Origin of the sequence: Marinobacter vulgaris (genome assembly GCF_003344045.1) — a bacterium.
Lineage (GTDB): Bacteria > Pseudomonadota > Gammaproteobacteria > Pseudomonadales > Oleiphilaceae > Marinobacter > Marinobacter vulgaris.
In genome coordinates this window covers 1-56209 of record NZ_QFWX01000002.1, presented here as the reverse complement: position 1 = coordinate 56209, position 56209 = coordinate 1, and the positions used below count along the sequence as shown (strand labels likewise).

Below are 56209 nucleotides of genomic sequence, written 5' to 3'. Positions count from 1 at the left end.
CGCTGGAGCGGATGGAGAAAATCGCCCCCGCCCATGTGGATTCGCCGTTCAGTTTCGAATTTCCGGTGGCCGACAAGGTCTCCAACCCACTGCTGACCATCCGCAACGGTGCCGCCGGTTACGATGAAACGGTCATTCTCGAGGGGATTAATCTCTCCCTCCTGCCTGGAAGTCGTATTGGCCTGCTGGGCCCCAACGGGGCCGGTAAATCCACTCTCATGGATGCCCTGCGGGGTGAGGGCACGCTGCTTCGTGGTGAGCGGACCACCGGCGAGCACCTGGCCATCGGCTATTTTGCCCAGCACCAGCTGGAATCCCTGGACCTGAATGCCAGCCCCTTTCTGCACCTGCAGCGGCTGTCTCCCCGGGCATCGGAGCAGAGCATCCGCAATTTCCTGGGAGGTTTCGACTTTCACGGAGACGGAGCCCTGAGCGCCATCCGCTCGTTTTCAGGCGGTGAAAAAGCCCGCGTGGCCCTGGCCGTTATTGCCTGGCAAAAGCCCAACCTGCTGTTGCTTGACGAGCCCACCAACCATCTGGATCTGGAAATGCGCCAGGCCCTGACCATGGCCTTGCAGAATTTCGACGGAGCCATTGTTGTGGTCTCCCACGATCGCCACCTGTTGCGTAACACGGTGGATGATTTCTGGCTGGTGAACGACGGCCGGGTGACGGAATACGATGGCGACCTGGAAGATTACGAGCGCTGGCTGGCAGATCGGCGCAAGGATGAAACAGAGGCCCCGCGACGTGAGAGCACCAGCGTTTCTGCTGGTTCAGTAGCGGAGAAAGAGGCTCCGGGCGCCGGCGAGAATGCGGAGGATCGCAAGGCCCGCAAACGGGCGGAAGCAGCTATTCGCCAGAGACTCAGCCCCTACCGCAAGCAGCAGGCAGCGCTGGAGAAGGAAATGGACAAGCTACAGTCCACCTTGATGGCACTGGAGCAGGACCTGTCCGAGCCTGATCTCTATGCCGATCAGGGCAAACAGAAGCTGAAAGAACTGTTGGGGCAGCAGGCCGCCGCCAAGAGCCGTCTTGCAGAGGTCGAAGCGGAGTGGCTTGATATCAGCGAGGCAGTCGAAAGCCTGGAGGCGGATCTGGCGTCCTAGATGTTCACTGCCAGGTTAAAATCCTGTTTGGCGAGATAGTCCCGCTCATTCTCAAGATCAGCAAGAGTAAGGGGGCGGTCATCCAGCCAGCCGGTCGGGAATTCCACGGTAAGGCCATTGGTTGAAGGGCGCAGATGCAGTTCCGGTGGTTGCTCGTGATTGCGCGGGTGCTGCAGCAGCACAGCGAGGCGAACCAGCACACACAGATAGCGCAAGCGGGGAATATCCTCGGGGTCGAGCCCCTCGAAAATGGCGGAAGAAAACTTACGCCGATGCCCGCGAACCAGGGTCGCCAGGTCGCGCTGGAATTGCTGGCTGAAGCCGGGGAGATCGGAGTAGCGCAGCAGGTAGGCACCGTGCTTGTGGTACTGGCTGTGTGAAATGGTGAGGCCGATTTCATGCAGCCGGCAGGCCCAACGCAACACTTCCTCATCAGCCGGTGTGTTTAGCGCCCAGGCATCGGCCACCTGTTGCCAGGCCGCGATAGCGGTCTCCTCCACGGCGCCGCCGTGCTCCTGATCCACATGGTAGCGCTCCTGCAGAGCCTGGATGGTCCTCTCCCGCACGTCCTCGTGCTGAATGCGGCCGGCTATATCGTAAAGCAGCCCCTCCCGCAGGGCACCGTCGGCAAACGTCAGTTCCTCTATCTGCAGTGACTGGAACGCTCCCATCAGTATCGCAAACCCGGCCGGGAAAATGCTCTGCCGGTCGGCGCGCACCCCGAGGTCGGCAAGCTTCTCGACCTTGCCCATGTCCACCAGGCGTTTTCTGAGCTCGTTCATGGCCTTGAGGGTGATGGTGCCATCGGTAATCTTGAGACTCGCCAACACGCTGGCAATGGCCTTGATCGAACCGGAGGATCCTACGGCACTCTGCCAGCCCTTGGTGCGGAAGTTCTGCCGGATATTAAGCAGCTCCTGCTCGGCATGGGTAACGGCTTTGTCCATCTGCTTGCGGGTGATCTTGCCGTCGGGGAAGTAACGGTTGCGGAATGACACGCAGCCCATGTGCAGGCTTTCCAGTTCCTGGGGCTCGAAACGCTCACCAATGATGAATTCTGTGCTACCGCCCCCAATATCAATCACCAGTCGGCGGCCGCTGTCGTCGGACAGCGTGTGGGACACGCCCAGATAGATCAGGCGAGCCTCCTCCCGGCCGGCGATGATCTCCACCGGATAGCCCAGCACTTCCTCCGCACGGGCCATGAACTCATGGGTGTTGCGGGCCACCCGCAGGGCATTGGTCCCCACTACCTGAACCGCCTCCGGCGGCATCCCCTGAAGCCTTTGAGCAAACCGGCTGAGGCAGGCCATAGCCCGTTCCTGGGCTTCTTCGGTAAGGCGGTTGTACCTGTCCAGGCCAGCCCCGAGCTGAACCTTCTCGCCCATCTTTTCCAGGGTGCGGATCTCACCATGAACAAGGCGGGCCACCACCATGTGGAAACTGTTGGAGCCCATATCGATTGCGGCGAGCAGTTCTGGCGGAGTGGCGGGGGAGTTGGCCGTCACGTGTATTGAATTCCTTCTTCCGGGCCCTATAAACAGGGGGGAGGAGATTGATAAGCCGTGTGAGGGAAACCTCGCCCACGGTTGGTTGATAACCTGTGACACTGCGATAGCGGGTGGACTATCCGCCGCGCTTGGTGATCACTATAAGCGATATGCCGTGTAACGCAATGGCGCGCTATTGGTCAGTGTAATCCGAAGGGTCCGGGCTGAAGGAAGCGCTTCACATACCCGTGAACAATCGCGTAAAGTATTGCGTACTACGATCACGGTGAACGGTTGCAGATAGCCAAAGGCAGTGACCGTCAGCAACAGTCAATAGCATCACCAGGCGGCTAGTGCCGTTGGCAGATGCACGAATCGGGAAACTGAAATGAGTGGAAATATCGTAAACGTTACAGATGCCTCTTTTGAGCAGGATGTGCTGCAGTCAGACTTACCGGTACTGGTGGACTACTGGGCTGAGTGGTGTGGCCCCTGCAAGATGATCGCACCGGTCCTGGAAGAAATGGCCGAAGAGTACGAAGGCAAACTGAAAGTCTGCAAACTGAACATCGATGAAAACGAACAGACACCGCCGAAGTTCAACATCCGCGGTATCCCCACGCTTATGCTGTTCAAGAACGGCAACGTGGACGCTACCAAAGTGGGCGCCCTGTCCAAATCCCAGCTGGCCGCATTCCTGGACAGCAATCTCTGATTGCTGTTTCCGGTCAAAGCCGCCCCTGAGCGAAGGTTCACGGGCGGTTTTTTATTGCCTTCCGGTCAAAATTTCAGTCGTTAATCCCAGCTCTGAGACCGATCCCGATCAGCAGCCTTCTGCTCCACCCAGTGCTCGCTATCGCCGGTAATCTCCTTCTTCCAGAATGGCGCCGACGTCTTCAGCGCATCCATAATGAACTCGCAGGCCGCAAACGCATCCCCACGGTGGGCGCTGCAGACTCCCACAAACACAATCTGCTCGCTCAGCGCCAGGCGTCCTATCCGATGGATCACCCGGGCTTCACGAACGTCCCAGCGCTGGGAAGCCTCACGAACCAGACCCTCGATCACCTGCTCCGTCATCCCCGGATAATGTTCCAGAAACAGTCCGGTCACACCTTTCAGGTCGCCACTGTCCCGGACCAGACCGGTAAAGGTGGCAATGGCTCCGGTCCCGGAACCGCTGTCCCGGAGTGCGTGGTACTCCTCCGCAGGATCAAAATCCTGTTGCTGAACCCGAATCACATCAACCTCCCGTCACCGGTGGGAAAAAGGCCACTTCATCACCTGCCTGCAATTCCTTCTCCGGTTTTGTCATCACCTGATTGACCGCAATCATGACCGGTTGCGCGCCGTCCAACTGAGCCCAGTTGCCCCCTTTTGCGGCGAGATCCTGCAGCAGTCGACCTGCTGTCAGTCCGGGTTCGGCTTCTATCTCCAGCGTAGCCGTATCCAGTTCCTCCCGCAGGCGGGCGAAAAACTTAACAACGATGGTATTGTCTGTCGTCATGATTTATTCCAAGAGTTCTGCAAACGAGTAGTAGATTACAGGGTCGCCCTGGCTGATTGTCTCGTTTTCCGGAACCACAGCCAGCCCGTCGGCCCAGCATGCAGAGCTCAGTACGCCAGAGCTCTGGTTGGGATGGGCAGTGACCACCGGGCCATTATCGCCGATGCTCTTGCGGGCACGGACATACTCCCGGCGAACTGAGGTCTGCTCCGTGAAAAACCCGGCCGGCATCTGCTCCCCTCGCACTGAAACCCCTATCCGGCCCTGGCTGGCGCGGATAAACGGCATGCCCACAATTACAAAGGTGACCAGCACCGTCGCCGGGTTGCCAGGCAGGCCCAGTACGGGGATGCCGTCAATTGTGCCGAAAGCCAGGGGTTTGCCCGGCTTGATGGCCAGCCGCCAAAGGGAGAGGTCGCCTGACTCTTCGAGCACCGCTCGTATATGATCCTCCTCGCCCACCGACACGCCACCGCTGGTGATGATCAGGTCGGCCTCGGCCGCTGCCCTTCTGAGTGTGCTGCGGGTGGCATCACGGGAATCTTCCAGCGTCTCACACAGGGTCACCTCACAGCCGGCCTTTGAAAGCAGTCCCAGCATGGTAAAACGATTGGTATTGTAGATCTGGCCCGGTCCCAGTGGCTTGCCCGGGTCAATCAATTCGTCACCGGTGGTGAGTATGGCAACTTTGAGTTTTGTGTACACGGCAACGTCGGCCACGCCCATGGAGCCCAGCAGGCCCATTTCCTGGGGGCGGATTTTTGTGCCCGCCCGCAAAGCTAGTTCACCCCTTACCAGGTCCTGCCCCTGGCGACGGATATTCTGGCCTTCGCTTACCGGCGCATTAACAGTTACACCCTCATCAGATACCGTCACTCGCTCCTGCATGATGACCGAATCGGCACCTGATGGAATTTCCGAACCCGTGAAAATACGCACCGCAGTGCCGGGTTCAAGGGCGCCGGGTGCTTCGCCTGCGGCTACCCGGCCGGATACTGGCAAGGGGCCCTCACCGGAGAGGTCGCCGGCACGAACGGCATAGCCATCCACCGCGCTGTTATCGGCGGGTGGCACGTCCGCCGGAACCAGGTAGTCCTCTGCCAGGACCCGGTCCAGGCTGTCCTTGAGCGCCACCGTTTCATGGCCTGTGACAGGGCGGGCCTGCGAAAGCAGGTGGTTAATGGCGTCGCCAACGGGAGTAAGGTCTGGGCTTGTCATGGATTATCGCTCCGAACGCTCGCCAATGACCTGGTTGATCCGGTGGACAGGGCGGTCCTGTTTACCGAGTACCAGTGCCGAGAAATTGCAGGGGCCATGGCGACTGTCCAGCTGCGAGCTGAGAATACCGTTCCAGCCTGTACGGCAGGCGCCGGTGGAGCCGGGCAGGCAGAAAATGATGGTCTTGTTCGCCATCCCGCCGAACGTGCGCGACTGAACCGTGGATGTCCCGATCTCGCTGGCGGACAAGCGGCGGAATTCCTCGCCAAACCCGTCGATGGTCTTGTCCAGTAACGGAGCGACGGCTTCCGGCGTGCTGTCGCGATCGTGGAAGCCGGTGCCGCCGGTAATGATGACCACATTGACCTCCGGGTCGGCAATCCAGCCTGACATCAGTGCCCGAACCAGGTAGACATCGTCCGGCAGGATGCGACGGGCAATCAGTCTGTGGCCTGCCTCGATCACACTGTCCTCCAGAAATTGCCCGGAAGAATCCTCAGGCGCGCCACGGGTGTCAGACACGGTTAACAGGGCAATATTCAGGGGCTTCAGTTCACTGGTGGTGTCACTGCTCATGGACGCTCTCCAAAGTCGGTAAAGTCATTGCGCCAGTATCCGCATCTGCGCTGATAAATGGAAGGGGAGTAACCCCTCAGAGGGATGCGATCCAGTCCCGGGACTGGCGTGTAAAGCTGCAAAAAGGGGAATCAATTCAAAATCGGGCAACATTACTTGACATTGATACGCAAGGTAGTCGATTATCGCTGTTGCCCGGTGAACGGTTGTTCTTCCTGTCTCTGGCTTCAGTTCTTTTCCGGACTTCATCTACACCGGTTGCTCCATCTGGCCAGCACCTAGTTCAACGTATACCCGATCAATCCGTTCAGGGGCACCCCTGTCATTCCAATGTTCGTTTACTTCCATTCCTGACAATCTAATAACCTATGAATCTTACTGAACTCAAGCAGAAATCCGTGCCCGAATTGCTCGATATTGCGCAAGAGATGGGCCTCGATAACCTGGCTCGTTCGCGCAAGCAGGATGTCATCTTCGCAATTCTGAAGAAGCACGCAAAAAGCGGCGAAGACATCTATGGTGATGGCGTACTGGAAATTTTGCAGGATGGTTTCGGCTTTCTGCGTTCCGCTGACGCTTCCTACCTCGCCGGCCCGGACGATATCTACGTTTCACCCAGCCAGATCCGCCGCTTCAACCTGCGGACCGGCGATACCGTTGCCGGCAAGATCCGCCCGCCGAAAGACGGCGAGCGCTACTTTGCGCTGTTGAAAGTGAGCGAGATCAACTTCGACAAGCCGGACAACGCCCGCAACAAGATTCTGTTTGAGAACCTGACGCCGCTGTTCCCGGATGAGCGCCTGATGCTTGAGGCCGGCAATGGCAGCACCGAGGATCTGTCCTCCCGTGTGCTTGATCTGGTCTCTCCCATTGGCAAGGGCCAGCGCGGTCTGATTGTCTCTCCGCCCAAGGCCGGTAAGACGCTGCTGATGCAGGGCATTGCCCAGGCCATCACTCGCAACAATCCGGAGTGCCATGTAATGGTACTGCTGATTGACGAGCGTCCGGAAGAAGTGACGGAGATGCAGCGTACCGTGCGCGGTGAAGTCATTGCCTCCACCTTCGACGAGCCACCGGCCCGCCACGTGCAGGTGGCCGAAATGGTCATTGAAAAGGCCAAGCGCCTGGTTGAGCACAAGAAGGACGTGGTGATCCTGCTGGACTCCATTACCCGCTTGGCCCGTGCCTACAACACGGTGATTCCGTCATCCGGCAAGGTCCTGACCGGTGGTGTAGACGCTCACGCCCTGGAAAAGCCGAAGCGTTTCTTCGGTGCGGCCCGTAACGTGGAAGAGGGCGGAAGCCTGACCATCCTGGCAACGGCGCTTGTGGATACCGGATCCAAGATGGACGAGGTTATCTATGAGGAGTTCAAGGGTACCGGCAACATGGAAGTGCACCTGGACCGCAAGATTGCCGAGCGTCGTGTTTACCCGGCGATGAACATCCGCCGCTCCGGTACCCGCCGCGAGGATCTGTTGATGAGTGAGGCGGATATCCAGCGCATCTGGATTCTGCGCAAACTGCTGCACTCTATGGACGACGACACCGCTGCGATTGAGTTCCTGCTGGACAAGCTCAAGGAAACCAAGACCAACGACGAGTTCTTCCAGTCCATGAAGCGCCGTTGATTCTTACAACGCTTTGGGTTCCGGGGCATACAGCGCGGGGGCATTCCTCCCCGGACACGCCGTAAATACGTCCCTGTAGGCTTGGTCTTGCCATCCCTGGCAAGACACATTCCGGGGAGGAATGCCCCCGCGCTGTTGATCTGATTCCGCGCGCGCATCGTTAATACCGTCTCAGGCGCGTCATGCGCTTTGTTTGCAGCTGACTCGGGGCTGATGAACAGGGTGCTGGATGTCTTCCCCAGACCGTGCATTGCCAGGGATGGCAATGCCGAGCCCCCAGGGATGGGTTTTACGGCGTGTCTGGGGAAGACATCCAGCATCCTGTTCCTGCACCCAAGGTCAAACCGGAGCAGCCCATGAAATACAGCGATCTGAGAGACTTCATTGACCAGCTTGAAAAGCTCGGTGAGCTGAAGCGGATTTCAGTGGAAGTTGACCCTCGCCTGGAAATGACCGAAATCTGCGACCGCACGTTGAGGGCAGGTGGTCCCGCCTTGTTGTTCGAGAATCCCAAAGGTTACGACATGCCCGTGCTGGCCAACCTGTTTGGTACACCCCGGCGTGTCGCCATGGGCATGGGGCAGGATAACGTTACAGCGCTGAGGGATATCGGCAAGCTGCTTGCCTTTTTAAAGGAGCCCGATCCCCCCAAGGGCTTCCGGGATGCCATCGAAAAACTGCCGCTGTTCCGGCAGGTGATGCGCATGAGCCCCAAGGTGCTTCGCTCTGCTCCCTGCCAGGATGTGGTGATCGGGAAAGACCAGGTGGATCTGTACCAGATACCGGTGCAGCACTGCTGGCCGGGGGATGCCGGGCCACTGGTAACCTGGCCGCTGGTGATTACCCGCGGGCCGAACAAGGAGCGCCAGAACCTTGGCATCTATCGCCAGCAGGTCATAGGTCGTAACCGGCTGATCATGCGCTGGCTCAGTCATCGTGGTGGGGCGCTCGACTTTCTGGAATTCCAGAAGGCCAATCCTGGCAAACCCTATCCGGTGGCTGTCGCCCTCGGGGCGGATCCCGCGACCATTCTGGGGGCGGTAACGCCGGTGCCCGACAGCCTCTCCGAGTATGCCTTCGCCGGACTTCTGCGTGGTGGTCGTACCGAGCTGGTGCAGTGCGGTCTCAGCGATCTGCAGGTGCCGGCCAGTGCCGAGATCGTGCTGGAAGGCTTCATCTATCCCGACGACATGGCGCCCGAAGGCCCATTCGGAGACCATACCGGTTATTACAACGAAGTGGATCAGTTCCCGGTATTTACCGTGGAGCGGATGACGCACCGCAAAGACCCGATTTATCACAGTACCTATACGGGTCGCCCGCCCGATGAGCCGGCAATTCTCGGGGTGGCGCTGAACGAAGTGTTCATTCCCATCCTGCAGAAGCAGTTTCCCGAGATCGTGGATTTCTATCTGCCGCCGGAGGGTTGCTCATACCGCCTGGCCGTGGTGACCATGAAGAAACAGTATCCCGGCCATGCCAAACGGGTGATGATGGGCGTATGGTCATTCCTGCGGCAGTTCATGTACACCAAATTCGTGATTGTCACCGACGATGATGTGAACGCCCGGGACTGGAAAGACGTGATCTGGGCGATGACCACACGCATGGATCCGGCCCGTGACACGATGCTGGTGGAGAACACGCCTATTGACTACCTGGATTTTGCGTCGCCGGTTTCTGGCTTGGGCTCGAAGATGGGTATGGACGCCACCAGCAAGTGGCCGGGCGAAACCGATCGCGAATGGGGTACTCCCATTACCATGTCTGATGACGTGAAAAAACGTGTCGATGACATATGGGACAGCCTGGGGATTGAAGTTTCATCTGATCGCCCCGAATGATATGGCCAGCGATGTGTTTCGTATTAGCCTGTCGCCGGCCACATTATCGTTTGACGCAGTGGCCGGCGATACGCTTCTGACGGCCGCCGCTCAGGCTGGCATTGCAGTTCCGGCCGCCTGTCGAAACGGTGTCTGTGAACTCTGTGAGGCCCGCCTGATCAGCGGCAAAGCCATGAACACCCGTAATCAACATACAATTCCGATCGCCGGGCGCCTGATGATGTGTCGCACCCTTGCGCTCAGCGACCTAGAACTGGAGATAGACGCCGTTATGGCAGCCGGAGACAACCAGCCCCGCAAGTTCCAGGCAAAGGTGGTGGACGTCCGTTCCATCAGCCACGATGTATACCGTGTGGAACTGCAACTGCCCCGTCGCCGGGAACTGTCGTTCCATGCCGGCCAGTACCTGTCAGTGGACTTGCCCGATACGGATCCCTGTTATTTCTCCATTGCCAGCAGCCCCTCGGCAGAGCTGATCGAATTACACATACAGGCCACCCCTGAGTGGGTCTCGGCTCAGAAAGTGATCGACGCGCTCACCTCCGGGGAGGACGTCACCATAGAGTTGCCGCACGGGCGAGCCTGTCTGGCGTCAATTCCGGAGAAACCCTTGCTGCTGGTGGCAGCGGGAACCGGGTTTGCGCAGGTCAAAAGCCTGGTGGATTATCTGCGGGAAACGTCTTACGACAAGCCGGTAAAGTTTTACTGGGGTGTTCGCCGTCACGAGGACATGTATCTGCGATCCCTGGCCCAGCGATGGCAGGAAGAGTGGCCGCCGTTTACGTTCCTCCCGGTGGTCGGGGATGACGAAGACAATGAGTGGAGTGGACACCATGATCAGCTGGTGCGCACGGTGCTGGCCGCGGGTATGGACTGGAACAACGTGGAAGTTCACGCCAGCGGCTCGCCAGCCATGGTCTATACACTGATGGATGCGCTGCTGGAAGCCGGGCTTCCGCAGACGGCGTTTTTCTCTGACGTGCTGGAGTACGCACCTCGGGACTGACGCCTGGGCTGTCTGACCCGGCCAGCAACCCGGTCCTGGCGGGTCAGGCCCTGGGCATCGGCAGGTCCGGCAACCCGCTGTCCTTGACCAGCCCCTGCATCAGCAACCTGATACTGTTTTCTCCCTCGCCCATGTGGGCATTCAGGCGGCTTAGCTCGGCCATGGTCTCCCGGCTGCGGCGCAGTTTCAGGCTGGTCTCGAAATACTCCCTTGCCTTGCCCCAGAGTTCATTGCGCAGGCTCAGACGGCCTAGGGCCAGCAACAGTTCTGCATTGTTCGGGCGGTCTTTCAGCCATTGTTCGGCAATCAGCAACTGCTCGTCCGGTTTCAGGCCTTTCACGCGACCATACAGATTGATCAGGTCGTCGCCCCAGTGATTGCGTAACACTTTCCTCAGCAGGGTTTCAGCCTGGGCCTCGTCGCCCAGTTGCGCCAGCAGGCGGGCATATTCGCGGATGGTGTGTTCGTCACGGCGCAGGAAGCTTGGCAGTTCATCCCATAGCCGGGTCAGTGGCTCCAGCGAGGCGGAGGTCTCACCTGATTGCCGCCGGCACTCCTCGGCGGCATTCTGCAGCAGGTTGTGCCAAACCAGACGCTCCAGATCATGCAGCTCTTCGCTCTCCATCAGGTTGCGCTTGCGGATCTCCGGCAGCAGCCGGGAGAGTTCGCGCCAGTCTTCCAGGCGAACATAGGTGTTCTTGAGCAGTTTCAGAACGAACGGATGATGAGGGGCCTGCTTGCGCAGCCTCAGCAGCGTGGCCAGAGCCTGCTCCAGTCGGTTGCCTGCCAGCTGCAACTGGGCCTGGGTAATGCCCACCGCCATGTCCGATCCGGGTGTGCTTTCAAAGGCCTTTCGCAGCAATTCATCGACAGCTTCGTGGTCGCCGGATTCAAACGATGCTTGGGCGGCAGCCAGGTAATTGATCAGCGGAGTGTCCGCGTGTTCCGCCGATGAAGTGAGAAGTTTACGGGCCCGGGGCCAGTTCCCCTCCGCCAGGGCCAGCAGGCCCTGGGTGGTACGGCGGCGGGCCCGGCGTTCTTTGCTGCGGGCCAGCCAGCCGGCGACCGCGCCGGTACCGTGGCGCAGGCGGCGGAACAGGTTGATTGCCAGCACAGTGACCACAACCAGCAGCACCATGAGTGCAAGGCCGATCCAGAAATTGGTTTCAACCAGGTAGTTGCCCAGACTGATACGGATATAGCCCAGGTCGTATTGCAGTCCCATGGCAAGACCGGTGCCCAGCAGCAGGGCGACCAGGATGATCAGCAGAACGCGGATCATGAGGCGTCTCCCTGTTCACTGTTGGCGCTGTTTTGCTGGCCGTTACCCTCGCTGTCGCCATTGTCCAGCCGTCCGGCCAGACGCGACTTGAGAAGTTCCAGCGAGCGGCTGATATCCGGGAGCTCCGGATCGACGTTCTTTTCTGACAGCTCATCCAGGGTCTTGGAGAGTGCGGTGATGCGGGTGTTGCTGCTGTCATACCAGTTGTCGATGGCATTGCTGGCCTTGGTGAGGGCGCGGGAGTACAGCTCCTGATGGCCCCGCAGCACCGCCAGTTCGGCCTCCTCCAGCATCAGCTGCAGATTGAGCCGGGCGTAGGCGCTCTGTTCGGGGGATAGCAGGGGTTTCACCGGCTCGTCCATTCTGCGGACCACAACAACCTGGGACAGGGTTTGCTTGACCTCGTGCCACGCTTCAGCGACGAGACCCGGTTCAGCATCGCCGTTGTCCTGGCTGCCGCTGTCGGAACCGGTGAAAAACCCGGGGGCGCGGTCATGGACAAGAGCGCTTTCGGTCAACTGGTGAATGCTGTCGATCGCCGCCTCCAGTTTCAGGTAAAGACCGGTGCGATCGACATCGGCCAGCCCCTTGAGAGCAAGAATTTCCTTGGCCAGCTGCTGGCGTACCGGGTAAACCCCGATATCGTCGGACTCGGCCAGCACTTCGTCAGCGGATTCCAGTGCTGCCAGGGCGCCACGAATGTCCTTTTCGATCATCAGGCGCTGGTTGGCGATCCGCAGCAGGTATTCGGCTTCCGCCAACAGCCAGTCGGTGCGGGTGCGGTTGCCGGCTTCCAGGAGTTCGCGGGCATTGTGATCAATCTGGCGTTGCTGGGTGGCAATGAGTTCACGTTGCTCCGACAGTTTGTCCTCCAGGGCCTGCAGCCGCTGGCTCTGTTCACTGCCGGTCTGGCCGTACATGCGGTCCAGTTGCTCGGTATCGCTTTCAAGGCTGGTAATGGATTGCTGCAGGGACTGGTAGTTGTTCCACTGTTGCCAGCTCCAGAATGCCAGGGCTATCGCCAGGGCAAGGGCCAGAAGCGTAACAATCCAGAGGGGCCACAGCCGTTGCCGTGCTTGCTGGTGTTTTTCAATCGGAGCAGGCAGTTGTGCGTTTGATTCGGTCACGGGCATCCTTACTTGTTGTTTCCGGAGCCTCCGTCCAGGCTGGCAAGTTGCTCGGCAACTGCAGCCACAATCGTGCTGTCGGCAAGGCTTCCTGGTATACACGTTCGCCGAAGGCCGGCCAGACGTGCTTGTTCGGCAATCCGCTCAACGGGGACAACCAGCAAAGTATCTTCAAGATTATGGCCGGTATTTTCACTTAGTGCGATGAGATTGTTCAATGTTTCTCCCGACAGTGTGACGATGGCCTCGGGAGCAAAGTCGTTCAACATTGCTCTCAGTGTGGCTTCATCATAGTCGGGGCAGTAGCGGCGATAAAGCGGCAGCGTGGTGACTCGCGCGCCCCGTTTCTCCAGGGTTTGCGGAATCAGTTCGCGGCCTTCCTGTCCCCGCACTACCAGAACCTTCTCATGATCCAGCGCAGCCAGCTCCGGCAACTGTAGCAAATCTTCGCTGGTATGGCCGGTTTCGGGTTGGCGCGCATTCAGCCCATGACTGGCGAGTACCGCAGCGGTGCCGGCCCCGACGCCGTACCAGTGAATACCGGCAGGAGTCTGCGGCCACCAGGTGTCCAGCCAATCCAGCAGCAGGCTGGCGGCATAGGGGCTGACGGCAATGACATGGGCGAACTCATCCAGGCCGAGGATCAGTGTGCGGGTCACGGGGTCTTCCGGAAGAGGTTCCCGATCAATCAGCGACAGTACCCGCGCGTCGGCGCCGGCATCACAAAAAACGGTGGCCAGGCGGTCGGCTTCGGGCTGTGGCCGACAGATCAGGATCCGCCGGCCCTCCAGGGGCAGCGGATCAGGTCGGAGTGTGGCCATAGATTTCAGCCAGCACCTTGTCTGCACCCAGGGCGAGCAGATCTTCCGCCAGCTCGCGGCCAAGGCGTTCACCTTCGCTGCGGGGCGCGCGGCCTTCCACCCGGAACACCTGAGTGCCGTCCACGGCGCCTACCAGGCCGCGGAGCCAGAGGGTGTCGTCGTCTTCCAGCAGGGCGTAGGCGGCGATCGGAACCTGGCAACCGCCCTGAAGGCGGCGATTCAGCGCCCGCTCTGCTTTGACGCGGTCAGAGCTGTCCCGGTGGTCCAGGGGCTCCAGCATGCTGATCAGCTCGGCATCGTCCAGCCGGCACTCGATGCCCAGTGCACCCTGACCCACGGCGGGCAGGGATACGCTGTCCGGCAGGCAGTAGCGGATACGGTCATGAAAGCCCAGGCGCTTGAGCCCGGAGCTGGCCAGCACGATGGCGTGGTAGTCGCCCGCATCCAGCTTTGCCAGACGGGTATTGACATTGCCACGTAGGGTGCGGATTTCCAGGTCCGGCCGATAGGCGCGGAGCTGGGCCTCCCGGCGCAGGCTGGCGGTTCCCACGACGGCACCCTGGGGCAGGGCATCGACGTTTTCAAAGTCGTTACTGACGAAGGCGTCGGTGGGGTCTTCGCGCTCACAGATGGCCACCAGGCCCAGTCCTTCAGGAAACTCCATAGGGACATCTTTCATGGAGTGCACGGCCAGATCCGCCTGGCCCGCCAGCATGGCTTCTTCCAGTTCCTTGACGAACAGGCCCTTGCCGCCAATCTTGGCCAGCGGGACGTCGAGGATCTTGTCGCCCTGGGTTTTAATCTTGACCAGCTCAACCTCCACGTTGTCGTGAAGGCGCTCCAGTTCGGACTTGATAAATTCCGCCTGCCATAGCGCCAGTGCGCTGCTGCGGGTTGCAATGCGAAGGGTTCGTTTTGACATGTTACTCGTTGCCGGATCTGAAAAATGGTACGCCAAGGGTACTCTTTGTGGGGGCAATTGTGGAGCCAAATGTCCCCTTCCCAGAGAGGCTGGCGGCGCTACCCGGGGCGGTGTTCATTCAGCCACTGCCGCACAGAGGCCGTATGCCTCCGGCTTACCGGCAACCGGCCGTGGTTGTCCGTCAGGTCGATGACATTCTGGCCGTCGGTGCCTCTCAGCATAGCCTGGATAAACCGCACTCCTACCAGGGTGTGGCGGTGAATCCTCAGCAGGTGCTGCGGATAGGTATTCTCCAGTTCTTTCAGCGTGTAATCCGTTACCGTCTCGCCACGGACGTGATGGATGGTGACGTATTTCTGGTCGGCCTCGCAGTACAGGATTCCGCGGATATCGATCAGCTCGGTGCCCCGGTGGGTGCGAACGGCGATCTGTTCGTCGGGCCCTGCCCCCTTTTCCGCCAGGGCCTGTAACTGTACCCGGTTTACCCGGCCTGCACGCTTGAGCCCATCTGCCAGCGCCTCCCGGCGGACCGGTTTGAGCAGATAGGCCACCGCATGCACCCCGAAAGCCTGTATGGCGTAATGGTCATAAGCCGTGCAGAAAATAATGGCCGGTGGCGCCTCCAGCGTGGCAATTCTTTCTGCTGCCTCCATGCCATCCATGCCTGGCATGCGGATGTCCAGCAACAGAATATCGGGTGCCTGCTGTGCGATTTTTGCCAGTACCTCCTCGCCATCGGCGGCCTCGCCACAGACCTCATAACCCGGCAGAGCTTCCACCAGCCTGCGAATGCGCTCCCGGGCCAGGGGTTCGTCATCGGCAATCAGTATGCTGCGCCTGTTTGCGTCGGCCATGGGTGTTTACGAACTCCTTGTTGCGAGGCTGACGTTGCCGCTGGCCTTTTGCCAGGGCAGGCGGAGAGTGACGGTATATATATCATTCTGGTGGCTGTGTTTCAGCACCGCGGGCTCGCCGAACAGGGCGTGCAGGCGCGACTGGATGTTGGCCAGAGCCATGCGGTTACCGTCATGACCGCCATGGTCCGGTGCCGGCCGCGGATTCTGTACCATCAGGTAAACGAAGGGCCCCTTGCGATAGGCCTCGATCTTGACGGTCCCGCCACTGGGGCGGGGCTGTATGCCATGGTAGATGGCGTTCTCCACCAGCGGCTGCAGTGTCAGGGGCGGAATGGCCTGCTGGTCGAGGCCGCCTTCGATTTGCCAGTCCAGCGCGAGCCGTTCTTCCAGGCGCAGCTTTTCGATGGCCAGGTAACGCCGGCACAGATCCAGTTCGTCAGCCAGTGGAATCAGCCGGTCACCGGTTCGCAGGCTGGCGCGGAAGAGTTCGGAAAGATCAAGCACGGCGTCCTCCGCACGCTCCGGATTCACCGCGATCAGGCTGGCAATGGTGTTCATGCTGTTGAACAGGAAGTGGGGGTGGATCCGAGCCTGCAGGGCCGTCAGCCTCGCCTGCATTTCCGATTCCCGTTGCTGTTGCCACTGGAACTGCAGGTAGAAGTAACGCAGTACCATCAGTGTAATCAGCAGCGCCAGTAACAGCTTCTTGGCCACCCCCTGCCATGCCTCAACACCGGGCCGGGGATGCAGCACACTGTCAGCGAACAGGCTGAAGGTCAGTACGTCCAGCAGGACGATGACAACAATGGCAGCGGTGGCGCCGGGAATGGTCAGGCCTGAAAGCCAGCGCCGCAACAGGCAGATCAGGGCGGCGCTGGTCAGTACTGTCCATTGCACGAACAGGGACAGCAGGCCGAAATAGTTCCAGTCAATCCAGTGGCTTTGGGCCTGAACGACGGAAAGCACCAGCACTATCAGCTCGCTGGTGACTACCAGCATGAAGACAGCCCGCACCCGGCACAGGTCCGGTACGTAGAAATCGGAGTCACTCATGGCGGATAGCTGCACCGGCCGTTCCCTGTTTTGTCGTGCTGTCATTGAACCTGTTCCCAAACTTCTCTTCCCGAATCCCGTTTTCCTGGCTCAGAGAAAGGCAACTGTGCGCACTGGAATGCTATAATCCCGCGACATTCAACTTACCCATTCCCGCAGAATGATGCCGGGCTGTCAGCAGGAAAGATAGACCATGACGGATCAGAGCAAGAGCGCCGAGAAACCCTGGGGCGGTCGTTTTACCGAACCCACCGATGCCTTCGTTGAACGTTTCACCGCGTCCGTAGGCTTTGACCAGCGCCTGTACCATCACGATATTACCGGTTCCATTGCCCACGCCACCATGCTCGCGGAGGTGGGTGTGCTGACCACTGAAGAGCGTGACACCATCATTGAAGGCCTCAAAGCCGTCAAGGCAGACATTGAAGCGGGCACGTTTGAATGGTCTGTCAGCCTGGAAGATGTGCACATGAACATCGAGGCGCGGCTGACCGACCGCATCGGAATCACTGGCAAGAAACTGCATACCGGTCGCAGCCGTAATGACCAGGTTGCGACGGATATCCGCCTGTACCTGCGTGATGAAATTGACGTGATTGCCGAAGAGCTCCGGCGTCTGCAGGCGGGTCTGCTGGATCTGGCTGAGCGCGAGGCGGAGACCATCATGCCGGGCTTCACCCATCTGCAAACGGCCCAGCCAGTCACCTTTGGCCATCACCTGCTGGCCTGGTACGAAATGCTGGTGCGGGATGCCGAGCGCCTGCAGGACTGCCGTAAACGGGTAAACGTGATGCCTCTGGGTGCGGCCGCACTGGCCGGGACTACCTATCCGATTGATCGCAACATTACGGCAAAGCTGCTGGGCTTCGACCGGCCCAGCGAGAATTCCCTGGACTCCGTCAGCGACCGGGATTTTGCTATCGAGTTCTGCAGCTTCGCTGCCCTGCTGATGACTCACCTGTCGCGGTTCAGCGAGGAGCTGGTGCTGTGGACCTCCGCCCAGTTCGATTTCATCGACCTGCCGGACCGGTTCTGTACCGGCTCATCCATCATGCCCCAGAAAAAAAACCCGGATGTACCGGAACTGGTGCGTGGCAAGACCGGCCGGGTGAACGGCCACCTGATCAGCCTGCTGACCCTGATGAAGAGCCAGCCGCTGGCCTATAACAAGGACAACCAGGAAGACAAGGAGCCCTTGTTTGACACCGTGGACACAGTCAAGGGTTGCCTCAAGGCGTACGCCGACATGATTCCGGCAATTGAAGCCAGGGCCGACAACATGCGGGTGGCAGCAAAGCGGGGCTTCTCGACTGCGACCGATCTGGCAGACTACCTGGTCAAGAAGGGCGTGGCTTTCCGAGACGCCCACGAGATTGTGGGCAAGGCAGTGGCTTTTGGTGTAGCCGAAGGCCGCGATCTGTCGGACATGACCACGATCGAGCTGAAGCGTTTCTCTGATGTTATCGGTGAGGATGTGTTCGATGTGCTGACGCTTGAAGGTTCCGTGCAGGCACGGGATCATCTTGGTGGCACGGCGCCGGCTCAGGTGCGTGCCGCCGTGGCGCGAGCAAGGAAAGCGCACGCGCTGTGACGTTCTCCTCCGCTCCCATTGCCCTCGACTTCGACGAGGGCATAGACCGGAAAACGCTACGCCGCCTGCGGGACCGGTTCATGGCGGTAAACCAGCAGCGGTGGGAGCGCGCCCGGTCAGCGCTGACCTATCGCCAGCAGGCGGTGCTGGAAGTGTTGCCGCTGGTGTTCCATCTCAACCACCCATCACTTCCGGGCTACCTCGACAGTGACTGCCCCTACGGGCTGAGTCATTACCGGCCCACGGAATCTACCCTGAATGCGGCCACGCGACTGGCCCGAAGCTTCTCACTCAAGGACGAGGGCCGGCGGATGCCAGACCTGGAAGCTCTTTTCCTGATGGGCAGCCCGGGCACCCTGGGCCACTCTGTGGCAAGCGACCTGGATGTCTGGTTATGCCACCGCCCGGATCTGACGGAGCGAGGGGTGCACTGCCTCGAGCGCAAGGCGGACAACCTTGCTGCCTGGGCATCGACCCTGGGGGTGGAGCTGCATGTGTTTGTTTTTTCAGCCGCCGACTGGCGTGACGGACGCCAGCGCGCGGAAGTGACGGGCGAGAACTGCGGCAGTGCCCAGCACTTTCTTCTTCTGGACGAATTTTATCGCACCAGCATACATCTGGGCGGTTGCTATCCGCTGTGGTGGCTGGTTCCTGTGGAAGACGAGGAGCGTTATCAGGAGCGCGCCCGTCAGCTGATCGAGTGCCGTTTCATCCGTGGCGATGAGTACATTGATTTCGGGCCGGCGCAGTCGATACCACAGGAAGAGTTCCTCGGTGCTGGCGTCTGGCAGTTGTACAAGGGCATTGATGCGCCCTGGAAGTCCATCCTCAAATTGCTGCTGATCGAGTGCTATGCCCGCGCTGGCAGTCAGCCGTTGTTGTCCCGGGTATTCAAGGCCAAGGTCTACGCCGGAGAAACCGATCCTGACCGCCTTGATCCCTACGTTCTGCTTTATGAACGCCTGGAACAGTGGCTGCAGGCGGAGGAGGCCCCCGAGCGGTTGGCGCTGGTACGCCAGAGCCTCTACCTGAAAGCCGGCCTGCCGCTGACCCGATCTGCCCAGCTGGTCTCCAACTGGCGAACCAACCTGTTGCAGGCGCTGGTTGCCGACTGGGGCTGGTCGGCCGCGGAACTTGAAAACCTGGATAACCGGATTCGCTGGCGTGCCGAGGATGTGGTCACCTTGCGCAGGGCGGTGGTGGCAGAGCTGACTCACAGCTACCGCCTGCTATCGCGACTGGCACGGGACCATGGCACCCGTGCTGCCATCAGCAGCAATGACATGAACCTTCTGGGGCGTAAACTTTACGCGGCTTTCCAGCGCAAGGCGGGCAAGGTTGAACAGATCAACCCCGGGCTGGCGCCTTCCCTGGCGGAAGAGAACCTGGCGTTTCATCACCAGTCGGAGCAGGGCGGAACCTCAGGCCAGGAGGGCTGGCTTCTGTACCGCGATCTTGAGGACCCATCAGATGCATTCTGGCAGCCGGTGATTCGCCGCTCCGGAAACCTGACCGAGTTGATGGTCTGGTGCTACTGCAACGCCCTGCTGAGCCGCTCGACCCGTCTCAATGTGCGGGCTGGCACCAGCACGGCATCGGTAGCGGAATTGCGGGAAATACTGGATGCCCTGGGTGCGTTCCTGCCTTCCCCCGTGGAGCCGGCCAACCGCGAGGAGCTGTCGCGGGGAGTGTATCCGTTACGTAATCTGCTGTTGGTGAATGTGGGGCTGGACCCGCAGGCCCGTCTGACCGAGCGGGGGCTACACAGGCTCAGTGCCCGTCATGATTCCCTGGGGTTCAGCGGTGGCCGGGAAAACCTGGTCAATACCATTGACCAGGTTACTTTCAACAGCTGGCACGAGGTCAGCCTGCAGCACTATGCCGCCGGTGACACCCTTATCCAGTGCCTTAAAAATGTGCTGGCATCAGTGGCGGGGGCGCCTCAGCGGGTGCCGGAGATCATGGTTCACAGTCACCATAAGGGGCACGGTGGCGCCATAGCCCGCCGGGTCGGGGAGCTTTTTGCGGACGTTACCCGCCACTTCTTTGCCGGTGGTAAGGGGCCACACCCTCTGCGTTATGTCATTGAGATGGACCGGCGATTCTTTGTGCTGCGTTTCAATGGGGCTGAGCCCGGGTTTGTTGCCCTGAACAGCACCGAGGGCTTGATGGAATACCTGGCCAAGCCCCAGGAGTCCTATGTTCCGGTGGTGTTTGATCGCCATGCGATGTTGGACGACCTGCCGTTGCGAACAGTCTGCCATGCCAGTGAATCCGGCAATATCCAGGTGTTCTATCGGGTAAGCGGTGACAGGGCCCGGGTATGGGTGGTGGATGAGCTGGGTTCGGTATTTTCCTGGCAGCAGGGTTACGTCAATCGCCACTATCTGTTGGTGCCGCTACTGCGATTCCTGGAGAACCTGACCGAGCGGCGGCAATTAAGGCAGCTCGATACCGTGGCGGAGATCGGCGGTACCCAGTGCTATGAAATGGCGCTCCGGGACGGCCAGTGGCATGCCGAGCGGCGCCCCGATGCCGACAGCACTATGCCGCTGCCAGGGCTTGAGGTGCAGGCCATTGGCATCCAGGAAGGGGATTCGCGGGTCCGTTTCGATATTTTCTGTGGTGATCAGGAATTCACGGTACAGGAATATGGCAACCAGCTGATTCCGGCGGTCGCCCACTATATCCGGTCCCTGCGTCACAGCCGGGAACGCTATCCGGTGTATCTGACCGATATTCACCTGCCTCATGACCTAGATCCCCAGGTCTATCAGCAGGATATTCAGACCATTCAATACCTCTATTACCGTTCAGAACTGGAAAATGCCCTGAACCAGCACCTTTAACGACCCGAATCAGTACCTGTGGCATCTCGCCGGGCATGGCCCCACTCAGGTATACTCCGCACATACAGAAATCAGGGGCAGTTACCCATGAAACCAGGACAGACAGTCATGTTCCTGCTGGTGATGGCCGGGTTTATTGCTGGCTGTGGTCAGAAAGGCCCATTGTATCGGGAAGCACCCTCCGACAATGACACGGCTGCTGAACAGGCCAGCGCCAGCGACCAGGGCCGGGATGATGACGCCGGTGACCGCTAGGTCAGGCCGCCCCGCCAACAGACTCAGGATACCCATGGATCACTTTAACTACCGAAACGGCGAGCTATACGCCGAAGACGTACCGGTGGCATCGATTGCAGAGCGGTTCGGCACGCCCGCTTATGTGTATTCCCGGGCCACTCTGGAGCGTCATTATCATGCCTATGATGATGCCCTGGCCGGCCGCCCCCATCTGGTCTGCTATGCAGTCAAGGCCAATAGCAACGTTGCCGTGCTGAACGTGCTGGCACGCCTTGGTGCCGGTTTTGACATTGTCTCCGCCGGCGAGCTTGAACGGGTGATCCGTGCTGGCGGCGATCCCGCAAAAACCGTTTTCTCCGGGGTCGGTAAACAGCGCTGGGAAATGCGCCGGGCGCTGGAAGCCGGTGTTCGCTGTTTTAACGTGGAATCCGACACCGAGCTGGACCGGCTCAACGAGGTGGCCGGAGAACTTGGTGTCAAGGCACCGGTTTCACTGCGCGTGAACCCGGATGTGGATGCGGGTACCCATCCGTACATCTCCACCGGGCTGAAAGAGAACAAGTTCGGCATCGACATTGCCGAAGCCCCGGCAGTCTATGAGCGTGCCGCTGCCATGCCCAACCTTGCGGTTAAAGGTGTCGATTGCCATATCGGCTCCCAGCTGACGTCGGTAACGCCCTTCCTGGATGCCCTGGATCGGGTGCTGGTGCTGATTGATACCCTGGCGCAAAAGAATATTGTCATTCACCACCTGGACATGGGTGGCGGCCTGGGCGTGACCTATGACCGGGAGCAGCCACCGCAACCGTCGGACTATGTGACGGCGCTGGCGGAACGTCTGGGCGACCGGAGGCTGGAACTGATCATGGAGCCGGGTCGATCGATTGCGGCTAATGCCGGTATCCTGTTGACAAGGGTGGAGTTTCTGAAGTGCACGGAACATCGCAATTTCGCCATTATTGATGCAGCGATGAATGACCTGATCCGTCCGGCCCTTTACAGCGCCTGGCAGTCGATCATACCGGTAACGCCACGCACGGATGGTGAGGAAAAAGCCTGGGACCTGGTCGGCCCGGTGTGTGAAACGGGTGATTTTCTGGGCAAGGATCGCAAAATGCGACTTCAGGCCGGGGATTTGCTGGCGGTCCGCTCCGCTGGCGCCTATGGTTTTGTCATGAGCTCCAACTACAACACCCGCAATCGCCCGCCGGAGCTGATGGTTGATGGCAGTCAGGTGCACGTGGTGCGCCGCCGGGAAACCCTGGAAGAGCAGCTCGGCCCCGAAAGCTGTTTGCCGGAATGAGTGAGGATGATGGTATGAATCAGCCTCGCCGCGGGCAGGGTCCCATGCTGAATTTCACCAAGATGCATGGTCTGGGGAACGATTTCATGGTGGTGGATGCCATCAGCCAGCCGTTTCGCCTGCGCCCGGAGATGATTCGAGAGCTTGCCGACAGGCACTTTGGTATTGGCTTCGATCAGCTGCTGGTGGTAGAGCCTCCGGGGCTACCGGACGTGGATTTCCGTTACCGGATCTTCAACAGCGACGGCTCGGAAGTGGAACAGTGCGGTAATGGCGCCCGCTGTTTTGCCCGTTTTGTCCGGGACCAGCGCCTGACCAACAAGAAGGTCATCCGGGTGCAGACCGCCAAGGGCGTGATCGAGCTCAGGGTTGGCCGCGCCGGGATGGTGACGGTAGACATGGGTGTGCCCGAGCTTAATCCCCCGGCCATTCCTTTTGCCGCCGATCAGCGCAAGGACATCTACACGGTAGAGGTGGGTGGCGAAACCGTAGAGCTCAGCGCGATATCCCTTGGCAATCCTCACGGGGTGCTGGTCGTGGAAAATGTGGACACCGCACCGGTAGGTGAGCTTGGTCCCCGTCTGGAGAATCACCCGCGGTTCCCGGCCCGGGCGAATATCGGGTTTTTGCAGATTGTTGATCGCACTCACGCGCGCCTGAGAGTGTTCGAGCGGGGCTCCGGCGAGACCATGGCCTGCGGCAGCGGCGCCTGTGCAGCCGTTGTCGCGGGCTGTCTGCGCGGATTGCTGGACAGCCGCGTGGATGTAGAACTCACGGGTGGGCACCTGGTCATCGAATGGCAGGGTGAAGGGTCCCCTGTTATGATGGAAGGCCCTACAGCCAGTGTCTTTGAAGGTCAGCTACGCCTGCCGGGAGACCCGTCCCCGCGGCGTCGCAGAGGTGCGCGGCAGGGTGATACCAGGCCGGGACAACAGCGGCAGCAGAATCGCCAACGCCAAACAGTTACATCAAAGCCCTGACTATCAGGAGAGCAGCATGACCGACCAAACGGCCCATCAGAAGGCCGGAGAGCTCACCCCGGACGCCGTTGCAGACTATCTGCGTGACAATCCCGACTTCTTTGTTGAACAGGATGAACTCCTGCGCAGCCTGACGCTGCCCCACGACAGCGGCCGTGCGATATCGCTGGTGGAACGTCAGGTACACCTGTTTCGTGAACAGCGGGACACGCTTCGCCGTGAGCTGGTTGAGCTGGTCTCCATTGCCCGTCATAACGACCGTCTGTTCGAGAAAAGCAAGCGGCTGTTGATGCAGGTAATTGAAGCTCGCAACCTGAATGACATGGCGGCGGCTATCGACGACAGCATTCGTGGCGACTTCGGGCTGGATGCGGCGTCGATCATTCTGTTCACCGATTCCGAGTTGCCGACGGCGGCCCAGGGCGCCCTGCATGTGGTCGCCCCGGAGGTAGCCAAGGCGCGCCTTGGCGGCCTGCTGGAAGGTGATCGCGCGGTGTGTGGCCAGTTTCGTGAAAGCGAGCGCAGTTTCCTGTTCCCTGACCGGGAAGAGCCCATTGCGTCGGTGGCTCTGGTGCCGTTACGGCATGATGAACTGGTTGGCGTTTTTGCGGTTGGCAGCTGTGAAATCGGGTATTTCGACCAGAGTATGGGTTCACTGTTCCTGACGTACATCAGCGATACCCTCAGCCGGCTGTTGCCCCCCATCCTGCAGCGACATGCGGCAGCGGTGCCGGTGACCGACGTGGTGGCGGAGTCACGCTGAGCATGACGCGGGCCGCTGCTGAAACAGGCCTGGCTGGCGCGCTCGCGGAGCCACTGGATGGATTTCTGCGCTACCTGGCCTCGGAAAAGCGTCACTCGCCCCGTACCTGCAGCAGTTACCGCGACGATCTCAAGCGTTTCCTGCTCTGGGTTGAACAGCAGCCAGCGCCTGACTGGCGGGCTGTCACCGGCCACGATCTGCGGCGCTATGTGGCTCTGCAGAGCCGGGAAGGACTCGGTGGGCGCAGTATTGCCCGGCATCTGTCTGCGATACGGCGCTTCTACGAGTACCTGTTGCGCGAACACCTTGCCACTGACAACCCGGCCCTGGATATCCGCGCGCCCAGGGCTGGCAGGCGGCTGCCGAGGGTGGCGGATGTTGACCAGCTTAACCATCTGCTTGATGCCACGCCGGACGATCCACTGGAAATACGCGACCTGAGCATGTTTGAACTGATGTATTCGTCGGGCCTGCGGTTGTCGGAACTGGCCGGCCTGGATCTGCATTCGGTTGACCAGCGTGGCGGAGAGGTTCGGGTACTTGGCAAGGGTAGCAAGGAGCGGATCCTGCCGGTCGGGCGCAGGGCCCTTGAGGCGCTTGCCCGTTGGCTTGAGGTTCGCAGCGCCATCGCGCCCGAGGCGGAGCGGGCTCTCTACGTGAGCCGCCGCGGAGACAGGCTCAGCACCCGCAGTATCCAGTCGCGGCTCAGCCGGTGGGGGCTGGCCAAAGGTGCCGATCAACGCTTGCATCCCCACCTTTTGCGGCACTCTTTTGCCAGTCACATGCTGGAATCCAGCGGTGACTTGCGGGCAGTGCAGGAATTGCTGGGCCATGCGGACATAGCGACGACCCAGATCTATACCCATCTCGATTTCCAGCACCTGGCAAAGGTTTACGACCAGAGTCATCCCCGTGCCCGTCGTGGCCAGAAGAACATCAGGGAGCGCTGAATGTCACCGGACTCATCCTGGAAGGACAAGTATCTGAAGGCGCTGGAGTCGTCGGAGGATCTTGAGTCCCGCTGGAATAGTCAGAGGAATCTGCTCCAGCGCATGCTGGTCCGCACAAGCCTGGCTTCGGAGGGGCAGGACCCGGAACTGGACGGTTTGCTCTCCCAGCTTCGCGGCGAGTTGCGCAAGGGATCGCCGGATTCCGCAACCTGGCAGAAACTGCAGGATCGGATTGATCGCCGGGTGTCGGCTCTTGATGAACAGAAAGCCGAATCTGGTCGCCGGCTCAAGGCAACCCTTGAGCAACTGCTCTCCGCCCTGCGCTCCCATTCCCTGTTAGCCGGCGGTAAGGATCGCCTCCGGGATCTGGAAAAGCGGCTTCGCGAACCGGAAACGCTGCAATCGCATTTTACCGACTGGCTTGCCGATTTCGCGGGAGTGCTGGAGGACGCATTTGCCCAGACCGGCGGTCAGGGTGCCAGGCCCGGCGTGTTCAACAGGCTGTTCGGTTCCCGGGAACCTCGGCCCCCTGCCGCCGAAATGGCGGCCGCTGGTGAAGCCGTCCAGGAAGACCCGCTACCGGACGAAGGGAGTGTTGAAGAAACCAGTCAGCGCCTGAGCATTGCCCGGCGGGTTGGCGAGCTGCTGGGGCACATGCTGGGACAGGTGGCTCTGGAGCCGGCGTCCGAGGCCAGAGCCAGGCGGCTGCAGGAGTCGCTCCTGAACAGTGATGACTGGGACGAATTGCGTGATGGTCTGAATGGTGTCGCGGAACTGGTGATTGCGGCCGTTACCCGGAGTCAGCGCGAGTTTGAGGCATTCCTCCGGCGCCTGGATGAGCGGCTGGAGTCATTGCGCCAGTGCTTTTCCGAGCAGGCTGCAGCCCAGGCCGGTCGCCGCAATGCTTCTGAGGCGCTGGATCGTGAAATCCGGGATGAGCTGCAAACCTTCGGAGAACAGGTCAAGTCCAGTGCCGATTTTGATCAGCTCAAGGCCTCGGTAGGACAGCACCTGGAGTCAATCAGCGGCGCTGTGGAGCGTTTTCGCACCCAGGAGTCCGAGCGTGAAAGGAATCTGTCGCAACAATTGCAGCTGATGCATGAAAAACTGGCGGCGGTTGAGGCGCATTCGGAGCTTGTGGGGGAAGAACTTGCAGCGGAGCGCCAGAAGGCACTGAGGGACGTTCTTACCCAGTTGCCCAATCGGGAAGCCTGGCAGGAACGCCTTGCGTTCGAATACCAGCGCTGGCAGCGCTACCGTCATCCGCTGACGGTTGGTGTGCTCGATATTGATTTGTTCAAGCGGGTCAACGACTCTTATGGTCACAAAGCCGGAGACCGGGTGTTGCAACTGGTGGCCAAGGCCCTGAGTGAGCGCCTCAGAACAACCGATTTTATTGCCCGTTTCGGTGGGGAAGAATTCGTTATTCTGCTGCCGGAGACGCCGCCGGAGGTCGCCAAGTCAGTGCTCGACGGCATGCGGGAGCATATTGCCTCCCTGCCGTTCCATTTCCGGGGTGAGCCCGTATCCGTGACATTCTCTGCAGGGCTCGCGGAATTTGTGAGTGGCGACGACGAGGACGAGGTTTTTGATCGCGCAGACAAGGCCCTCTACCTGGCCAAGGATTCGGGGCGCGACAGGGTGATCATCAGCGGGTCCGAGCCCGCTGACGGCTGAATCAGTGCCGCATCAATGCGTCCAGTTCGTCGATGATTTCTGCCCAGTCGGAGTCATCTTCCAGACCTTCCTCCAGGAAGTGGGACTGGCTCTCGGACCAGAAGGGTGCATCCTGAAGGGCGATCTCTGAGGGAAGGGGTGAGTGTTTCGCAATGAAGTCCTCGATGCTCTGTTTGTCAGAAGGCATGCCGAGCTGCTCAAACAGGGCGCTGAAGGTGTGCTTGCTGGTGTCCATGGTGATGGTTCTCCCCGGGGTGATTCCCGTTTTGTCGAAAATGCAGGTCTGCTTACAATAATGCGGGTAACCCGCTGAATGCAATCAGAAGAATTTACGGGTATGGTTCCATGAACTGTAGCCAAACCGGTGAGGATATCCAGTGAGGGTTGCCTTTTGTTGTCTGCTGCTGGCCAGCTGCCTTGTGGTTTCCGGCATGTCCGCGGCAGAGCCTCCCCAGCCATCGCCATCGCCGGTTCTTGGCAGCGAGGATCTGCAGTGGCTACAAAGCCGAGACGCCTTCCGCATAGGTCTCCGCGGCGGACAGGTTCCCCTGGCATTCGATACCGGGGAAGGAGAACTCGCCGGCATATTCGTGGACTATCTGGATCGCCTATCAGACAAACTGGACGTGCCGGTTGACGTGGTTTCAGCCAGCCCGGAGGAGCTGGATGAGAGGCTCAGGGAGGGCGGGCTGGATGCCAGGCTGACCACGCGCCTGGTGCGGCAGCCGGCGCCGCCGGATGTTGCCCTGTCGTCGCCATTGATGAGCCTGACTTACGGCATTTTCGTCAATTCCGGTGACGCAGGCATTCGCAAGCTGTCGGACCTTGAGGGCGCTCGAATTGCCCTGGTTACCAACGATCCCAGCCAGCTCTCCCTGCTCGATTCCGTCGATAACTTCGTTCCGGTACCCGTGGCAAGCGTCAGTGAGGCGGTCAGCATGCTTCTGTCCGGCCAGGCCGATGCCTTCCTGGGACCGGTGCCGGTGGTTTCCGATTACCTCCAGTCCGCCATGGTAAACGGCGTGGGTATGGCGATGCTGCTGAACAATCACTCAGTGGATGTGGTGCTTGAAATCAAAGCGGGGGAAGACCGGACCTACAGGGTTCTCAACCAGGCGGTACTGGCAATCAGCCATAATGAGCATCGGGCCATACGACAATCCTGGCTGCAGACGGAGTTGCCAGAACAGGACCCTTCCGCGATTTCCCTGACCGCCGGTGAAAGTGAGTATCTCAAGCGCAATTCCGATCTGGAAGTGGCCTTCCGGCCGGACTGGCCGCCGTTTGAGTTTGCCCAGGACGGCCAGCCCACGGGGCTGGTGCCGGATCTGGTCAGCCGCCTGGAGGAACAGCTCAACATCCGCTTCAGCCGCAAGGTCATGTCTGACAGTGCCGACGCCGAAGCTGTATTACGCAGCGGTGAAGTGGATATCCTGCCGGCACTGTCGCGGACTCCCAGGTCACAGGACGAATTCCTGTTCAGCAGGTCTTACCTGACGGTTCCTATCGCCCTGGCGATTCGCGACGATGGCCGCTTTATCGGTGAGTTGCGGGAGCTGAGAGATGAACGGGTAGGTGTGGTGAGCCGGCAGGCCGGACACGATTACCTGTTGATCAGCCACCCCGACCTTGACCTTTACCCGGTGGCGTCGATTGAAGAGGGCTTGCTGGCATTGTCCAACGGGGATCTGGACGTGATGGTGACTCACATACCCGGGGTGAGTTACACCGTGGCCCGTTTGGGGCTGTCCAACCTCAGAATTACCAGCATTACGCCCTATCAGTATGAATTGAGGTTTGCCGTCAACACCGATCAGCCAGAGCTTCAGCGCATCCTGAACAAGGCCCTGGGCAGCCTCGATGTTTCTGAAACCGAGTCGATCTACAACCGCTGGATTCATCTGGATATCGAGCAGGAGGCAGACTATACGGTTGTCCGTCGCATTGTGCTCATTGCCATTATGGTGGTGCTGATTTTCCTGTACTGGAACCGCAAGCTGTCGAGGGAGGTGGATGAACGGATCCGGTCGGAGAACGCTCTGCGCAGAAGCGAGGACGAACTGCGGGCAGCAAAGCTGGAGGCCGAACGCCTGGCCCGTGAAGCCGAAGCGGCGAGTCTCACGAAAAGCGAGTTCCTGGCCAATATGTCGCACGAAATCCGCACTCCGATGAACGCGGTTATCGGCTACAGTGATCTGCTCAGCAACACCGTGAAGGACCCGCAGCAGCGGAATTACCTGGACGCCATCCGTGCGGGAAGTCGCAGCCTGTTGATGCTGATCAACGATATCCTCGACCTGTCCCGTATCGAGGCAGGCAAGATGCGACTGGATTATTCGGCGGTTTCCGTGCGTCGCCTGCTGAGTGACGTAAGGCACATCTTTGATCTGCGGGCGACCGAGCAGGGCATTTCCCTGGAGGTCAGTGTTGATTCCAAAATGCCGGCGGCCATGATGCTGGATGAAACACGATTGCGCCAGGTGCTGTTCAATCTTGTGGGCAACGCCATCAAGTTTACCCACGACGGTGGTGTGACCGTTCGCGCCACTGCCACGCCGAGAAAATCCTCCCGCGGAGAGTCCGCAGATGACGGCGAGGGTGACAGGCGCAGATGGTATCGGCTGGTGGTAACGGTTGCGGATACCGGGATTGGCATACCCCCGGAGCAACAGGAGCAGATCTTTGACGCCTTCGAACAGCAGGAAGGGCAGAATAGCCGGCGTTACGGCGGCACCGGCCTGGGTCTTGCCATCAGCCGCAAGCTGGTAAGAATGATGGGAGGTGAGCTGAAGGTTGAAAGTGAGCCTGGCGCAGGGTCCACCTTTACCGTCAGCCTGCCGCGGGTGGAAGTAACAGAGGAGCAGGCTGAAGACGAGGGAGCGCCGGAGGAATCGGAGCGTCTGCTGGCCCAGACCCTAAGCATGCAGGAGCGTGGCTGGTTGCGGGAGCAACTGGCCCGGGACTTTGGCAACGAATGGGAAATCGTGCGGGAAAGTGGCGATCCGGAGCAGATGAGAGACTTTGCAATGCGCCTGCTGGAGTGGAGCAAGCGGTTCCGGTCGGCTTCGGTCACCCGCTACGGCGAGAAGTTGCTCGCAGACGTCGAGGCGTTCAATCTGGACTCGGTAAACAGTGCGCTGGATGCGTTTCCACGCCTGCTTGGCCGGGATCAGTAGGCGGGTTTCAGAGGCAGTCGAACTGGGACTGCCGGTCAAAGGCAACGGCGACCATGTCATAGCCGGAATCGGACAGGGACTGAATCAGTTCCCTGTCTTTCAGGAGAGCCATGCAGACCTTGTGGACGCTGGCCTGTAACTGGTCCCGGACCGGGTCGGACCTGAAGCGGAAGTCTACCACCAGGTACTTGCGTTCAATAGGGGACGTGGCAGGGATATCTTCCCGCTCAACGCTTTCGTAGCCGATGTAGGTGGCTTGCTGATCCGGAAAGATCCCGCTCAAAAGAAGGTCCAGGTTGCCTGCGGTCACGGGCTGTGAGGCTATTGCCAGTAACAGGGCAAAGGCACCGGTGATGCTTCTGATGGGCATGGAGTCACTCCTGTGATGGGCGTCCGCAGTGGTTCGTAATGATATGTAACATCTGGTTACGGATCATTATCGCAGACTCCTGGCTGTTTTGCGTGGTTGATGCACATATTTTTCAATTGTTTGCAGTTGCCATCGAAGCCGGCCCATAGTCCCGAGTTTCCGGAGCCTGGCAGGATCAACTATGATGATAAAAATCAGCGACAGGTAGAGGCAGGATCATGTTCCAGCTCGTTTTCAAGGGTGAGTGCACGCCGGGGACAGACCCGGCCGCCGCCCGCAATAACGCAAAAAATCTGTTCAAGGCCTCGCCAGAACAGGTCGGCCGCATGTTCAGTGGTCAGCCGGTGGTTATCCGCAACAAGCTGGAGGAGGTGCAGGCGGAAAAATACCGGGCAGTGTTGCAAAAGCACGGCATGGTGGCCTATGTGCAGCCCATGGAGGGCGCGAAACCGTCGACTGCCCGCCAGGCGCCAACCGGCGAGTCACGAGCGCAGACGCAACCCGCGCCAGAATCAGGCCTTGGGGAACGGGAGGCGGCATCCGCCAAGCCGGCTTCGTCCGTTGCCGTAGAGCCGGGGGATCGCTTGCCTGTCGCTGGCGACAAAGTGGACACGATACTGTCCGGATCCGGACTGACGCTGGATCCGGTCGGGGTAACCCTTGAGCAACACAGGGAGGCTCCGGCTCCCATGTTCCAGCATCTCGACGACTGGACACTGGCGCCAGCGGGCAGCGAACTGGGCGTCAAGCGAGACCTGCCGCCCCCAATGGTCCCGGACGTCTCTCACCTGTCGCTGGCAGATGAAGACCGCAGGGAGGAGCAATAAAATCCAGAGGGATGCGGCGGTGGCTTTCATTCTTCTGCCTGGCCGCCGCATTTCAGAGCAGAGGGGCGGCCAACCGGATCGTTCTGCAAGCCAGGCGAAAAATAATTGAGCGTTCCCGGTAATCGCGCTCCGTCATCAGGCGGCAGCTGGCAAGATCCTCCTCCAGCATGTGTTCTACACCCTCAACAAAGTCACCGGCGGTGCTGATGGCGGTGATTTCGAAGTTCAGGCGCATCGAACGGTTATCCAGGTTGGCGGTTCCCACGGCAGCGTAGCGATGATCCACCAGCACCATCTTCTGATGCATGAAGCCAGGCTGGTACCGGTAGATGCCGATGCCGGCGCGGCTGGCCTGCACCAGGTACGAATAGGCTGCAAGCCTGATCAGCTGGCTGTCGGATTTTTCCGGAATGATAACGCGTACATCCACACCCCGAAGGGATGCCAGTTGCAGGGCGTTCATGATCTGGAAGTCGGGCACGAAATAGGGCGAGGCAATCCAGATCCGCTCCTGGGCGTTATTGATACAGTTCAGGAAAAACAGCGTGCAGGTCTCGTAGGTATCTGCCGGGCCGGTTGGCAGGATCAGCACTTCCTGGTCGCCACGTGCCGGCGTGGCGGGCGCCCAGTTCAGGCTGGGAAATTCGCCGCTGGCCCAGTTCCAGTCTTCCAGCCAGGCCAGTTGCAGGCCGGTTACCGCCGGCCCGGTAATGCGGCAGTGGCTGTCGCGCCAGGGTTCCTCGTCCATGGCGGTGCCCAGGTACTCATCACCCAGGTTAATGCCCCCGACAAAGCCCACTTCGCCATCGCAGACCAGCAGTTTGCGGTGGTTGCGGAAGTTGACCTGCATCCGCATGCGGCGGAGGTTGCCGTCTCCGAATGACGCAATGTTGGCACCGGCCGCGGCCAGTTCCCTGAGGTATTTCCGGGGTAACCAGACGCTGCCAATGTCGTCGTACAGAAACCATACTTCCACGCCCTCGGCGAGTTTGCGTTTCAGTATCGCCTTGATGCGCTGGCCGATTTTGTCGGAGCGAACGATATAGAACTCCAGGAGGATGTAGTCTCGGGCATTCTCCATGGCGTCAAACAGAGCGTCGAAGGTGGCCTCGCCGTCCTTGAGGAGGTCGCACTGGTTGCCTCTGGTGAATGGCTGCCGGCCCAGCTTGCAAAGAACCTGAAGCTCGTCATGGAAATGCTTATGGTCTCGCTGGGTAATCGAGGCGGTCTGTTGCTCGAAACGGTTGAGCAGTTCGGTGAGCGCCGCATCGCCGGTTGGTCGCGGTTTCAGATAGCCTCCGAACCGGTTGCGACCGAACAGCAGGAACATGGGAACTGCGATGTAGGGCAGGCCGATCAGGGCCAGCACCCAGGCGAGCGCGCCCTGGGCGGTGCGGTAGGTCATCAATATCCGGTAGATGCAGGCTGCTGCTGTCAGATAGAGCAGCCCGATAGCAATGGCAAGCCAGGAGAGATCGGGCAGGGTCATTCTGGTGCTTCTCCGCTTTCATCGGATTGGTGGCGGGCCCGATACTGGGCCGGTGCCATGCCAGTCCAGCGTTTGAAAGCACGGCTGAAGGCGCTGAGCTCGGAAAAGCCCAGCAGGAAGGCAATTTCACCAAGTGCGTACTGCCCCGACGCGACGTAGCGAAGCGCCTTGTCCTGGCGAATCTCTTCCACCAGCTCCTGAAACCCCAGCCCCTCTTTTTTCAGGCGTCGATACAGGGTCTGACGGCTCATATGGCACTGCTTTGCGAGGGTGTCGGCGTCAATGCGATCCGTGGCCATCTGGCGGGATATCAGGCGCCGGATCCTGCGGCCGAAGGTGCGCCGGCCCTGAAGACGGACCAGCAGCGCGTTGACCTGTTTGAGTACGGCGGAATACACGTAGGGGTTGCGGTGGGGTATCGGATGACTCAGGTGCCGGCTGTTGAAGGCAAGGCGGGTGATGCCGGAGCCGAAATAGACGCGGCCACCCAGCAGGTGCTGGTACTCCTTACCGTAAGACGGCTCCGGATGGGCAATCTCGGCCCACTCGGCAACGATGGAGGAATCAATAAAGTGCCGGGTCCGGCACAGGGCACTCGCCAGTGTCCGGTCCATATCCTGGCGGCAATAATGCCCGGGTGAATCCGCCTGCCAGGTCAGGATGGCCTGGTCACCGGCCTGCTCAAAATTCAGTGTCACCGATTCATTGATCAGCCGCTGAAGGCGGACATATTGGGTCACCGCCTCGCCCAGGGTGTCGCAATTGAAAAACACATGGCCCACCAGTCCCATACGGTCAGGATCAATCACCTGGCCGGCATGAAGGCCGATAGCCGGGTCTCCTGTAACCCGCTCAGCATATTCCCAAAGGCGATAGTGGTTTTCAGCGGGGATTCGCAGGTCCGGGTCGCTCAGTGCAGTAAGGCGGAGTCCAGTGATTTTCTCCACCACCGGGAGATCCAGTACCCCTTGCCGGTCCAGATAGTGAATCAGTGCCAGGGTGCTGGATGCTGCAACCAGCGGCGATGTGATGGCTTCTGCCTGGGGAGCGTTCACGGTCACCTTTATCTGAGGGTTAACAGGAGTTCATCCTTGCTGATACAAAATGTCAAGTCTGTGGGACAGCCTGTCAATGGCCCGACACTGTATCAACGATATCATCAAGATATTGAGGATTCTTAGTCAAGCAAAGTGAAACCGGAGGTGTTTTCATGGATCTGGAAATTTTTGTACCCCATAACGAGCTCGAGCGGTCCAATATTGCCGCGTTGGCCGAGTATCTGAACGGCATGTACTACTGCTGATCGTTGAGTATTGCTGCCGCAGCAAGAGCAGCCTGCATGACCTGAGCCGGAGGGAACTCCGGCTTTTTTTCGTCTGCACGAACGATGTGCCCCGCCCGGTTGAGCCAGTTCCCCCTTGTGCCTGTGTCCGCCAATGGTAATGTAGTCGACGTGTTCAAATGCAGTTCTTTCGAAAACATGTATGGGTATCTTAAGAGGCGTTGTCCATGAGTGTTGAGCTTAACTACCGTATTACTGGCGATGGCCAGCCGCTGATCCTGCTTCATGGCCTGTTTGGCTCTCTCGATAATCTGGGTGGTATCAGCCGCCGGTTGCAGGATCACTGGCAGATACATGCTCTGGATCAGCGCAACCATGGCAGTTCCCCCCATACGGATACCATGGACTACCCGTCGATGGCGGAGGACGTGCTGGCTTACATGGATGCCCGCGGGCTGGACAAGGCTGCCATTCTTGGTCACTCCATGGGTGGCAAGACTGCAATGCAGTTGGCGCTGCAGGCGCCAGAGCGCGTTGATCGGATTATCGTGGCGGATATCGCGCCGGTGACCTATCACCCCCGCCATGATGTGGTCATGGAGGGGCTGGCTGCTATCGATACCGGTGTGATCCGCTCGCGCCAGGATGCCGACGAGGTTCTTGCTGACTATGTTGAAGAGCCGGGTGTCAGGCAATTCCTGCTGAAAAATCTGGTGCGGGTAACGGACGATGAACGTAACGATTACCCGGGCTCCTTCCGCTGGCGGCTGAACCTGCCGGTGATTGAGCGCTGTTATTCCCAGCTCGCCCGGGCGCCGGAGGGCGATGGGCCGTTTGAAGGACCGGTGCTGTTTATCAAGGGCGCTGATTCCGCTTACATCCAGGAGAAGCATCGCGACGATATTCGCCGGCTCTTTCCCCATGCGGACCTTCGCATCATCAATGGCACGGGGCATTGGTTGCACGCCGAGAAGCCCGACAGCTTTGCCGCCCTTTGCCGTCGATTTCTCTCCGAGTAGAAACTTTGGCGTTGCCCGGCCAATAGCGCCAGCGTGGTTGCCAGTTTAGCCACCGGCGAGTGTCTGATAAGGTTACAGAATGGCTTCTGACAGTAACGGGCATCATCTATGAAGTGGCTTCTGTGGGCTTTGCTGATCGGGTTTTTGGTGCTGGGCAGTTTTCTGCTGTCGCCGTCTCCCATCAACAGCCAGTCCTGGGATGCTCCCTCGCCGCGACCCCTGACCGGTGAGCTCGCCCCGAACCAACGCCTGAGGCTGGCGGATCTGTTGGCCAGGGGGGAAGTCTATGGCCCGGAAGATACCACCATGGATGAGGAAGGTGTGCTCTATACCGGTACCCAGGACGGATGGATTGTCCGGGTCTGGCCGGATGGCCGGGTCGAAAAATGGCTGGAGACCGGTGGCCGGCCCCTGGGTATGGTGTTTGACCGTCATGGCAACCTCATCGTGGCGGATTCCTGGAAGGGCCTGCTGTCCATCGCCCCGGACAAGTCAGTTACCCTGCTGACCCGCGAAGCCGAAGGCCTGCCCTTCCGTTTTACCGACGATGTGGATATTGCTCAGGACGGCAGGATCTATTTCACCGATGCCAGTTCCCGCTTTCGCCAGCCGGATTACCTGCTGGATCTGCTGGAGATGCGGCCCCACGGGCGGCTGCTGCGCTATGATCCGCGCACCGGCAGAACCGAGGTGCTGCTGAGCAACCTGCACTTTGCCAATGGCGTGGCGGTGTCACCGGACGGTGAGTACGTGCTCGTCAACGAAACCTGGAAGTACCGCATTCTGAAGTACTGGATCGGCGGTCGCACTCCCGGTCAGGCAGAGGTGTTCGTCGACAATCTGCCGGGATTTCCTGACAATCTTGCACACGACAGTGGCGGCCGCTACTGGGTGGCATTCCCCACTCTGAGGAACGCTCAGATCGATGCCCTGCACCGGCAGCCCTGGCTCAAGGATCTGCTGGCCAAACTTCCGGATTATTTCCTGCCAGAGCCCCGTGAATACGGGCTGGTGGTGGCGCTCGACGAGCAGGGAAAGGTGATAACCAGCCTTCACGATACCAGGGGGACCCATCTCCAGGAGATCACCTCGGTCAATCCCGACGACGGCTACCTTTACTTCGGTTCACTTCACAATGATCGCATTGGCCGGTTAGCGTTAGCGGCCATTCCGGGACTGGGAGAAGACAACGATGAGTGATGGCATACCGGTGAGCTGGGATCTTCCCGACCCCTTCACAATGATCATTGACGTGGGTGACGAGGATACCGACAGGCTGGGACATGCCAACAATGTGGTGTATGTGCGTTGGCTGGAGGACATCAGCTGGCAGCACATCGAGAGTCTGGGGATGACCTGGGAGTTGCATGAAAAAACCGGCAAGGCCATGGCGATTACCCGTACAGAGATTGATTACCTGACCGCTGCCAACGCTGGTGATCGCCTGGTACTCGCTACCTGGCTGACCGGGTTTGATGGCCGCTTTCGATCCGAGCGCCGGTTCCAGCTGGTGCGGGAGTGCGATGGCAGGACCCTGGTGCGCGCTGTGTCCACCCACGCCTGTGTCAACCTGAAAAGCCAGCGGCCCTCGCGGATGCCTGCCGAGTTCGCTGATATCCTCGGTGGCGCCATGGTACCGGCAGAGGGTGTACTCAGGTCGTGACGTTAGTACCACTGAGTGTAGTTTCTGCTAGTCTGAACAATGATTCTGTCCTGTCCCTCAAGCCGTCTGGAGAACATCATGGAAAACACCGCTGATCCGAATGCTGGCAACGCCATGCGCCAAGTCGTCTATGACCGCTTTGGCGATGCCGACGTACTGCGGATCGAGACTTCGGAAATCCCGGAGCCGGGTGCCGAGGAAGTGCTGTTCAGGGTAGCCGGTGCCGGGCTGAACCCCATTGACTGGAAAACCCGCAAGGGGCTGGGTTTCGTGGCCCGCCAGATCGAGGATCATCTGCCCTGGACGCCGGGCTTTGACGCGGCCGGCGAAGTCATATCGGTTGGTCGGGACGTAACCACGCTGGCACCCGGCGACCGGGTGATGGGCATGGTAGGCTTTCCAGCCAACGGTGGTGGCTATTCGGAGTATGTGGTTGCCCGTGCTGATGAGTTGGCCATCGTTCCGGAAGAACTGGACCTGGTAAGCGCCGGCGCTTTGCCCCTCGCGGCTTTGACCGCCTGGCAGGCACTTTTCGAAGTGGCGGAACTGGAGGCGGGCCAGAAAATTCTGATTCATGCCGGCGCCGGCGGGGTGGGCCACTTTGCAGTGCAGTTTGCCCTGGAGCGTGGCGCCCATGTGATCGCCACGGCGTCGGCAAGTAATCGCGATTTCCTGGCTGCTTTCGGTGTCCATGAGGTAATTGACTACCACACAACGGATGTCGTTGACGAATGCTATGGCCTGGATGTGGTGCTGGACCTGGTTGGCGGCGAGGCGGGCAAGCGCTCCCTGCACACCCTCAGTGAGCACGGCGTGCTGGTGACCATCCCCACGGTAACAGCGGACGAAATCATTACCGCGGCGGAGGAGCTGGGGCTACGGGCCCACGGCATGACCGTGCGTCCCGATGTCTTTCATCTTGACGAGATCGCGGAACTGATCGAGGACGGTGATGTGCGGGTTCACATCGATGAAACCTTCTCGCTGGATCAGGTCGCCGATGCGCACCGCATGCTTGAGGGCGGGCATGTCAGAGGCAAACTGGTGCTTGACTGCCGCAGGTCCTGAAAGGTTCAGGCCGGATTGGGTGCCCGTGCCTCACCGGTATCCCGTTCCTTGCGCTCCTTTCTGGCCTGGGGAGGCACCAGGCTGACCAGGGTCCAGTCTTTCTCAGGCTTGATATCACTGATGCTCTTGACCGGCCAGATGTGCTCGCGGTTATCCAGCACAAACAGCACCAGGGCCTGCCGATCGTATTTTTCCAGAAAGTCCTCGAAGGAAAACTCCTCGCTGAGCTGGGTGGTTTTCACTGAATACCCCTGGCTGGCCAGGCTGGCCAGCTTGGCATAACTGACACCGCCAAACAGTCCCCGGGTCATCTGGATTTTCTCGGCGGTCTGATGCCTCGCCCTCTGGTCCTGGTCCCCCTCGGCCAGTGTCAGCACCGAATTCTGGCCGAACCAGTCCAGGAAGTGATAAGTCGCCAGCGAGTTCATGTGCTTGTAGGGGGAGATGACCAGCAGGTTGCCAATACCGGTCAGGTCCAGATGGGTGGAGGCGTGCTCGGACACCGGATTGCCAAAATACACCTGCAGGTCTTCCATGCGCGCCTGCTTGACATTTTCCCAGTTGGTGTCCGCAAGGATCACCGGCACCTCCAGTTTTTTCAGTGCCAGACCGATTTTCCGCGCCATCGGGTTGGCGCCCAGGATGAGAAAGCCGTATGCCGCCGGCTCGTCCACTTTCAGCAGCTTGGCAAGCGGCCGGGCAGTAAGGCTCTGCAGGGTAACGGTGGCAATAATCAGCATGAATACGAGAGGTACCAGGGCGCCGGCGCTCTCATAGCCAAGCTTCTGCAGCTGGAAGGCAAACAACGCTGAAACCGCGGCGGCTACGATACCCCGGGGCGCAATCCAGCTCAGAAACAGTTTGTCCCGCCAGTTAAGGCTGGTACCAATGGCAGACAGAAAGATACTGACCGGGCGTGCCACCAGCATTAGCAGCGCCAGCACGAGCACCAGTCCCCAGCCCAGTTCGGCAATCGCTGCGAATTCGACCCGCGCTGCCAGAATGATGAACAGCGCGGAAATCAGCAGCACACTCAGGGATTCCTTGAATTCCAGAATGGCGTCGATGGGAACCTGTTTCATGTTGGCCATCCAGATGCCCATCACAGTGACCGTCAGCAGGCCGGACTCATGGGCCATCTCGTTTGATAGCGCGTAGACCCCGAGCATGAAAGTCAGGGTGCCGGCATTGTGCAGGTACTGGGGTAACAGGTGCTTGCGCAGGGCAATGCCATTGAGCCAGCCAGCCGCCGCACCAAGCACAAAGCCCACCGCCAGGGTTTTTCCGAAGATGTACATGGAGTGGCCGAACACGTTGCCCTGGCCCCAGGATACGATGCCTTCGAACACCAGAACCACCAACAGCGCCCCTACCGGATCAATGATGATGCCTTCCCATCGTAGGATGTTGGCGAGTTTGGCATCGGGTCTGACGGACCGAAGCAGAGGGGCGATAACCGTGGGGCCGGTGACAATGGATATGGCCCCGAACAATAGCGCGACTTCCCAGGACACGTTCAGAATATAGCGTGCGGCCAGAGTACCGATAAAACAGGTGACGATGGAGCCAACGGGAATCAGGTTGCGAACCATCTTGCCGTGACCACGGATTTCCTGATAGCGGAGGGTCAGGCTGCCCTCGAAAAGAATAATTGCCACCGCCAGGGAAATCACCGGGAACAACAGATCGCCAAACACCTCTTCCGGGTTCAGGAAGCCCAGTAATGGGCCCGCTGCAATTCCGCCGGCAAGCAGGAACAGGATGGCAGGCATACGAACCCGCCAGGCGAGCCACTGGCAGAAAAGTGAAAGCACACCAATGCAGGCGAGTAGAAAGACAGTGCTGACGGTCATAGGGGAGTCAGTTCCGTTGATTCATGGAATTAGTTCGGTTGTCCGGCGGGAGAGGGTGCGGCGGTGCCGGACTCCGCTTTGCGTGCAAGCCTGGCCAGAAGCCTGGCCGCCGCAAAAAAACCGAAGCTGGCGGTAACCGGGCTGGCGGCTCCAAATCCGGACGCGCAATCGAGGCGGACAGGCCCTTCTGTGGCCGGCTTCTGGAGACAGACCTCACCATCAGCGGCAGGATACGTGAGCTGCTCCAGGGAGTACACGGCTTCGATGCCGAAACGGCGCCTGGGGTTGCGGGAGAAACCGTACTCCCGTCGTAACAGGTTCCGAACCTTGGCGAGCAGGGGGTCCTGAGTGGTTTTGCTCAGGTCGCTGACGCGGATCTGGGTCGGATCCATCTGGCCACCGGCACCTCCGGCGCAAACCAGTGGGATTTTCTGTCGCTGGCAATGTGCGATCAATGACGCCTTGGCCTTGACGCTGTCAATAGCGTCAACCACCCCTGACATCTCCTGCGTGATCAGCTCACTGACGTTTTTGGTATTCAGGAATCCGAAATGCACACGGATGTCAGCTCCCGGGTTGATGCCGCGCAGGCGTTCTGCCATGGCGTCGGTCTTGGTGCGGCCATACTGGCCTGTCAGCGCATGAAGCTGGCGGTTGGTATTGGAAACACAGATGTCGTCCATATCAATGAGCGTCAGTGTACCGATACCGGAGCGGGCCAGGGCCTCGGCCGCCCACGAGCCGACGCCGCCCAGGCCGACAATGGCAATGTGGGCATGACGAAAGCGCTCCAGGGCCCTGCGGCCGTATAATCGCTCGATACCGCCGAAGCGGAAGTGGAAATCGTCACCCGTCATGCTTCATCTCCGCCCAAAAGTCCTGATTGTAACTCAGCCCTGCCGGCTGTCTCTAATCGTTGGATATAAAAAGGCCACGCAAGAGCGTGGCCTGTAAGCGATCAACCTGAAAGCCGGTTCAGGCAGACCAGTGGTCGTCCTCGAAAGCCATGAGAGACTCTTTGCCGCTTTCGATGTCCTGCTGCAGCCACTGGATTTCTGGCAGCAGTTTTTCAAAGTAGAAGCGGGCGGAGACCAGTTTGCCCTCCAGCAGCGGCTTGTTGCCTTCGCCGGCGTCCAATTGTGCCTGGGCAACGCCGGCCATGCGCGACCAGAGGTAAGCAATGACGGTCAGGGCCATCAGGCGCAGGTAGGGCGTCGCCGCGGCGCCTGCCTGTTCCGGGTCTTTCGGGGCATTGCTGGCGATCCACATGGTAGCCGACTCCAGGGACTTGATAGCACCCTTCAGCTCTTCCCGGTGTGGGGCTTGCGGGTTCTCCTTGAGATAACCGGTCAGTTCGGCAAACAGGGTGCGCACAAGTTGCCCGCCCTTGAGGCTGAGCTTGCGACCCACCAGATCCATCGCCTGGATGCCGTTGGTGCCCTCATAAATGCGGGCGATACGGCCATCCCGCACCAGTTGCTCCAGCGGCCAGTCGGTGGTGAAGCCGGAACCACCCAGCACCTGCAAGCCGGTGTTGGCGTTGTTGAAGCCTTCGTCGGTAAGGAAGGATTTCACCACCGGCGTGAGCAACTGAACCAGGTCGTCTGCGGACTCACGAACCGACTCGTCGCCGTGAGCCACGGACAGGTCCAGCTTATGGCCGGCAAACAGCGCGAGCGCACGCATGCCTTCATTTAACACCTTCTGGCGCATCAGCATGCGGCGGACGTCCGGATGCACAATGATCGGGTCGGCCGGGCCATCCGGGTTTTTGGGACCGCTCAAGGAACGGCTCTGCAGGCGCTCGCGAGCGAAACCGAGGCTTTCCTGATAGGCCATCTCGGCCAGACCCAGGCCCTGCATGCCGACCATCAGGCGGGCCTCGTTCATCATCGTGAACATGGCGCGCATGCCGTCGTTGGGCTCGCCCACCAGCCAGCCTTTGGCGCCTTCAAAGTTCATCACGCAGGTGGCGGAACCCTTGATGCCCATCTTGTGTTCCAGGCCGCCGCAGAAAGCAGGATTGCGCTCGCCGGAGTCCGGCAATACCTTGGGCACGACGAACAGGGAAATACCCTTGGTCGTGTTCGGCGCGCCGGGGAGCTTGGCCAGCACCAGGTGGACGATGTTGTCTACCAGATCATGTTCGCCACCGGTAATCCAGATCTTGGTACCCTCAATCGCATAAGAACCGTCGTCATTCGGCGTGGCGCGGGTGCGGATCAGTCCCAGATCAGTGCCACACTGGGGCTCGGTCAGGCACATGGTGCCGGTCCATTGGCCGGTGATCAGCTTTTCCAGGTAAGTGTCTTTCAGCTCGTCAGAACCGTGGGCATAGAGTGCGCTGATAGCGCCATGGGTCAGGCCGGGGTACATGCCCAGGGACAGGTTGGTGGAGCATACCATTTCATCCACCACAAACTTGAGGGTGTGGGGAAGGCCCTGGCCGCCGTATTGCAGCGGCGCATCCAGCGCAGTCCAGCCGCCTTCGACAAACTTGGTGTAAGCTTCACGGAATCCCTCCGGCGTAGTCACCTCGTGGGTTTCCGGATTGTACTGGCAACCCTGGCGGTCTCCGATCTGGTTGGTGGGCTGGATGACTTCCGCTGCCAGTTTGCCGGCCTCGTCGATCACCGCCGAAATCAGGTCGGGTGTGGCGTCGGCGTATTTTTCCAGTTCATGCAGTTTGTCCACGCCAAGGACATCAAACAGCAAAAAGCGAAGGTCGTTCGCGGGGGCCTGGTATTGCATGGAAAGCTCTCCTCGATGCAGCAAGTTATTGCAGCGACGCCCGCAACGGGTTGTATCTAAGACAGGCATCGCGGATGTTGTCAACGCCCCTATTCATACGCCCGTTTTAATCTCTGGTTCACTGTAAGCGTCGGTCTGATGGGGAAAATTTTCGTATCAATCCCATGGGTTCACTTAATTGACGGCCAGGCCCGTCATACGGGAGTTTTTATGAAGCAGGTGTTGATTGCGGGGATATCAGGCGCCATCGGTCATGCCATTGCCGAGCGCCTGCTGCGGCAGGATTCGGAGTTGGTGATCGTGGGGCTCTGTCGTGATCCGTCTTCTGTCAGGTTCGCCGAGGAGCAGGCAGACAGGGTTACGCTCATACCCTGGGATGCGGCAGAGGCTGGCAACGTCGACGGAGTGGCTGAAAAGCTGAAGGAAAGCCTGCCAGCAGAATCGGGGCTGGACACAGTGATCTACGCTGCGGGGATACTTCATGGTCCCGGAATGAGCCCTGAAAAACGACTGGAAGACCTGGATGCCGGAGCGTTCGCCCATGCGTTTGCGGTCAACGCCACCGGTTTTGCGATGCTGGTGCGGACCCTCGCTCCCTGGCTTCGTCACCGGCGCTTCAAGCGCATAGTGGCGGTTTCCGCCAAGGTTGGATCGATTACCGACAACGGCTTCGGGGGTTGGTATGCCTATCGCAGTTCCAAGGCAGCGCTGAACATGCTGGTGCGCAACCTGTCCATCGAGCTGCCCCGAAAATACCGCCCGCTTGCCTGTGTGGCTGTACATCCCGGCACGACGCTGTCGCCACTGAGTGAGCCGTTCACCCGATCGCTGGCTCAGCTCAAGGTTCACGAACCCGGCGATACCGCGGAGAATATCCTGCGCGTTACGGAACAGCTGACAGAAGAAAATAACGGAACCTTCCTCAGTTGGGATGGTTCCGTTATTCCGTGGTGATTGCGGGAAGCGCTGAGGCGACCTGTCGTCTCAGCGGATGAAGGGATTCAGTAATCGCGTGAAGGTGCCGGTCAGCTTTACCGGTGCGCTCAGGACCGACAGGGTGATGCAGTCTTCACAACCCACTGCCACAGGCTTGTGATCATCGTCCTGGTTGAGCACGACAAAATCCCACTGATTGAACACACCCTTCTGGTCGGCAAATGCGCCCTGAAGCACAATGGTTGTCTCATCGCCACGGTGAGTATGGGCCGGGGCTTTGCCACCTGCCGCCAGTTTCTGCAGCACGACCTGCTCACTCTGGCCGGGGAACCGCTCACTGATATCGAGCACGCTGACGTCTCCGAGCTGGCGTTTCCAGGGCAGGCTGTTGAGGTCTTCGCCCAGCAGCTTCTGCAGCGGACCCACCCGTTTGGCCCGGGTGCTGATATATTCTTCGGTCATGTTCGGCTCACTGTCGATGCGTGACAGGATGGAGTCAAACATGTCCGACGACACGCCCACTTGTGGCTGGCTTTCCATCATCACGGCACCCAGGCTGTCCAGCGTATCAACGCGGCTGCGACAGTGTGGGCACTGATCCAGATGAAGGCGAATACACAGCGCATGAGGCTCACTGAGGTTGCCCGCGCTGTATTCCATCAGGATAAGTGTATCTGGATGATGCTTAGTCATACGTTCTGGTCCTGCAAAATCACTTTCAGTTTGTTCAATGCTAGGCGAACCCGGCTCTTGACGGTGCCCAACGGGATATTAAGCTCGTCGGCTACCATCTGGTGTGACTTGCTTTCCATGTAAACCTTAGCAATAACAGTAGTCTGCTCCTCCGGAAGGTGGCTGAGAGACTCTCTCACCCGGCGCTCCGACATGAGGCGGTGCAATGACGTGACCGGCTCGTCGTCATTCTCGCCGGGAATCTGCCACAGGTCTTCAGTCTCGACCGGCATTTCAGCGCTGGTCCGCTTCATCTTGCGAAGCATGTCGATACGCTGGTTCCGGGCAATCGTGAAAATCCAGGTGGATGCGGCCGCCTTGCGCCAGTCGTACAGGCAGGACCGGCGCCAAATGGACACGAACACTTCCTGAACGAGCTCTTCGGCATGACTTGCCAGGCCGTTGGCCATGGCGTAGTACTTGATCTGCGGTCCGAAATGCTCGAACAGAGCATGATAGGCCTGGCGGTCCTGGTTCTTGCCCACTTTCTCCAGCATCTGGCTCCAGGGGTCCTTACGGCCCTCGGCCCGTGCCGGTTTCTGATCCAGTGTCATCACCGGACGCTCCTTGACTGTCGCATGATTTGAGATTGTTCTGGTCATCATTCTATGCACTCGCCCCGGTTTTGTCAGTGATGATGTATACGGGGCGGTCGAAAAGCCGGATCAGCCTGGAAGCGCTTTTTGTGGTTTTCCTCGTGTACCCGCTCATTCCTCCAGGTAGGTATAGCCCTCGAGGCCGCTGCCGAGCTCTTCCAGCAGGCTGGCCTGTTCCCCGTCCGGCAGGCCGCTGGCAGCGAACTTCTGCTGGTAGGCCCGCAGCAGGGCAGCAGGTTCAAAGTTTACGTATTGCAGTACCCTGGCCACGGTGTCGCCGTGGATCGGCTCGCTGACAGTGTGTCCACCGCCCGCATTCCGCCTCACATCAACCGAGTGGGTATCGCCGAACAGGTTGTGCATGTCGCCGAGGATTTCCTGGTAGGCGCCGGTCATGAAGAAGCCCATCAACATGGGTTCCTCCGGCACATCCTCCGGCAGAGGGAAGGTGGTTTCGATACCCTGGCCATCCACATATCGATCGATCCGCCCGTCGGAGTCACAGGTGATGTCCTGGATGACCGCGCGCCGGTTGAGAGGGCGGTTAAGCCCATTGATTGGCATGATCGGGAAAATCTGATCAATGCCCCAGACATCCGGCAGCGACTGGAACAGCGAGAAATTTACAAACAGCTTTTCCGCCAGTTTTTCATTGAGCTCGTCAATAATCTCCCGGTGCGCACGGTTGTTGGCATTCAGCTGGTCCCTGAGCATCCGGCAACAGGTGGTGTAGAGTGTTTCCGCCCTGGCGCGATCGGCCAGCGACAACAGGCCGTGGGCAAACTGGGTGTGCACATCCGCCATGGCATGGAGCACATCGTGGTAAATCTCTGCCAGGGAACGGGGTGAGCCCTGATCCTGAAGACTTTTCAGGTCGCGCCACAGATCCTGAAGCGGCGCTGGCGCACCATCGGCCGGGGCCTCTGGCTGGCGCTGGTCGGGCACTTCGCGGTCGATGACGTTGGTAACCAGGACCGAATGGTGAGCGGTCAGGGCCCGGCCGGATTCGCTGATCAGATTGGGGTGGGGAATGCCTGCCCGGTCACATTCCGACTGCAGAATGTGGACGACATTGTAGGCGTATTCATGGACGCTGTAGTTCATGGAGCAGCTGCTGCGGGAGCGGGTGCCTTCGTAGTCCACGCCCAGGCCGCCGCCGATATCCACCGTGCCTACCGGCGCTCCCATCTGGCGCAATTCGCTGTAAAAGCGGGCGCATTCCCGCAGTCCGGTCTGGATGTCGCGGATATTGGCTATCTGGGAGCCCAGGTGGAAGTGGAGCAATTGCAGGGAATCCAGGGCGCCGGCATGGCTGAGGGTCTCGACCACATCCAGAACCTGGCTCGCAGACAGGCCGAATTTTGACTTCTCGCCACCGGTATTCTGCCAGTTTCCCTTGCCAATGGTGGCCAGTCGCGCACGAACGCCAATCAGGGGCATGACACCCAGGCGGCGAGCCTGCTCCAGAATCAGCGGCAGTTCGGACTGTTTTTCCACCACGATAAACACCCGGTGCCCGAGCTTTTGGCCGATCAGTGCCAGGCGGATGTATTCACGATCCTTATAGCCGTTGCAGACAATCACTGAACCCGGCTGCTGCGACAGGGCCAGAACCGCCATCAGCTCCGGCTTGCTGCCTGCCTCCAGGCCAATCTGGTTGTCGCGGGCGGCCGGCTCTGCTCGCAGCAGCTCCTCCACCACCCGCCGCTGCTGGTTCACCTTGATGGGGTAGACCGCTGTGTAGGCGCCCTGGTAACCCTGCTCCCCGGCGACCCGGTTAAACGCACCGCAAAGTTTGTTGACGCGATCGTGGAGGATATCGGTGAAGCGGATCAGCACCGGCAATTGCACCCCGCTGCTGACCAGGGAACGGGTCAGGTCCGGCAGGTTGATGTCCTCGCCGCTGTGGCCCCGGTCCGGGCGTATCAGCGCCTCACCGCGGGCGTTCACATCGATATAGCCATCGCTCCAGTGGGCGATGTTGTACACCTTGTGGGCGGCACTGCCTGTCGGTTCATTCATGGGGCTGTCCTGTGCTGATTCCGTAGCCGGCGCAGTGCCGGCTGATGGCGCTCATTGTATGGATTCCGCCGGCCTGCTGAAAGAACCCTGCCGGAAAAACCGAGGCCTGACACGATGATAGTCCTTTAGGTGTGGCAACTCCCCACCTACAATACCTTCAACAGGATCCCCAACAGGAACAGGCTCGACACGCAAACGCGGAGACATGAAATGACGGCATTGAACGAAGGCTGGTTTACCGAGGTATTCCAGGACCAGGGAACCGCATTTTCCCTGCAGGTAAAAAAGAAGCTGCACGAAGAACAGACCCGGTTCCAGAAGCTGGAAATATGGGAAACGGAAACCTTCGGCAACCTGATGGTACTGGACGGCTGTGTGATGCTGACCAGCCGTGACAACTTCCTTTACCACGAAATGATGACCCATCCGGCCCTGTTTACCCACAGGGACCCGAAAAAAGTCGTGATCGTCGGCGGCGGTGACTGCGGCACTCTCAAGGAAGTCCTCAAGCACCCGGGCGTGGAAGAAGCCTGGCAGGTGGAAATCGACGAGCGTGTGACCCGCCTCTCGGAAAAGTACTTCCCTGAGCTGTGCGAATCCAACACCGATCCTCGCGCCAACTTCTTCTTCGGCGATGGCATCCAGTGGATACGTGACGCAGTGCCGGAAAGTCTCGATGTTATCATCATCGACAGCACCGACCCGGTCGGGCCCGCCGAAGGCCTGTTTGCGCTGGATTTCTATCGCGACTGCATGATCGCCCTGCGCGAGGGCGGCATTATTGTCCAGCAGAGTGAGTCACCGCTGCTGCATACTCATACCATCATTAAAACCATCCATAACGAACTGAAAGAGGCTGGGTTTGACCATGTGCGCACCCTGCCGTTTCCGCAGCCGGTCTATCCTACCGGCTGGTGGAGCTGCACCATGGCGGGCAAGGAAAAGCCGGTTGTGTACTTCCGCGAGGAGGACGCGGATCAGCGGCCGTTTGTGACCCGTTATTACAACGCCGACATCCATCGTGGAGCACTGGCTATGCCGCAGTTCATGGTGGATGCGTTGGAGGATGAGGTGATGTCCAGCGAGAGATAACTGACGCAAAAAAGAGGGGCGCCTCGCGGGCGCCCCTCTCTCGATCTACTGTCAGCGGGTGTTACTTGCTGCTGACAAACTCCGGATAGGCTTCCATGCCACATTCGGACAGATCCACACCCTCGTACTCTTCCTCTTCGGTAACCCGGATACCCATGACCGCCTTGAGGATGCCCCAGACAATCAGGCTGGTCACGAAGACCCAGACAAAGATGGTGAGCATGCCGATCAGCTGACCCATGAAGGTGGCGTCGGCGTCGGACAGAAGTACCGCAAAGATACCCCAGATACCAACCACACCGTGCACCGAGATGGCACCGACAGGATCATCGATACGCATCTTGTCCAGTGTGACAATCGAGAACACCACGATGATACCGCCGATCGCCCCAATGATGGTGGCCAGCAGGGGCGACGGGTCAGCAGGCTCGGCAGTGATTGCCACCAGGCCAGCCAGGGCGCCGTTCAGGGCCATGGTGAGGTCCGCTTTGCCAAACATGATGCGGGCAACGATAAGGGCGCCAATCAGACCGCCGGCCGCGGCTGCGTTGGTGTTCAGGAACACGTTGGCAACCTCGTTGGCAACACCGATGCCACCCAGCTTCAGGGTAGAGCCGCCGTTAAAGCCGAACCAGCCCATCCACAGGATGAAGGTACCGAGTGTTGCCAGCGGCAGGTTTGCGCCCGGGAAAGCATTGATCTGGCCTTTTGCGCCATACTTGCCTTTCCGGGCGCCCAGCAGAATAACACCGGCCAGGGCAGCAGAAGCGCCCGCCATGTGCACGATACCGGAACCGGCGTAATCGCTGTAGCTGAGCTCATAGAGGCCGAACACGGCATCGCCGTTCCAGGTCCAGGCGCCCTGCATCGGGTAGATGAAGCCACACATGACCACGGCGAATGCCAGGAAGGCCCAGAGCTTCATGCGCTCGGCCACGGCACCGGAGACGATGGACATGGCTGTGGCGACGAACACCACCTGGAAGAAGAAATCAGAAGCCCCGGCGTATTCGCCCATCTCCCCAAAACCGGCCTCGTTGGAAGCCGCAAGCACACCGGCGATGGCTTCGTCGTCCATTTGGGCGACGGTTGTAACACCGCTCAGGAAAAGTCCGCCACCGTACATGATGTCGTAACCGACGATGAGGTACATCGTACAGGCAACAGCAAACAGGGAGACGTTTTTGGTCAGGATTTCAGTGGTGTTCTTGGCACGCACCAGGCCGGCCTCAAGCATCGAGAAGCCAGCGGCCATCCACATGACCAGGGCACCGCAAATCAGGAAGTAGAAGGTATCCAGCGCATACTGGAGTTCAAAAATATGATTAAGATTGCTTTCCATGTGAAGCCCTCCGCACGAGGCTTTTCAAGTTATAAATTTTTTGCGTTGGCTGTCTGCTTGATCAGGCTGTGATCAGATTGCTTCTTCGCCGGTTTCCCCGGTTCGGATCCGGATAGCCTGCTCCAGTTTCGTCACGAAGATTTTGCCGTCACCAATTTTCCCGGTGTTAGCGGCCTTGGTGATGGACTCGATGACCTGGTCCAGCAGGTTGTCGCCGATAGCAACTTCAACCTTGACCTTGGGCAGGAAATCCACCACATATTCTGCGCCACGGTAGAGTTCGGTATGGCCCTTCTGGCGACCGAAGCCTTTGACTTCAGTGACCGTTACGCCTTGTACGCCAATCTCGGATAGTGCCTCACGGACATCATCCAACTTGAAAGGCTTGATGATCGCTGTCACAAGTTTCATTGCTTTCTCCTTGGTAAAGCCGTCTCAACATCTGGAACTCTCTGGCCCGCTGTTGAGGTCGGGATGCTGCCACCTCGCACACCAATTGTGCGGATTGCGTACAAGGCTTTTAGCATCGGGTGTGCCAACGCAAAAAATAACAATATAATCAATATCTTGAATATGTGCTGGTCCAAAATGGACCGTCAGGTCGCCCCATTTCAGGGCGCACCTGTCTGCAGTGAGCCATAATGATGCACAATTCGGGTGCGATCGATAAGGCCTGCTGCAACCACATTATACTGCGGACAGGGTACAGTATGGCAGGGCAGGCAATGTGTTACACTTCCAGCCGTCCTGTCGGCGCCGAAACCGGGCCGGGTTCAGGCGAATTCAAGAGCGCTCAAGCCAGCGAGGTGATTTGTGAAAGGTCCGCAGGATTTCTTTACCCAGCTCCAGGGCCAGTTTGGCCAGTTTGTTCCCGATATGGCCCGTGCGGCCCGTGAGGACTTCGAGGCCCAGGCCCGGGCAACCGTTATGACGGTTCTGTCGCGGCTGGAGCTGGTGACCCGTGAAGAGTTCGATGCCCAGCAGGCGGTGCTGATGAAAACCCGGGAGAAGGTCGAGGCCCTGGAAAAGCGCGTGGCCGAACTGGAACAGCAATTCCCGAAGAGCTGACCGGCAGGAAGCCGGCCCGGCGGTCGCGCCGCTAATGCCCATAACCATGGAAGGTTGTTATGTTTGCCGTTGTCCATACCCGCGCCAGCATTGGCGTGTCTGCTCCCTCCGTTACCGTTGAAGTGCACCTGTCCGGCGGCCTGCCGGCGCTATCCATCGTCGGGCTCCCGGAAACCGGAGTTCGTGAGAGCCGGGAGCGCGTTCGCAGCGCGCTGCTTAACGCCGGCTTCGATTTCCCGGCCCGCCGAATCACGATCAATCTGGCGCCTGCGGACCTGCCCAAGGAGGGCGGGCGGTTCGACCTGCCCATTGCCCTCGGTATTCTCGCTGCGTCCGGGCAGATTCCCGCCGAGAATCTTGCGCAGTACGAATGCCTGGGCGAGTTGTCTCTTGATGGTGCGCTGCGTCCCCTGAAGGGCATACTCCCGGCAGTATTGGCCGCCCGCATGGAAGGGCGCCAGCTGCTGATTCCCCAGGCCAATGCTGCCGAGGCGGCTCTTGCCAGCCACGACGATGTGCTGCCAGCCGGGCATTTGCTGACCGTGTGTGAGCACCTGTGTGAGCGGGCCCGGATTTCACCGGTACCGGCAATGATTCCGGACGAGAGGGTCATGCCCGGGCCGGACCTGTCCGACGTGCGCGGCCAGAGCGTGCCGCGCAGAGCGCTGGAGATAGCGGCAGCTGGCGGGCACAACCTGTTAACTATGTAGCCGAAAACACCAAACGACAAAATGACTGAATTTGTTTTATTGCTTGTTCAGCTTTCTTGCAGAGCGCGGTAACCTGATTTTTATTAACTAGCCTCGCTGAGGCTGAACAACTAAAAAGTTAATTCTGCAGGTGGCAGCCCCTGCGATATTCGTCACAGAGTGTTATGGAGAAATTGCAGTGGATATTGAAGGTATTAACGGTGACCTGAGAAAGTTTGTAAAAGAGAGAGACTGGGATCAGTTTCAGAGTCCGAAAAATTTAGCCATGGCTCTGGGTGGCGAGGTAGGGGAATTACTCGATGTATTTCAATGGCTAACCGAAGAGAAATCTTATGAAGTTATGGATGATCCGAAGTTGTCGAAGTCTGTCGAGGAGGAGGTTGCAGATGTTCAGATTTATCTTCTTCGTCTGATTGATACTCTCGGCATCGATTTGGAGGCCATCGTTCGCTTGAAGATGCAAAAAAACGAGCAGAAGTACCCGATCGAAGAAGCTAAGGGGAACGCAGTCAAATATTCAAGGAGAACATGATGCCAAAGGCTGCACTGCAACCGGTTACGGATCGTGAGGCACAAGCGAATCTTAAAAAATCTATATTCAAACCAGTTCCTCTTGAAGTTATTGCCCAGTATCTGCCCAGCGAGAAAGTTGATTACTTGCGAGAAGTCTGTGGTGGTCGTGATCCCTACGTTTGGGGTGTGAAGCCGAGATCAGACGACAGTGGTAGGAAGCAGTGGGAGAAACTCGGTATCGGGGATGTGGCGTTCTTCGCGGCTTTTGGTAGAGCAGTATTGTGCGGTTCGATCGTTCTCCGTCATGAGGATGAATTGCTGGCCAAGCGTATCTGGAACGAAGCTGATGAGGAAATTGGTTCTTTTCCTCTCCTTTATTTCATGAGTGACGTAAAGCCCGTGGACTTCTCAAAGCATTTTGCAAATCGCTTAATGGGCACCAAACCCAACGATAACTGGCAAGGTTTTGTGGTGAAGTCCGAGGAAGTCAGTGCTCCCTTAATTCGCCTGGCAGATGAAGCCGATCTGTCACCTCCAGCTCCTGCTTTGGATCAGTTTAAGTCGGCGATAGAGCAGCTCTTAAATGGTATCTCCGAGACAGATCGGAAAGGCTCGGCTTTGCGTCGCCTGGAGCAAGGACATTTGAGAAACCATCTCTTTCAAACTTTGGCAACGAAATCTTGTGCGTTTTGCAAAGAAACTTTTGATCCCGAGTTCATGGTGGCTGCCCATGTTAAGAAGCGCGCGGTTTGTTCGCTGAAAGAGCGACTGGATTTCGAAAACATTGTAATTCCCCTCTGCAACTTCGGCTGTGACGACTTATTCGAGAAAGGCTATCTCATCGTTGATCACGCAGGTCTAATTCAACAGGGACGCTCATTGGAGCAAAGCGAGGGAGCAAAGCGTCGCATCCGCGATATTATTGGTACCAATTGCAATTGGTGGAGCCCGACGAGAGAGCCATATTTCAAATTCCATCGCACATCAGTTAAAGAGCCGCTGAGAAAATTTCGGTAGGTTTCAGGTGCTCATTCCATCGTAAAGTCAGTTTCAGTCTTTCGCGAACGAAAATCACCCGACCAACGCTTGGGTGCAAGTTTGTGTTTAGAGTATTTATGAAATAGGCTGCTTAATGCATTAAAAACAGTAATTTATTTTCGATGGAATGAGCGGGGTGTTGAGTGCTCAAAGCGCATGTGCAATTCTACAGTATTGAAGAGTTCGGTTTTTTCAAGAGGAAAAGTCAATCCTCATCTTTTGGCGGTCCAGTAGAATATTTTGCTGATTTTGACAGATGGCTATCGAGTCAGAGCACGCTTGGTAGCACATTAGTTACAGATGACCGCATTAGTTCTCGAGTCAGTGGGAGAACTTACTGCAGAGATTTTTACCATTGTCAGGACACTGGGAACTATTTATTGGTTTTGTGGAACGAAGTTTCCAACGCTGATGGCCAAGTTCTTGCGATACCAAAATCCAGCCCGTTAGGTGGCAGTGCTGTTACTGAAGCTAAGGCTGGTAAAGACGATATTCTAGGGTTGCCCTCATACTACTGGTTCCTGCCTGAACATAATGCGTTTGCGACAATTCGGTTTTCTCATAGCCATCAGAGCATAGTTACGCTGCAGCATTACCTTAAGTCTTATGCGGAAAACTTAAGCGGATATCGGTTGTTCAATAAGCACGACAAGATTATTGGATATAAAAAAGACAAGACTTCTGACAAGTGTTCATGGTTCAGGTTTCACTACTCGAAGAAACTGAACAAAGGGGAACGCAAGAATCTTTTGGACCATCCTGAGAAAATTACCGCTTTGGTTCGCAACGCGGAGCTGCCAAAAGCTGTGCCTGATCGTCGTAGTTCCACAACTAAAGGTGTGGACGAGCTCAGAAATCTTTTGAGTAGAATGGTGCCGAGGGGGTGGGTTGATGAAGATGATGATGAGGTAGGCTACACAGACAAGATTGATCGAATGTTAAATGATGCTGGCGTTCAAAAAGTGTCTGTTGAAATCCCTTTTGTTGCGGATCAGGAGATGCTGAAATTTCTGGTCGAAGAGTTTGACGAGAACTTCGATGAAGGTGGCTTTGATAGGGTCGGTTTTAAGATGAAAAACAAAGGTACGGTATGGCTCAGTGCGAGTTCTATCAAGGCTGATGTTGATTTGGATCTCACTGCGTCTCGCACCAAATTGCCTACTGCGGTTGAGATCATGGAGGCAGTCAATAAACGTAGAGCGTTTTTGCTGAACGCAATAGAGGTAGACGATTTGTCATCGAAGACCGGTTAGTCTTAATTACGAGGCCAGAGGAAATGAAAAAGTACTTGATTCTGACTTTGGTTTATCTGATTGGCTGCTATTTTTTGATATTCGAGTTTGCGAAAAACCTGACTATCGATTTCAGTTCGGCGCTTTCAGGACTCATAACTGTATCTGGAATTCTCTTGGCCATCGTTGGCATGTGGATTTCATACAGTTACCCCGAGGCAGTGCAAAAAATAACGCAGAAGAATGACAAGATTGATTTCCTGGAGACCCTTGGGAGTGCGAAAAGGCTTGAGTCTTTGGTGATGACTATTTTACTCTCAGCAACTGTTATCTTGGCCTGTCTCTTTATGATGGTTGTAGCAGTGCCCGTCGTTAAGAATACCACTATTTTAAATCAGTATGCTGAGGAGTTAAGGGCAACTGGTGTGTGTGTAATTTGGTATTTGACTATACTTCAGGGGGTTGCAGTCATAAAAATAATGCGGGCTAACCTTTCGTTCTTGCATGAACTGTATGTTCTCATAGCGAGACTTGATTTACATAAACAGAAAAACCCTCATCGTAAACAAGTTGAACCAGAAGAGTGAGTGGAGCGGTGCTGAGCAAACTCAGTCAGTCTCCGTCAGAATCACTCGAGATTTTAAAATATCCTAGAGTTTCTGATACCTCTTGACCGTGGCGGGACTTATCGAGAGCTTTTTTGCAACGTCGTGGATGCTGAGGCCTTGTCCACGAAGTTGCTTTACTTCAGATGGCTCCGCAACTTTAGGTCTTCCGAAGACCGCTCCTTGGGCTTTCGCTCTCGCCCTCCCCGAATTTGCTCTCTCAAGAATCTTGGAGCGTTCGAGCTCAGCTATCTTGCTTAGAATCGTGGCGACTAGGCTCCCAACGTCAGTGCTTAGGTCGATGCCCAGCCTTGTAACGATAATATTTACTCCCTTTTTTTGAAACCGAGATATCGACTCTTGAACATCAAGGGCTGATCGGCCCAGTCTGTCTAGGTCTGCGACTATTAGATTGTCTCCATTGCGGATAAATTGCTCCATCTCGTGAAATCCTTGTCGAGAAGAGGTTTTGACACTTCCCGAGGTGGATTCATCAAAAAATTCATGATCGACGTTATAAGCAGATTTGATCTCTAACCTCTGGTTTTCAATGGTCTGCTGTTTTGTTGATACACGATAATAGGCTACGTTAGCCATGTTCACCTCAATGGCTCAAAAGTTGGCTCAATAGTAGAACATAGCTCATTTGTAGTCAACGCTGATTTTTGAGCCAACCTGAGGGTCTATTTTTGGTTGGCTCAATATCTTCAATTAATGAGCCAAGCAGTTCTAAACAAATTTAATCGGAGAGGCCCTGAGAGGCTTTCTAATGCCTTGATTGTATTGCCCTATGGCAACCCATTAGGTAATAGTTTAAGGCTAACTGTGAGTCATCTCAGGGCTTTCTATGGCTATTGCAGTTTCTAGCTCGCTTTATCAAGCCGACTTGAGCTAAATGTCTGAGGGGTGAACTCTTTTGTTCGAGACTTGGCGATATAGCTTAACCAGTAAAAGTAACGAGCAAATCCGCCTTCGTTTTTTAGAAGAACGCCTTTTCTGTCTGTTGGCAGATCCGGCTCGATAACCAGATAGCTGTCTATGATGTTGTTCTTCAGCAGATTAGAGCAAAAGTAGTCTAAGCTAATTCTTTTGGCTTTATTTAGATCTAGGATAACGGCTAAATGCATGTGGTAGCCGTCTTGATCTGGATCCATTTCCTGAACTTTCACCCAGACCGGATCAAAGGTATGTGCCTTCTTTCGGTGCTTATTTGGCTTTGAGTAGAATTTGTTCAACCTGTCAGTGATGGATCTATTGTCGATGCCGTTTTTTGGGCGAATCCTAATATGATAGCCAATAGGTTCATAAAATCTATTGATTGAATAATTTAAGTGAGTCAATAGACATGACAAGATACCCAGGTAACAAGGGTTACGATCATCACAGTTAATCTTATAAGACATATAACTATCTTTGTAATACACTTTCTTTTGCATATGGATGTATCCTCTTACAGTCTGTTATTTCATAGAATTCCTCCAGAATATAAACAGATAATTAATAGGGAGAAGTAACTGTCCAAAAAACCACTAATGCTATTAAAATCAATAACTTAAAATAACTCTATAGCAATAGGTTGTTCGTAAGTCATTGTTTTTAAACAACAAAAATATTTGAAATTTGGGGTTATTTTCTACAAGTAGTTATCATTTGATAACGATTATCAATTGTAATCGAAACCAATTTAGTTGTCAATACTAACTAACAGGGAAGGGGGCTTGTTGCTTGGTTATTTCCACCAAATCTCAGCGCCAAGATCGTCAGGGCCTATCGGGTTCGCCTCGAAATTCTCATGTTTAGAAGTCCGATCTGTATATTCTTTGCTCAAAATCGCGTACTTGGGAAGCTGGTGGGATTTGGGTGCGATAAGGAAAAAGCCCTCAAGCTGATTGCCAATGTTTCCTTTGGATGTGCAATGCAAGATCACCGCAACATCTTGATCAAACTCTGGAGTGGCCTTCTTCGGTAAGCGTCTGGGCATTACACCTTGTCTGGGGTAGCCGGCTTCCAGTTGTGGGGTAATAGCTCGTCG

General features: G+C 58.1%; 52 protein-coding genes and 1 pseudogene (1 of these 53 cut by a window edge). 27 read left to right on the top strand and 26 right to left on the bottom strand.

From position 1 onward, the window contains the following. Window positions 1-1109, top strand: partial view of an ATP-binding cassette domain-containing protein gene (locus DIT71_RS03535; RefSeq protein ID WP_114611839.1) — the 3' portion only. The gene continues 844 nt to the left of window position 1, outside the view; the window shows 1109 of its 1953 coding nt (coding positions 845-1953); its start codon lies beyond the left edge, outside the window; its stop codon occupies window positions 1107-1109. On the opposite strand, the gene ppx is transcribed toward DIT71_RS03535, so the two are convergent. Next, a complete protein-coding gene (gene ppx, locus DIT71_RS03530) occupies window positions 1106-2617 on the bottom strand; it encodes an exopolyphosphatase (protein WP_114611838.1) in 1512 nt (503 codons plus the stop codon). The two genes, DIT71_RS03535 and ppx, sit on opposite strands and share 4 nt — an antisense overlap. A gap of 370 nt (window positions 2618-2987) precedes the next feature. Between ppx and trxA the strand changes: the two genes are divergently transcribed. After that, on the top strand, window positions 2988-3314 hold the full coding sequence (gene trxA, locus DIT71_RS03525; protein ID WP_114611837.1) for a thioredoxin TrxA: 327 nt from the start codon (window positions 2988-2990) through the stop codon (window positions 3312-3314). Between the two features lie 80 nt (window positions 3315-3394). Here the strand turns inward: trxA and DIT71_RS03520 are convergent, their stop codons facing one another. From DIT71_RS03520 to moaB, 4 genes are read right to left on the bottom strand one after another with little or no spacing between them, the layout of a single operon-like run. Beyond that, complete coding sequence (locus tag DIT71_RS03520) at window positions 3395-3841, bottom strand: molybdenum cofactor biosynthesis protein MoaE (RefSeq protein WP_114611836.1); 447 nt, start codon at window positions 3839-3841, stop codon at window positions 3395-3397. A gap of 1 nt (window position 3842) precedes the next feature. Next, entirely contained in the window at window positions 3843-4106 is a 264-nt protein-coding gene (gene moaD / locus DIT71_RS03515; protein ID WP_114611835.1) for a molybdopterin converting factor subunit 1, read from the bottom strand. Window positions 4107-4109: 3 nt separating this feature from the next. Continuing rightward, window positions 4110-5324 (bottom strand): molybdopterin molybdotransferase MoeA, encoded by a 1215-nt coding sequence (locus tag DIT71_RS03510; protein ID WP_114611834.1) that lies wholly within the window; start codon window positions 5322-5324, stop codon window positions 4110-4112. A 3-nt stretch (window positions 5325-5327) separates the two neighbouring features. Beyond that, window positions 5328-5900 (bottom strand): molybdenum cofactor biosynthesis protein B, encoded by a 573-nt coding sequence (gene moaB, locus DIT71_RS03505; RefSeq protein WP_114611833.1) that lies wholly within the window; start codon window positions 5898-5900, stop codon window positions 5328-5330. Between the two features lie 368 nt (window positions 5901-6268). Between moaB and rho the strand changes: the two genes are divergently transcribed. The 3 genes from rho to DIT71_RS03490 all read left to right on the top strand — a co-directional run bounded on the left by rho (window position 6269) and on the right by DIT71_RS03490 (window position 10381). Then, window positions 6269-7531 carry a transcription termination factor Rho gene (rho, locus tag DIT71_RS03500; RefSeq protein WP_114611832.1) on the top strand — a complete coding sequence of 421 codons (1263 nt, stop codon included), beginning with the start codon at window positions 6269-6271 and terminating at the stop codon, window positions 7529-7531. Window positions 7532-7887: 356 nt separating this feature from the next. Next, a complete protein-coding gene (ubiD, locus tag DIT71_RS03495; protein WP_114611831.1) occupies window positions 7888-9375 on the top strand; it encodes a 4-hydroxy-3-polyprenylbenzoate decarboxylase in 1488 nt (495 codons plus the stop codon). Window position 9376: 1 nt separating this feature from the next. Further along, on the top strand, window positions 9377-10381 hold the full coding sequence (locus tag DIT71_RS03490; RefSeq protein WP_199490957.1) for a 2Fe-2S iron-sulfur cluster-binding protein: 1005 nt from the start codon (window positions 9377-9379) through the stop codon (window positions 10379-10381). A gap of 43 nt (window positions 10382-10424) precedes the next feature. Here DIT71_RS03490 and DIT71_RS03485 read toward each other — a convergent pair whose 3' ends face one another. The 6 genes from DIT71_RS03485 to DIT71_RS03460 form a co-directional block, all read right to left on the bottom strand. Beyond that, on the bottom strand, window positions 10425-11663 hold the full coding sequence (locus DIT71_RS03485) for a heme biosynthesis HemY N-terminal domain-containing protein (protein ID WP_114611830.1): 1239 nt from the start codon (window positions 11661-11663) through the stop codon (window positions 10425-10427). Continuing rightward, on the bottom strand, window positions 11660-12796 hold the full coding sequence (locus DIT71_RS03480) for a uroporphyrinogen-III C-methyltransferase (RefSeq protein WP_114611829.1): 1137 nt from the start codon (window positions 12794-12796) through the stop codon (window positions 11660-11662). Before DIT71_RS03480 ends, DIT71_RS03485 begins: the two co-directional genes overlap by 4 nt. A gap of 2 nt (window positions 12797-12798) precedes the next feature. Further along, a complete protein-coding gene (locus DIT71_RS03475; protein ID WP_114611828.1) occupies window positions 12799-13611 on the bottom strand; it encodes a uroporphyrinogen-III synthase in 813 nt (270 codons plus the stop codon). Then, window positions 13592-14533 (bottom strand): hydroxymethylbilane synthase, encoded by a 942-nt coding sequence (gene hemC / locus DIT71_RS03470; RefSeq protein WP_114611827.1) that lies wholly within the window; start codon window positions 14531-14533, stop codon window positions 13592-13594. The genes DIT71_RS03475 and hemC overlap by 20 nt, the downstream gene beginning before the upstream one ends. A 98-nt stretch (window positions 14534-14631) precedes the next feature. Then, complete coding sequence (locus DIT71_RS03465; RefSeq protein ID WP_114611826.1) at window positions 14632-15387, bottom strand: LytR/AlgR family response regulator transcription factor; 756 nt, start codon at window positions 15385-15387, stop codon at window positions 14632-14634. A 6-nt stretch (window positions 15388-15393) separates the two neighbouring features. Continuing rightward, a complete protein-coding gene (locus tag DIT71_RS03460) occupies window positions 15394-16488 on the bottom strand; it encodes a sensor histidine kinase (protein ID WP_227537934.1) in 1095 nt (364 codons plus the stop codon). 148 nt (window positions 16489-16636) lie between these two features. Here DIT71_RS03460 and argH point away from each other — a divergent pair, with 148 nt between their 5' ends. From argH to DIT71_RS03420, 8 genes are all read left to right on the top strand, one after another. Then, window positions 16637-18034: an argininosuccinate lyase gene (gene argH, locus DIT71_RS03455; protein WP_114611824.1), complete on the top strand. Its 1398-nt coding sequence runs from the start codon at window positions 16637-16639 to the stop codon at window positions 18032-18034. Then, a complete protein-coding gene (locus DIT71_RS03450) occupies window positions 18031-20883 on the top strand; it encodes a class I adenylate cyclase (protein WP_114611823.1) in 2853 nt (950 codons plus the stop codon). Before argH ends, DIT71_RS03450 begins: the two co-directional genes overlap by 4 nt. Window positions 20884-20970: 87 nt before the next feature. Then, the gene (gene lptM, locus DIT71_RS03445; protein WP_114611822.1) at window positions 20971-21138 is read left to right on the top strand and encodes an LPS translocon maturation chaperone LptM; all 168 of its coding nucleotides are present in this window, start codon (window positions 20971-20973) and stop codon (window positions 21136-21138) included. A gap of 34 nt (window positions 21139-21172) precedes the next feature. Next, on the top strand, window positions 21173-22423 hold the full coding sequence (gene lysA / locus DIT71_RS03440; protein ID WP_114611821.1) for a diaminopimelate decarboxylase: 1251 nt from the start codon (window positions 21173-21175) through the stop codon (window positions 22421-22423). A gap of 14 nt (window positions 22424-22437) precedes the next feature. After that, window positions 22438-23403, top strand: coding sequence for a diaminopimelate epimerase (gene dapF, locus DIT71_RS03435; RefSeq protein WP_114612322.1), 966 nt, complete (start codon window positions 22438-22440; stop codon window positions 23401-23403). Window positions 23404-23419: 16 nt separating this feature from the next. Beyond that, complete coding sequence (locus DIT71_RS03430) at window positions 23420-24166, top strand: DUF484 family protein (protein WP_114611820.1); 747 nt, start codon at window positions 23420-23422, stop codon at window positions 24164-24166. Between the two features lie 2 nt (window positions 24167-24168). Continuing rightward, complete coding sequence (xerC, locus tag DIT71_RS03425) at window positions 24169-25116, top strand: tyrosine recombinase XerC (protein ID WP_114611819.1); 948 nt, start codon at window positions 24169-24171, stop codon at window positions 25114-25116. Next, window positions 25117-26793 (top strand): GGDEF domain-containing protein, encoded by a 1677-nt coding sequence (locus DIT71_RS03420; RefSeq protein ID WP_227537933.1) that lies wholly within the window; start codon window positions 25117-25119, stop codon window positions 26791-26793. A gap of 1 nt (window position 26794) precedes the next feature. Here DIT71_RS03420 and DIT71_RS03415 read toward each other — a convergent pair whose 3' ends face one another. Further along, window positions 26795-27028, bottom strand: coding sequence for a DUF2789 domain-containing protein (locus DIT71_RS03415; protein WP_114611818.1), 234 nt, complete (start codon window positions 27026-27028; stop codon window positions 26795-26797). 196 nt (window positions 27029-27224) lie between these two features. Between DIT71_RS03415 and DIT71_RS03410 the strand changes: the two genes are divergently transcribed. After that, window positions 27225-29969, top strand: a complete 2745-nt coding sequence (locus DIT71_RS03410; protein ID WP_114612320.1) for an ATP-binding protein — start codon at window positions 27225-27227, stop codon at window positions 29967-29969. Window positions 29970-29976: 7 nt separating this feature from the next. On the opposite strand, the gene DIT71_RS03405 is transcribed toward DIT71_RS03410, so the two are convergent. Next, window positions 29977-30339 (bottom strand): hypothetical protein, encoded by a 363-nt coding sequence (locus DIT71_RS03405; RefSeq protein ID WP_199490944.1) that lies wholly within the window; start codon window positions 30337-30339, stop codon window positions 29977-29979. 218 nt (window positions 30340-30557) lie between these two features. Between DIT71_RS03405 and DIT71_RS03400 the strand changes: the two genes are divergently transcribed. Continuing rightward, window positions 30558-31166, top strand: coding sequence for a hypothetical protein (locus DIT71_RS03400; protein ID WP_114611817.1), 609 nt, complete (start codon window positions 30558-30560; stop codon window positions 31164-31166). A gap of 52 nt (window positions 31167-31218) precedes the next feature. Here the strand turns inward: DIT71_RS03400 and cls are convergent, their stop codons facing one another. Both cls and DIT71_RS03390 read right to left on the bottom strand, forming a co-directional pair. Continuing rightward, window positions 31219-32655, bottom strand: a complete 1437-nt coding sequence (gene cls / locus DIT71_RS03395) for a cardiolipin synthase (RefSeq protein ID WP_227537931.1) — start codon at window positions 32653-32655, stop codon at window positions 31219-31221. Beyond that, the gene (locus DIT71_RS03390; RefSeq protein WP_406565098.1) at window positions 32652-33716 is read right to left on the bottom strand and encodes an AraC family transcriptional regulator; all 1065 of its coding nucleotides are present in this window, start codon (window positions 33714-33716) and stop codon (window positions 32652-32654) included. The genes cls and DIT71_RS03390 overlap by 4 nt, the downstream gene beginning before the upstream one ends. Window positions 33717-34164: 448 nt before the next feature. On the opposite strand from DIT71_RS03390, the gene DIT71_RS03380 reads away from it, so the two are divergent. From DIT71_RS03380 to DIT71_RS03365, 4 genes are all read left to right on the top strand, one after another. Next, the gene (locus DIT71_RS03380) at window positions 34165-34956 is read left to right on the top strand and encodes an alpha/beta fold hydrolase (RefSeq protein ID WP_114611815.1); all 792 of its coding nucleotides are present in this window, start codon (window positions 34165-34167) and stop codon (window positions 34954-34956) included. A gap of 108 nt (window positions 34957-35064) precedes the next feature. Further along, window positions 35065-36156: an SMP-30/gluconolactonase/LRE family protein gene (locus DIT71_RS03375; RefSeq protein ID WP_114611814.1), complete on the top strand. Its 1092-nt coding sequence runs from the start codon at window positions 35065-35067 to the stop codon at window positions 36154-36156. Further along, window positions 36149-36619: an acyl-CoA thioesterase gene (locus tag DIT71_RS03370; protein WP_114611813.1), complete on the top strand. Its 471-nt coding sequence runs from the start codon at window positions 36149-36151 to the stop codon at window positions 36617-36619. The genes DIT71_RS03375 and DIT71_RS03370 overlap by 8 nt, the downstream gene beginning before the upstream one ends. Before the next feature lie 78 nt (window positions 36620-36697). Continuing rightward, complete coding sequence (locus DIT71_RS03365; RefSeq protein ID WP_114611812.1) at window positions 36698-37687, top strand: NADP-dependent oxidoreductase; 990 nt, start codon at window positions 36698-36700, stop codon at window positions 37685-37687. Window positions 37688-37692: 5 nt separating this feature from the next. Here DIT71_RS03365 and DIT71_RS03360 read toward each other — a convergent pair whose 3' ends face one another. From DIT71_RS03360 to DIT71_RS03350, 3 genes are all read right to left on the bottom strand, one after another. Continuing rightward, window positions 37693-39540, bottom strand: coding sequence for a cation:proton antiporter (locus DIT71_RS03360; RefSeq protein ID WP_114611811.1), 1848 nt, complete (start codon window positions 39538-39540; stop codon window positions 37693-37695). 29 nt (window positions 39541-39569) lie between these two features. After that, window positions 39570-40397: a tRNA cyclic N6-threonylcarbamoyladenosine(37) synthase TcdA gene (gene tcdA / locus DIT71_RS03355; protein WP_114611810.1), complete on the bottom strand. Its 828-nt coding sequence runs from the start codon at window positions 40395-40397 to the stop codon at window positions 39570-39572. Between the two features lie 118 nt (window positions 40398-40515). After that, the gene (locus DIT71_RS03350; protein WP_114611809.1) at window positions 40516-42291 is read right to left on the bottom strand and encodes an acyl-CoA dehydrogenase C-terminal domain-containing protein; all 1776 of its coding nucleotides are present in this window, start codon (window positions 42289-42291) and stop codon (window positions 40516-40518) included. A gap of 210 nt (window positions 42292-42501) precedes the next feature. Here DIT71_RS03350 and DIT71_RS03345 point away from each other — a divergent pair, with 210 nt between their 5' ends. After that, window positions 42502-43245: an SDR family NAD(P)-dependent oxidoreductase gene (locus DIT71_RS03345; RefSeq protein ID WP_114611808.1), complete on the top strand. Its 744-nt coding sequence runs from the start codon at window positions 42502-42504 to the stop codon at window positions 43243-43245. Window positions 43246-43275: 30 nt separating this feature from the next. On the opposite strand, the gene DIT71_RS03340 is transcribed toward DIT71_RS03345, so the two are convergent. The 3 genes from DIT71_RS03340 to speA form a co-directional block, all read right to left on the bottom strand. Further along, the gene (locus DIT71_RS03340) at window positions 43276-43920 is read right to left on the bottom strand and encodes a ChrR family anti-sigma-E factor (protein WP_114611807.1); all 645 of its coding nucleotides are present in this window, start codon (window positions 43918-43920) and stop codon (window positions 43276-43278) included. Then, window positions 43917-44516: a sigma-70 family RNA polymerase sigma factor gene (locus tag DIT71_RS03335; protein WP_114611806.1), complete on the bottom strand. Its 600-nt coding sequence runs from the start codon at window positions 44514-44516 to the stop codon at window positions 43917-43919. The genes DIT71_RS03340 and DIT71_RS03335 overlap by 4 nt, the downstream gene beginning before the upstream one ends. A gap of 150 nt (window positions 44517-44666) precedes the next feature. Then, the gene (gene speA / locus DIT71_RS03330; protein ID WP_114611805.1) at window positions 44667-46577 is read right to left on the bottom strand and encodes a biosynthetic arginine decarboxylase; all 1911 of its coding nucleotides are present in this window, start codon (window positions 46575-46577) and stop codon (window positions 44667-44669) included. Between the two features lie 210 nt (window positions 46578-46787). Between speA and speE the strand changes: the two genes are divergently transcribed. Next, window positions 46788-47669, top strand: a complete 882-nt coding sequence (gene speE, locus DIT71_RS03325; RefSeq protein WP_114611804.1) for a polyamine aminopropyltransferase — start codon at window positions 46788-46790, stop codon at window positions 47667-47669. 61 nt (window positions 47670-47730) lie between these two features. Here speE and DIT71_RS03320 read toward each other — a convergent pair whose 3' ends face one another. Beyond that, entirely contained in the window at window positions 47731-49011 is a 1281-nt protein-coding gene (locus DIT71_RS03320; protein WP_114611803.1) for an ammonium transporter, read from the bottom strand. Between the two features lie 72 nt (window positions 49012-49083). Next, a complete protein-coding gene (gene glnK, locus DIT71_RS03315; RefSeq protein WP_114611802.1) occupies window positions 49084-49422 on the bottom strand; it encodes a P-II family nitrogen regulator in 339 nt (112 codons plus the stop codon). A gap of 402 nt (window positions 49423-49824) precedes the next feature. Here glnK and DIT71_RS03310 point away from each other — a divergent pair, with 402 nt between their 5' ends. The 6 genes and pseudogenes from DIT71_RS03310 to DIT71_RS03285 all read left to right on the top strand — a co-directional run bounded on the left by DIT71_RS03310 (window position 49825) and on the right by DIT71_RS03285 (window position 54159). Continuing rightward, window positions 49825-50079, top strand: a complete 255-nt coding sequence (locus DIT71_RS03310) for an accessory factor UbiK family protein (RefSeq protein WP_114611801.1) — start codon at window positions 49825-49827, stop codon at window positions 50077-50079. 59 nt (window positions 50080-50138) lie between these two features. Further along, window positions 50139-50780 (top strand): annotated as a pseudogene (locus tag DIT71_RS03305) (magnesium chelatase domain-containing protein); the annotation flags it as partial. A gap of 187 nt (window positions 50781-50967) precedes the next feature. Further along, a complete protein-coding gene (locus DIT71_RS03300; RefSeq protein ID WP_114611800.1) occupies window positions 50968-51321 on the top strand; it encodes a nucleotide pyrophosphohydrolase in 354 nt (117 codons plus the stop codon). Beyond that, a complete protein-coding gene (locus tag DIT71_RS03295; protein ID WP_144114476.1) occupies window positions 51318-52319 on the top strand; it encodes a hypothetical protein in 1002 nt (333 codons plus the stop codon). Before DIT71_RS03300 ends, DIT71_RS03295 begins: the two co-directional genes overlap by 4 nt. A gap of 164 nt (window positions 52320-52483) precedes the next feature. Further along, window positions 52484-53593 carry a hypothetical protein gene (locus DIT71_RS03290; RefSeq protein WP_144114477.1) on the top strand — a complete coding sequence of 370 codons (1110 nt, stop codon included), beginning with the start codon at window positions 52484-52486 and terminating at the stop codon, window positions 53591-53593. Between the two features lie 23 nt (window positions 53594-53616). After that, entirely contained in the window at window positions 53617-54159 is a 543-nt protein-coding gene (locus DIT71_RS03285) for a hypothetical protein (protein WP_114611797.1), read from the top strand. A gap of 63 nt (window positions 54160-54222) precedes the next feature. Here DIT71_RS03285 and DIT71_RS03280 read toward each other — a convergent pair whose 3' ends face one another. The 3 genes from DIT71_RS03280 to DIT71_RS18090 all read right to left on the bottom strand — a co-directional run. Continuing rightward, entirely contained in the window at window positions 54223-54774 is a 552-nt protein-coding gene (locus tag DIT71_RS03280; protein ID WP_114611796.1) for a recombinase family protein, read from the bottom strand. A gap of 266 nt (window positions 54775-55040) precedes the next feature. After that, entirely contained in the window at window positions 55041-55613 is a 573-nt protein-coding gene (locus DIT71_RS03275) for a hypothetical protein (protein ID WP_114611795.1), read from the bottom strand. Window positions 55614-55906: 293 nt separating this feature from the next. Then, window positions 55907-56209: hypothetical protein (locus tag DIT71_RS18090; protein ID WP_227537929.1), on the bottom strand; the 303-nt coding region annotated here is incomplete at its 5' end.

What these genes read in the sequence shown, in the direction of transcription:
- tcdA (WP_114611810.1), bottom strand. Translation starts at nt 40,397, where the DNA reads ATGACGGGTGACGATTTCCACTTCCGCTTCGGCGGTATCGAGCGATTA.
- lysA (WP_114611821.1), top strand. Translation starts at nt 21,173, where the DNA reads ATGGATCACTTTAACTACCGAAACGGCGAGCTATACGCCGAAGACGTA.
- DIT71_RS03380 (WP_114611815.1), top strand. Translation starts at nt 34,165, where the DNA reads ATGAGTGTTGAGCTTAACTACCGTATTACTGGCGATGGCCAGCCGCTG.
- DIT71_RS03275 (WP_114611795.1), bottom strand. Translation starts at nt 55,613, where the DNA reads ATGCAAAAGAAAGTGTATTACAAAGATAGTTATATGTCTTATAAGATT.
- trxA (WP_114611837.1), top strand. Translation starts at nt 2,988, where the DNA reads ATGAGTGGAAATATCGTAAACGTTACAGATGCCTCTTTTGAGCAGGAT.
- moaD (WP_114611835.1), bottom strand. Translation starts at nt 4,106, where the DNA reads ATGACGACAGACAATACCATCGTTGTTAAGTTTTTCGCCCGCCTGCGG.
- DIT71_RS03365 (WP_114611812.1), top strand. Translation starts at nt 36,698, where the DNA reads ATGGAAAACACCGCTGATCCGAATGCTGGCAACGCCATGCGCCAAGTC.
- DIT71_RS03350 (WP_114611809.1), bottom strand. Translation starts at nt 42,291, where the DNA reads ATGCAATACCAGGCCCCCGCGAACGACCTTCGCTTTTTGCTGTTTGAT.
- xerC (WP_114611819.1), top strand. Translation starts at nt 24,169, where the DNA reads ATGACGCGGGCCGCTGCTGAAACAGGCCTGGCTGGCGCGCTCGCGGAG.
- DIT71_RS03475 (WP_114611828.1), bottom strand. Translation starts at nt 13,611, where the DNA reads ATGGCCACACTCCGACCTGATCCGCTGCCCCTGGAGGGCCGGCGGATC.
- DIT71_RS03405 (WP_199490944.1), bottom strand. Translation starts at nt 30,339, where the DNA reads ATGCCCATCAGAAGCATCACCGGTGCCTTTGCCCTGTTACTGGCAATA.
- lptM (WP_114611822.1), top strand. Translation starts at nt 20,971, where the DNA reads ATGAAACCAGGACAGACAGTCATGTTCCTGCTGGTGATGGCCGGGTTT.
- speA (WP_114611805.1), bottom strand. Translation starts at nt 46,577, where the DNA reads ATGAATGAACCGACAGGCAGTGCCGCCCACAAGGTGTACAACATCGCC.
- DIT71_RS03400 (WP_114611817.1), top strand. Translation starts at nt 30,558, where the DNA reads ATGTTCCAGCTCGTTTTCAAGGGTGAGTGCACGCCGGGGACAGACCCG.
- DIT71_RS03280 (WP_114611796.1), bottom strand. Translation starts at nt 54,774, where the DNA reads ATGGCTAACGTAGCCTATTATCGTGTATCAACAAAACAGCAGACCATT.
- dapF (WP_114612322.1), top strand. Translation starts at nt 22,438, where the DNA reads ATGAATCAGCCTCGCCGCGGGCAGGGTCCCATGCTGAATTTCACCAAG.
- DIT71_RS03460 (WP_227537934.1), bottom strand. Translation starts at nt 16,488, where the DNA reads ATGACAGCACGACAAAACAGGGAACGGCCGGTGCAGCTATCCGCCATG.
- DIT71_RS03430 (WP_114611820.1), top strand. Translation starts at nt 23,420, where the DNA reads ATGACCGACCAAACGGCCCATCAGAAGGCCGGAGAGCTCACCCCGGAC.
- DIT71_RS03345 (WP_114611808.1), top strand. Translation starts at nt 42,502, where the DNA reads ATGAAGCAGGTGTTGATTGCGGGGATATCAGGCGCCATCGGTCATGCC.
- DIT71_RS03410 (WP_114612320.1), top strand. Translation starts at nt 27,225, where the DNA reads ATGTCCGCGGCAGAGCCTCCCCAGCCATCGCCATCGCCGGTTCTTGGC.
- DIT71_RS03340 (WP_114611807.1), bottom strand. Translation starts at nt 43,920, where the DNA reads ATGACTAAGCATCATCCAGATACACTTATCCTGATGGAATACAGCGCG.
- moaB (WP_114611833.1), bottom strand. Translation starts at nt 5,900, where the DNA reads ATGAGCAGTGACACCACCAGTGAACTGAAGCCCCTGAATATTGCCCTG.
- DIT71_RS03285 (WP_114611797.1), top strand. Translation starts at nt 53,617, where the DNA reads ATGAAAAAGTACTTGATTCTGACTTTGGTTTATCTGATTGGCTGCTAT.
- DIT71_RS03485 (WP_114611830.1), bottom strand. Translation starts at nt 11,663, where the DNA reads ATGATCCGCGTTCTGCTGATCATCCTGGTCGCCCTGCTGCTGGGCACC.
- DIT71_RS03480 (WP_114611829.1), bottom strand. Translation starts at nt 12,796, where the DNA reads ATGCCCGTGACCGAATCAAACGCACAACTGCCTGCTCCGATTGAAAAA.
- DIT71_RS03370 (WP_114611813.1), top strand. Translation starts at nt 36,149, where the DNA reads ATGAGTGATGGCATACCGGTGAGCTGGGATCTTCCCGACCCCTTCACA.
- ubiD (WP_114611831.1), top strand. Translation starts at nt 7,888, where the DNA reads ATGAAATACAGCGATCTGAGAGACTTCATTGACCAGCTTGAAAAGCTC.
- DIT71_RS03320 (WP_114611803.1), bottom strand. Translation starts at nt 49,011, where the DNA reads ATGGAAAGCAATCTTAATCATATTTTTGAACTCCAGTATGCGCTGGAT.
- DIT71_RS03415 (WP_114611818.1), bottom strand. Translation starts at nt 27,028, where the DNA reads ATGGACACCAGCAAGCACACCTTCAGCGCCCTGTTTGAGCAGCTCGGC.
- glnK (WP_114611802.1), bottom strand. Translation starts at nt 49,422, where the DNA reads ATGAAACTTGTGACAGCGATCATCAAGCCTTTCAAGTTGGATGATGTC.
- DIT71_RS03360 (WP_114611811.1), bottom strand. Translation starts at nt 39,540, where the DNA reads ATGACCGTCAGCACTGTCTTTCTACTCGCCTGCATTGGTGTGCTTTCA.
- DIT71_RS03295 (WP_144114476.1), top strand. Translation starts at nt 51,318, where the DNA reads ATGATGCCAAAGGCTGCACTGCAACCGGTTACGGATCGTGAGGCACAA.
- speE (WP_114611804.1), top strand. Translation starts at nt 46,788, where the DNA reads ATGACGGCATTGAACGAAGGCTGGTTTACCGAGGTATTCCAGGACCAG.
- DIT71_RS03510 (WP_114611834.1), bottom strand. Translation starts at nt 5,324, where the DNA reads ATGACAAGCCCAGACCTTACTCCCGTTGGCGACGCCATTAACCACCTG.
- DIT71_RS03375 (WP_114611814.1), top strand. Translation starts at nt 35,065, where the DNA reads ATGAAGTGGCTTCTGTGGGCTTTGCTGATCGGGTTTTTGGTGCTGGGC.
- cls (WP_227537931.1), bottom strand. Translation starts at nt 32,655, where the DNA reads ATGACCCTGCCCGATCTCTCCTGGCTTGCCATTGCTATCGGGCTGCTC.
- DIT71_RS03420 (WP_227537933.1), top strand. Translation starts at nt 25,117, where the DNA reads ATGTCACCGGACTCATCCTGGAAGGACAAGTATCTGAAGGCGCTGGAG.
- DIT71_RS03465 (WP_114611826.1), bottom strand. Translation starts at nt 15,387, where the DNA reads ATGGCCGACGCAAACAGGCGCAGCATACTGATTGCCGATGACGAACCC.
- argH (WP_114611824.1), top strand. Translation starts at nt 16,637, where the DNA reads ATGACGGATCAGAGCAAGAGCGCCGAGAAACCCTGGGGCGGTCGTTTT.
- DIT71_RS03490 (WP_199490957.1), top strand. Translation starts at nt 9,377, where the DNA reads ATGGCCAGCGATGTGTTTCGTATTAGCCTGTCGCCGGCCACATTATCG.
- hemC (WP_114611827.1), bottom strand. Translation starts at nt 14,533, where the DNA reads ATGTCAAAACGAACCCTTCGCATTGCAACCCGCAGCAGCGCACTGGCG.
- rho (WP_114611832.1), top strand. Translation starts at nt 6,269, where the DNA reads ATGAATCTTACTGAACTCAAGCAGAAATCCGTGCCCGAATTGCTCGAT.